Raw genomic sequence first — 57,671 nt, forward strand, 5'->3', positions numbered from 1 at the left:
AGGATTAGCGTTTGACGGAGTCAAACAATTTAACTGCGAATCAACCAACGAATCAGCGTTGACCCGACCGGCGCGCCGCGTAAGTTTTGGGCTCTAACGCACTTCCATCCCAACACGGATGAAGACGGCGCGGGACGATAGTTTCGCGTTGGCGGGAGATGTCTGTCCAGGAGTTCGGCCCCGCCCGAAAAGCATCGCTTTTCGGGGCTGGAGAAGTCGTCCCTGAACCATCGCCCTGAAGTGCAGACGATCGGATTGGCTTTTTGGATTGGGTGGCGGAGCGATGGTTGGGGGTGCGATGGCGGCGGCGAACGGCGTGGACGGATCGAACATGACGGATCCGAACCGCATCTGGAACGAGGCCTCGTTGCGCCTGAGGGCCGAAATCGGCGACGGCCCCTTCTCGTCCTATATCGCCCCCTCGGCCGTGCGGATGGATTCCGCCGGTCAGCTGATCCTGGTCACCCCCACCGCCTACGCCCGCGACTGGGTTCGCAAGAACGCCCTGCGGCGTATGAACGAGCTGTGGCTGGGCCTGGACCGGCTGAACCGCCGGCTGGACGTCCGCTGCCGCGCCGAAGTGGGCTCGGCGCCCCCGGCCTCGGCGGTGATCGGCGGCAATGTGGTGGACGCCACTCCCCGTCTGGCGGCCCTGGCCCAGCCCACCGTCGCCCCCGTCGCCGACGGCGCCCGGGCCGTGCGCGCCGCAGGCCTGCAGGAGCGTCTGACCTTCGACAGCTTCGTGGAGGGTCAGGGCAACGCCTTCGCCCTGGCCATCGCCAAACAGGTGGCCAGCTGGGCCGACGGCCACTTCAACCCCGTCTTCTTCTGCGGCCCCTACGGCTACGGCAAGACCCACCTGCTGAACGCCATCGCCTGGGAGGCCCAACGCCTGCGGCCCGAGGCCAAGGTGGTCTATCTGACCGCCGAACGCTTCCTGTCGACCTTCGTCAAGGCGATGCAGGACCGTTCGACCGCCGCCTTCAAGGAAAGCCTGCGCTCGGCCGACATGCTGCTGCTGGACGACGTCCAGTTCGTGGGCGGCAAGGCGAGCACCCAGGAGGAGCTGCTGTCGACCCTGACCGCCCTGATCGAGGACGGGAAACGGATCGTCTTCTCGGCCGACCGCGCGCCCATGGCCCTGACCGAAGTCGAACCGCGCCTGCGCAGCCATCTGTCCGCCGGCCTGACCTGCCCGGTCGAGGCGGGCGACCGGGCGCTGAAGATCGCCGTGGCCCAAAACCGCCTGAAGGCCCTGTCGGCTCTGGGCGTGGTCCAGGGGGAGGCCGCGCCCGAGGTGCTGGCCCAGCTGGTGGATCGCACCCCCGGTTCGATGCGCGAACTGGAAGGCGCCGTGAACACCCTGGCCGCCGCGGCCGGATCGCGTCTTTCGTCCCTCTCGGTGGACGAGGCCTCGACCCTGCTGGGCGCCGCCCTGCGCGGCGGACCGGAGCGCCGCATCACGGTCGATGAGATCCAGAAGACGGTCGCCGACCATTTCAACCTGAAACAGGCCGACCTGCTCAGCGAGCGCCGCACCCGTTCGGTGGCCCGTCCCCGTCAGATGGCCATGTATCTGTGCAAGCAGCACACCACCCGCTCCTACCCCGACATCGGCCGTCGCTTCGGCGGACGCGACCACACCACCGTCCTGCACGGCGTGCGCAAGATCGAGGAGCTGATGGCCCAGGACGACCAGATCGCCCGCGACGTCGAGGCCCTGACCCGCAAGCTGCGGGGCTGATTTCGAGCGGCGAGCGGTCGGCGGCGAAGGGCGAGCGAATAGAAAACGTCTCATCCCGCCGATTTGCCCCCAATATCCCTCGTCACTCGCCAACTAACCACGCGCCGCTTCCTTGCTCCTTGCGCCCAATCCGCTAGTGTCCAAGGCCCTTTATCGTGGCGCTCCAGCCTGAGTCGCCGCATCCGGGCGAGACGATATGCAACTGACCATCGAACGATCCGCGCTCCTTAGGGCCCTGGGCCATGTGCAGAGCGTGGTCGAACGTCGAAACACCATTCCGATCCTGTCCAACGTCCTGCTCAGCGCGGGCCGTGACCGTCTGGCCTTCGCCGCCACCGATCTGGACATGGAGATGGTGGACGAGGCCGAGGCGACGGTGAACGTCGAGGGCCAGATCACCGCCCCCGCCCACACCCTGTACGAGATCGTGCGCAAGCTGCCGGAAGGCGCCGAGGTCTCTCTGACCTATTCGGGCGACGATCCCCGTCTGGTGGTGTCGGCCGGTCGGTCACGCTTCAACCTGCCGGTCCTGCCGGCGGGCGATTTCCCGGTCATGTCGACCGACAGCGCCGGCGCGTCCTATGTCATGCCCAAGGAAGACCTGGCGCGGCTGATCGACAAGACCCGGTTCGCGGTCTCGACTGAAGAGACGCGTTACTATCTGAACGGCCTTTATCTGCACACGGTGGCCGAGGCCGGCGTGCCTCTGCTGCGCGCCGTGGCGACCGACGGCCACCGCCTGGCCCTGGCCGAGACCCCGGCGCCCGACGGCGCGGCCGGCGGCCCCGGCGTCATCGTGCCGCGCAAGACGGTGGATCAGGTCCGTCGCCTGCTGGACGACGCCGGCGGCCCGGTCGAGATCACCGTCTCGGCCCAGAAGATCCGCTTCCAGCTGGGCGAGGCCAGCCTGACCTCCAAGGTCATCGACGGCGCCTTCCCGGACTATCTGCGCGTCATTCCGCGCGGCAACGACAAACAGGCCGACATCGACAACGCCCTGTTCGCCAAGGCCGTCGACCGCGTGGCCACCATCTCGGCCGAGAAGAGCCGTTCGGTGAAACTGGCCTTCGACAACGACCGGGTGAAGCTGACCGTCCGCAACATGGAGGCCGGTCAGGCCGAGGAAGAGGTCGAGATCGGCTATTCCGACGAACCGTTCGAGATCGGCTTCAACGCCCGCTATCTGCTGGACGTCGCCGGCCAGATCACCGGCGAAAACGCCGCCTTCCGCTTCGCCGACCCGGCCTCGCCGACGCTCGTGCTCGATCCGGGCGATCCGGGCGTGCAGTATGTGCTGATGCCGTTGCGGGTGTGATCGAGTGGCGAGTGGCGAGCACGACTCGTCCTGCTTTTCTCGCCACTCGCCACGCGCCACTCGTCACTTCCTTGATCACCTCCCTCACCCTCACCGACTTCCGCTCCTATGCGAGCGCACGGCTGGAGCTCGCCTCCGGCCCGGTGGTGCTTCATGGCCCAAACGGAGCGGGCAAGACCAATCTGTTGGAGGCGATCAGCCTCTTGACCCCCGGCAAGGGATTGCGCGGCGCGACCGCCGCCGAGATGGGACGCCGCGAGCCGGGCGAGGCGACCGGCCGCGCATGGGCCGTCATGGTCGAACTGGACGACGAGACCCGTCTGGGCACCGGGGTCCAGACGGCGGGCGCGGCGCGGCGCATCGTCCGCATCGACGGCGAGACGGCGCAGCCGGGGCGGTTGCTGGACTATCTGCGTCCCGTATGGGCCACGCCCGAGCAGGATCGGCTGTTCTCCGACGCCCGGGCCGAGCGGCTGAAATTCTTCGACCGGCTGGTGTTCGCCGCCGATCCCGACCACGCCGCCGCCGTCTCCGCCTATGAAAAGGCCCTGCGCGAACGCTTGCGGCTGTTGAACGACGCACAGGACGGACGCGAGGCCGACCCCGTCTGGCTGGACGCCCTGGAAGCCCGGCTGGGCGAAGCGGGCGCACGCGCGGCCCTGGCCCGCGTCGCCGCCCTGCACGCGCTCCAGGCCGCCATCGACGTCCGCCGCGACCGCCCCTTCCCCCAGGCCGACCTGGGCCTGGACGGCCCCGCCGAACAGATGGCCGAAGCCGGCGCCGAAGAAGACGAGATCGCCGCCGCGATCCGCGACGGCCTGGCCAAGGCGCGCGCCCGCGACGGCGCGGCCGGCCGCTCCCTGTTCGGCCCGCACCGCACCGACCTGACCGCCCTTCACCGCGAGAAGAACCGCCCCGCCGCCGAGGGCTCTTCCGGCGAGCAGAAGGCCCTGGTCCTGAACCTGATCCTGGCCCAGATCAGCCGCCTGTCACACCAGTCGGCCCGCCCCGTCCTGCTGCTGGACGAGGCCCCCGCCCACCTGGACGAGGCCCGCCGCGCGGCCCTGTTCGACGAGATCACAGCCCTGGATCTGCAGGCCTTCATGACCGGCACCGAACGCAGCCTGTTCGCCGGTTTGGAGGGCCGCGCCCAGTTCGTCCGCGTCGCCGGCGGGGCGCTGGAGCGCGACTAGTTTAAGCCCTGGGGTTCGGTTATTCTGAAGCCCATGGCCACCCTGACCCTCTCCCTGCCGGACTCGCTGAAGGCCTTCATCGACGCCCAGGTCGCAGACCAGGGTCTGGACGCAGACAGCGACTACGTCCTGGCTCTGTTGAAGCTGGAGCAGGAGAAGCAGCGTGTCCGCGACATGCTGATCGAAGGCCGGGACTCCGGTCCTGGAGAGATCGTGGACGCCGACTACTTCCGCAAACGCATCGACCGTATCGAGGCCGCGCGCCGAGCAGGTCTTGGTCTGGCGCATCCTTCACGCGCAGCGCGACCTCGCGGCGGCTTTGGCTGAGACGGCGTTTCCGAAGGTTCAATCGACATTCAGCTCACTGCGGTCAGGCCGCTCTTCCCGCGTCAGAGGGCCTTGATGCGGCGACCGGGTTCATCACAGCGATCACGGCGGATTCACAGCGGTCACGACGCCATCGGAACCCGCCGTGTTCGCCGTGACCTCGTCGTGCCCGTTGTGATGAACCCACCCTCAATCGGCGTTACGCCGCCAGACGTTTTCCCTTCCGCTGACGCGGGAAGGAAGACCGACACTCAATCGAATAGAGTCTTCAACGCCCGAGGCGCCTCTCCTGGGTTGGCGGCTGCGCGCAGGACGGCAGGACGACGGCAGGCCCAATGTCGATTGGCCCTAGCCCAGATCTGCGGGCCAAGCCCTTTTACGATCGCCGGCGGACCTACGCACAAACCCTGCGCCAACCGTCCGTTTCGCTCGCAATTCCTGCCGAATTTCCTATATCTTACCAGCTTCGGACGGCGCTGGGATTCGCGTCGTTCGTACCTTGCTTCGAAGCCCGCCGTCCGGGCGTCTCAACGACCGATTTCATGACCGATCCGATTGCTGAACAGCCCGAATACGGCGCCGATTCCATCAAGGTTCTCAAAGGCCTGGACGCGGTGCGCAAGCGTCCCGGCATGTATATCGGCGATACGGACGACGGCTCGGGCCTGCACCACATGGTTTATGAGGTGGTGGACAACGCCATCGACGAGGCCCTGGCCGGCCACGCCGACCTGGTCCAGGTCATTCTGAACGCCGACGGCTCGGTCACGGTGACCGACAACGGCCGGGGCATCCCGACCGACATCCACACCGAGGAAGGCGTCTCGGCGGCCGAGGTCATCATGACCCAGCTGCACGCCGGGGGTAAGTTCGACCAGAACTCCTACAAGGTCTCCGGCGGTCTGCACGGCGTGGGCGTGTCAGTGGTCAACGCCCTGTCCGACTGGCTGGAACTGAAGATCTATCGCGACGGCAAGCAGCACCAGATGCGGTTCGAGCGCGGCGACACGGTCAAGTCGCTGGAAGTCACCGGCACGGCGCCGATCCGCACCACGGGCGACAAGGCCGGTCAGCCCCTGAGCGGCACCGAGGTGACCTTCTTCCCCTCGATCACGACCTTCAGCCACATCGACTTCGACTTCAAGACGCTGGAGCACCGCCTGAGGGAACTGGCCTTCCTGAACTCGGGCGTGGTCATTCGCCTGGCCGACATGCGCCACGCCGAGCCGATCGACGTCACCCTGCACTATGAGGGCGGGGTCGAGGCCTTCGTGCGCCACCTGGACAAGTCGAAACAGCCCCTGCTGAAGGACGTCATCGTCATTCGCGGCAAGAAGGAGGGGATCGAGCTCGATCTCGCCCTGTGGTGGAACGACAGCTACCACGAGACCATGCTGTGCTTCACCAACAACATCCCCCAGCGGGATGGGGGCACCCACCTGTCGGCCTTCCGCGCCAGCCTGACCCGCGTCATGGGCGGCTATATCGAAAGCTCGGGCCTGGCGAAGAAGGAAAAGGTCGCCCCGACGGGCGAGGACGCCCGCGAGGGCCTGACCTGTGTCCTGTCGGTCAAGGTGCCGGACCCCAAATTCTCCAGCCAGACCAAGGACAAGCTGGTCTCCTCCGAGGTGCGGCCGGCCGTCGAGGCCCTGTGCTCGGAAGGCCTGTCCACCTGGTTCGAGGAACATCCGGTCGAGGCCAAGATGATCGTCGCCAAGATCATCGAGGCCGCCTCCGCGCGGGAGGCGGCGCGCAAGGCCCGCGACCTGACCCGCCGCAAGTCGGCGCTGGAAATCAGCTCCCTGCCCGGCAAGCTGGCCGACTGCCAGGAGCGCGACCCGGCCAAGTCCGAACTGTTCATCGTCGAGGGCGACAGCGCCGGCGGCTCGGCCAAACAGGCGCGCAACCGCGAGAACCAGGCCGTCCTGCCCCTGCGCGGCAAGATCCTGAACGTCGAGCGCGCCCGGTTCGACCGGATGCTGTCGTCGGACCTGATCGGCACCCTGATCCTGGCGCTCGGCACCGGCATCGGCCGCGACGACTTCAACGCCGACAAGCTGCGCTATCACAAGATCATCCTGATGGCGGACGCCGACGTCGACGGCGCCCACATCCGCACCCTGCTGCTGACCTTCTTCTATCGGCAGATGCCCGAGCTGATCACGCGCGGCCACGTCTACATCGCCCAGCCGCCCCTCTATAAGGTCTCCAAGGGCAAGCAGTCGCGCTATCTGAAAGACCAGGCCGAGATGGACGCCTATCTGATCGAGGAAGGCTCGTCCGAGGCCGAGCTGGACCTGTCCACCGGCGAGCGCCGCCTGGGGCTGGACCTGCAGGCCCTGGTGCGCGAGGCCAAGGCCTTCAAGGCCGGGGTCGACCGCCTGAGCCAGCGCGCCCCCGCCTTCGCCATCGAACAGGCGGCCCTGGCCGGTCTGTTCACCGAGAACGCCGACACCGCCGAGGCGGCTGCGGCCGCCGCCGTCCGCCTGAACCTCTACGCCGAAGAGGGCGACGGCGACTGGACCGGCGCGCCGGGCGAGCAGGGCGCCGTGATCTTCACCCGCACCCGTCGCGCGGTCCAGGAGACCATCGTCCTGGAAGAGACCCTGATCCGGTCGCTGGACGCCCGCCGTCTGGCCGAGCGCGCCGCCGCCTTCGACGGCGTCTTCACCGCCCCCGCCACCTACCGCCGCAAGGACAAGTCCACCACCATCCGCGGGCCGCTGGACCTGCTGAACGCCGTGCTGGACGCCGGCAAGAAGGGCCTGGTCATCCAGCGCTACAAGGGTCTGGGCGAAATGAACCCGGAACAGCTGTGGGAAACCACTCTGGACGCCAACGCCCGCACCCTGCTCCAGGTCTCGGTCGAGCACGAGGAGGACGCCAACGACCTGTTCGCCAAGCTGATGGGCGACGTGGTCGAACCCCGCCGCGACTTCATCCAGGAAAACGCCCTGGACGCCGCCGTCGACGTCTGACCCTCGGTCCCCTACCTCCTCATCGAAAAAAGCCGCCCCCGATCCTGCGATCGGGGGCGGTTCAGTTTGGCGTCAGGGTTTGACGGGCTGAGCGAAGTCCGGCTGGAGGGAACGTCCCCCCAGCCGGCATCGCCCAGGTTCTGGATCAGTAGGAATAGGCCAGGCGGACCAGGAAGTTCCGGCCGGGTTCCATATAGTCCTTCTGATAGGAGGGGCTTTCGCCCTTGGTCGTATAGTAGCGGTGGCCGTCCAGGATGTTCTGGACGTCGAAGTCCATCGTCAGGCCGGGACGGAAGGTGTAGCGCGAGTGGAAGTCCAGGCTCTTGTTGGGCTGGACCCATTTGTCCACGGCGTTATCGCGCAGGTCTTCGATATAGGCGCCCTGATACTGATAGGACAGCCGGGCTTCGAGGCCGTACTTCTGATAGGTCAGAGAGGCGTTGTAGATCAGATCCGGCGCCTGGATGAAGGAGATCTTGCGCCCCCTGCGGTAGTCCAGACCCGTCTCGGCCTCGCTGACCTGGCGGGTCAGATTGGCCTCGACCCCGAAGCCGTCGAAGGGCGCGGCCATGCCCTCGAACGACTTGATCAGGTTCAGCTCGACGCCCGTGATCCGGGCCGTCTCACCGTTCTTGGGCTGAGTGATGGTGATCACGCCTTCCTGGGTGGGAGCATCGACCGCGCTGCCGTTGGTGAAGATGAAGTGGTCGATCTTCTTGTGGAAGACGCCGATCGACACCAGGCTGGAACGGTCCGGGTAATATTCAGCCGAAACGTCCAGGTTCAGGGCCTCGGCCGGTTTCAGGTCGGGATTGCCCTGGCTGATGGAGACGATCTCGCCCAGGGTCTCGCCCGGCCTCGGTTTCGCCCGGCCGACGCTGACGCCGCGCGAGATGTTGCTGAACTCGGGCCGGGAGAAGCTGGTCCAGATCGCGCCGCGATAGACGAAGTTTTCCGACGGGCGATAGACCGCCGTCACGCTGGGCAGGACGTTGGTGTAGTGGCTGTCGGTATCGCCGAAGCCGCTCCGGTCGCCGTCTTCGATCCAGTTGGTGTTGGTGACTTCCGTGTGTTCGACGCGCACCCCGGCGACCACGTCCAGATCGTTGAGCTGGAAGCTGGCCAGGCCGTAACCGGCGTAGATGGTCTCCTCACCGCTCTTATCGCTCGAGTTCAGATCGGCGTAGGAATAGTTGACCGGATTGGCCTTCTGGGCGGCCTCGATGGCGGCCGTCACCTTGTCGCGGTTCAGGATGGCGCCGTAGTAGTAGCGGCCGTTCAGAACATTGCGGACCTCGCGGTCGATCAGGCCCGACTGCCCCAGGCTCTTGCCCGCCAGCGGCGTGTTGTCGAACGAACCGCCCCAGATCGGCGTGGCGTCGTATTCGCGTTCGGACCGCAGGATCTTCACGCCCGCCTTCAGATGACGGACGAGGCCTTCCATCTCATAGACGGCGTCGAACTTGAACGCCGTGCGCGCGTCGGTCTGTTTGTCGCGGCTGCGGCCGCCGCCGTCATAGGGCAACAGATTGGGATCGTTCTGCGCGTTCTGGGCGAAGGCCGGCAGTTGCGGCATGGGGAAGCGCGGATCATAGGACGACCACAAGAGGCCCGTCTGGTTGAACGGCGCCGAGCAGGCGTCGCAGTTGTACCCGATGGAGAAGCTGTCCGGTCCGCCCTTCTCGCCGGCGCTGTAGCTGAGGTCATAATCCAGGGTCAGGCGGTCCAGACGGCTCTGGCCGCCCAGATTGATGGTGCCCAGGGTCGAGGTCTGGTCCAGGGTCTGGAAGGTGCGGGCGAACTGGAAGGTCTCGGGCTTCCACACGCCGGACCGGCCGAACAGGGACCAGTAGGACGAGCTGCTCTTGCGGTCGGCGTCGGTGATCACGCCGTCAGTGTCGAAGTCTTTGATCTGGGCGGTGGTGTAGCTGTAAATTCGGCCCTTGGCGCCGAAGCCGACGACCGCATTGTCCGGCTGGATCAGGCTGGTGTCTTCCAGATCGACCTGCTGGAGGCGCTTGGTCTTGCGGCTGCGGAAGTCGGTGTAGTCATTGGTGCCGGTCCGTTCCAGACGGCTGTACTGACCGCGCAGATAGAAGTCGTTCGTGTCCCCACGATAGTCGATCGAGAAGTTCCCGCCGAACCGCTCTTGCTCGATGCGACGGTAGTCCAGGTCGATGCCCGGCAGGTACATCGAACGGTCGTCGATCTCTTCGGTGCTGTTCCGACGCCAGCGATACGGCTCCCACTCGCCGTCGTTCTCGGTCTCTTCGTTCAGGCCGTTGCTCTTGCCGTAGTTGAAGGAGACGAAGGCGCCGAAACGGCTGTCGGACGGCAGGCGGCTGGCGAAGTCCAGCTGGACCTGGCCGGCGCCGTCCTTTTCATCCTGCTCGCGAGCGCGGTCGTTGATCCCATAGCTGAGGAAGGCGCGCGCCACCGGGCGGGCGAAATCGAAGGCCGTGGGGGTCTGGAAGTTGACCGAACCGCCGATGGCGTCGCCGTCCATGTCGGGCGTCAGGGTCTTGGAGACGGTGATGCTCTTCAGGCCGTTGGGCGGCAGGACCGTCATCGACATCTTGCGGCTGTCGGGATCGGTCAGGGCGACGCGGACGCCGTTGATCGAATAGGCGTTGAAGGTGCCGGCCAGGCCGCGCACCGAGACATATTCGCCTTCGCCCGTCTCCTGGTTGACGACGACGTTGATGCCGGGCGCGCGGGCCAGGGCGTCGGCGACGTTGGCGTCGGGCAGCTTGCCCAGGTCGTCGGACGAAATCACGCTGGACACCACGCTCGAGCGGCGCTGGGCCTCGATGGCGTTGGCGGTGCTGAGGCGCTGGCCGGTCACGACGACCTCCTCCACCTCGGCGGGCTTCGATTGCGGCGCGGCGGTCTGGGCGTGGGCGGCGCCCGCGACCAGGGCGGCGGAACCCGCCATGAGGACGGCGCGCAGGCCGGTCCGGGCGATGGTGTGACGATGAACGGCCCGTTCCTGGGCCATGAGATGACGCGACATGACTGTCTCCATTGATCCTGATGTGTGGTCGGATCGGCCGTCTGGGTCCGCTCAGGGCAGGCGTCAGCGATCAGCGACGCGCGGGCGCGCCCTGACTGCATCAACCGCTCGACCCAGACCCGGGCCGAAAACTATTGGATTGCGACGGCGCCGCCGGGACCGGCGGGCCGATGTCTTGTGCTCCGGCTATCCGGAGCGATGACGACTGGAACCTTCACTCATTCAACAACCCCCATTCGTTGAAATGAAAACTAGGCTTCCGCCCTGCGGTTGATCAGGTCGCAGAGAAGGGCGCGATAGGCCTCGAAACCGGCGACCTCGACGCCCTGGGCCTTGCCCAGTTCGTCGTAGCGGCGCAGCCGAAGGGCGGCTTCGGCCGCCGGCAAGGCCATGAATTCCTCCACCTCGGCCGGGCTCATCGGTCCCCCCTGCAAGGCCAGGCTCTGAAGCGAGGCGGCGCTCAGCCGATCAACATAGCCCGGCGCCGTGGCGGCCAGACACCGTTTGGCCGCCACATGCAGTCGGACCGGCTCGGTCACTTCAGGTCCAAAGGCGCGGGCCAGATAGCCGGCGCTGATGTGTTCGTGACGGGTGTCGATGCCCCGGTCGGCGGCGTCCTCGCCGGCCTTCTGCATCATGTGGCCGACGTCGTGCAGCAAGGCCGCCGCCACCAGGGCGGGCGGAGCCCCGTCCGCCTGGGCATGGTGCGCCGTCTGCACCGCATGCTCCAGCTGGGTGACGTCCTCCCCGTAATGCAGCCCGCCCAGCCGGGCGAACAGGTCCGAAAGTTCAGAGACGAAGGCGTCGGCGTCCACGGGAGAGGTCATCAAATTTCCGTCGTAAGCAGCGGTCGAAAGAGCGGGGGTCACAGGCGCATCCGCCCGATGGCCGGATCGGTGCGGCTGGGGCGGCCGGTCTCCACATGACCGGCCAGCCTCTGGATGAAGGTCGGATCATTCTCCAGGCTCACCGTCAGGTCGTACCAGTGGTCGCTGCCGCGCAGGTCCCAGGTCGATTGCGACGCTGCGCCGGGCCGGACGGTCAGCCGACGCCGCGCCTCGCCTTCGGACAGGGGATAGGCGGGGTCCATTTCCAGCACCGCCAGGGCCGCCTCCTCGCCCACGCCCGTCACGCCCACGGTCAGCACGCCCCTGGCGTCTGTGGCGATCATCACCTGCGGCTGGGGCTGGGCGGCGTCGCCCGCGAAGCGGCGGTAGAAGCCGTTGGGGCCGTGAACCATCAGATCATAAGGGCCCGGCCGGCCGGTGTTCCAGTGTCCGGCCGCGTAGGTCTCTCCGGCGGCGAGGGTGAAGCGCCAGGGGCCCGCGCGATCAGTGGCGTCGAACACCTGGAAGACCGCGCCGGTGCGGCCGCGGTTGACCAGGTCGATCCAGACGGCCCCGTCGGCGACGCGGGCCTGGGCGGCCAGATCATAGGGCAGAGGGCGGGCGCCCCGCTGCGGCCCGTCCTGCACGGCCGGAACCTGGCGCTCGGGAATCCGCAGGGTCGGCGCGGCCTTGGAGCGGGCCACGCGCTGCATGTAGTCGGCCGTGGCGGGCAGAGACAGGGCGGCCCAGTCCTGGTTGGGACGCGCGAAGTCGAAGGCCGACGTCAGGTCGCCGCAGACGGTCCGACGCCAGTCGCTGATGTTCTCCTCCCGAACGCCGAAACGCTTTTCCAGGAACTGCAGCGTCGAGGTGTGGTCGAACACCTCCGAACAGACGAAGCCGCCGCGGCTCCAGGGCGAGACCACGATTGCGGGCACCCGAATGCCCAGGCCCAGCGGATGGGCGCCGCGATGGGCCGGATCGGCGTCAGGCCCATAGACCTTGGCCTCGCCGGCGACCGAGACGGTGCTGTGGCCCTGGTCCGGCGTCAGGGGCGGCATCGGCGGCTGGACATGATCGTAGAAGCCGCCGGCCTCGTCATAGTTGACGATGAAGACGGTCTTGGAGAAGACCTCCGGGTGATCGACCAGGGCCTCGATCAGCTGGGCGCAGACGTGCTCGCCCTTGGACGGCTCGGCGTCGGGATGTTCCGACAGATCCCGCGCCGTCACGATCCAGGACACCTGCGGCAGGCGCCCGCCCGCTATGTCGGCGCGGAAGGCCTCCACCAGCTGCTCGCCGTCCGATCGGGTGCGGTCCGGGCCGGTCTTATGCTCCGACACCCAGGACCGGCCGCGCTGATACAGGGGCGACTCCTTGGGGCAGGGCCGGAACGGCTTGAAGACCGACAGGATGTTGTCGCCGAAATTGTCGTACTCCTGATAGACCTTCCAGCTGACGCCCGCCGCCTGGAGCCGTTCGGCGTAGGTGGTCCAGTCATGCGGACCGCGCGCCATCTCCATGTCTTCGGCCATGTCGGCGCTGGGCGTCTCGTCCTCGCCGTAGTTGCTCATCTCCGGGTCGCCGCCGACCTTTCCGCCGCCGTTGCAGCCGGTCCAGAGGTGCAGCCGGTTCGGATAGGTCTGGGTCAGGGTCGAGCAGTGATAGGCGTCGCAGACGGTGAAGGCGCTGGCCAGGGCGTAGTAGAAGGGCAGGTCCGAGGCCTTGTAATAGGCCATCCGCTTATGCAGCTCGCCGGAATGGCCCCACTGGTCATAACGGCCGCCGTTGACGATGGTGACGGCGGCCTTGTGGCCCTGGTCCGACCCGTCGACCGTATAGGCGTTGGTGGTGCGGGAATCCCCATGGAAGGGAATGACGAAGCCGTCGGGGTGCTGGTCGCTGGGCTGACGCCAGACGCTGGCCCCGCCAGGCAGCCGTTGGGGGCGCGGATCGCCGAAGCCGCGCACCCCGTTCAGCGCGCCGAAATAGTGATCAAAGGCGCGGTTCTCCTGCATGAAGATGACCACGTGTTCGACGTCCATGATGGTGCCGGTGGCGTTGTTGGCGGGAATGGCCATCGCCTTGCGCACCGTGGCGGGCAGCAGGTTCAGGGCCGCGCCGGCGGCCGCGCCGCCCAGAGCGCCCCGCAGGAAAGACCGACGATCATTTGACATGGATCAAATCCCCCTCTTCATTTTTGGTATAGACCAGAAGGGGTGTCGTCTTCGGCGAAATTTTCATGAAGCTTGCGCGGCGGATGTCTGAACCTTCCGTGGACGGACCCGGCTCGCTTGACCCGCAATGCTCGAATTCGCATCTTCCGACCGGGCGGGAATCGACCGTCGTTTGAGCGATTCCATGACGCAGCCGGACAGTCTCCATTACCTCGGGGTGCGCGACGCCATCGCCGCGCGGATCGCGGGCGGAGAGTTGAAGCCCGGCGAACGCCTGCCCTCCGAACGTCAGTTGCAGGTCGGCGGCGGCGTGGCGCGCGGCACGATCCGCGAAGCCCTGTTCCAGCTCGAGGCCGAGGGGGTCATCTATCGAAAGGACCGCAGCGGCTGGTACGTCTCGCCCCCGCCCGTCGTCTATGATCCGACGCGCTGGGAGGGTTTCATGTCCTATGTGGAGGCCCAGGGACGCCGGCCGACCACCGAAACCCTGAGCAAGACCGAGATCGCCTGCACCCCGGTCCTGGCGCCGATCTTCGGCCGACCGGTGGGGGCCCCCATGTACCGCATCCGCCGCCGGCGTTCGGTCGACGGCCGTGCGGTTCTGGTAGAGACCATCGTCGTGGACGCCGCCATGGCCCCGGACCTGCTCAGCCATCCGCTGGACGGCTCCCTGACCAGCGTGCTGAAGTCCGCCTACAACATCGCCGTGGCCCGCAACCGGGTGGACATGCAGCCCTGCGCCCTGACGCGCGGCGAGGCCGAGGCGTTACAGGTCAAGTCGGGCCTGCCCGGCCTGAACGTGGTCCGAACCAGTTATGACGCCCAGGGCCGGGTGGTCGAATTCGACCGCGAATACTGGCGCCACGACGCCCTGAAGATCAGCGTCGACATCCGGGTGCGTTAAGCCCTCGGGCGATCAGGCCCTCCGCGCCGCCTCGGCCTCCAGGGCCGGGATCAGATCCGCCACCGTGTCGATGACCCGGTCGGCGCCCGCCTTCAGCAGACGATCGGCGGCTGCGGCCAGCCGGGCCGACCGTTCGTCCGCATCCAGCTCGGCCAGGGCCTGGGCCGTCAGCCCCGTCAGATTGCCGGACGCGGCGACCCCAATGGTGAAACAGCCGGCGCTGCGCCCCTCGGCGATCCCCACCTCGGCGTCATCCACCTTGACCACGCGCGACAGGGGCCAGACGCCCAGATCGGCGCAGGCCTTGTAGATCATCAGGGGCGACGGCCGTCCCTGAGGCGTCTCATGGGCGCAGACCACCAGGTCGGGGGCGTAACCCTGGTCGGCCGCACGGGGCAGGACCGCCTGCATCATCTCGCGCGTATAGCCGGTGCAGGAGGCGATCTTCAGACCCTCGCCCCGCAGCCGGGCCACGACCTCGGCGGCGCCGGGGATCAGGTCCGCCGTTTCCTGGGCCAGGCGGATCATCGGCTGCTGGAGTTCGCCCATGACCCGTTCGACCGCCGCCGTATCGGGCGCCGCGCCGTGCGCCGCCCGCCAGGCCTCATTGACGCGGGGCTGTTCGAACAGGGCCCGCACGTGATCGGCCTTGGCCCGGCCCATGTCGCGGCGCGCCTCGTCCTCCGTCACGGGCGTGTCCAAGGCGGCGAAGGCCTCCATCAGGGCCAGAACAGGGGCCCGGCTGCCGAAATCGACCATGGTGCCGGCCCAGTCGAAAACGACCATGTCGAAACTGTCGCGGATGGGGGTCATGGTCACGTCTCCTGAAACAGGTCTGCAATCACCTCTTCGCCGAAGGCGAAGCCGGTGGAGGCGCCGTTGCCGGCGGTGATGAGGGCCAGGCGCACGGCCGGGTGCGGCGCAGCCATCAGATCGGCCTGGGGGCCTCGGGCGTAGGTTCCGGTCCAGCGCTGGAGCACCGGCGGGGCGGGCTGTCCGGTGGCGGCGCGCCATTCGTCCAGGATCAGCCGATCGACCGCCTCGCTGGCGAAGGGGTCCGGCGTGGCGGCGTCGTGGTGGCTGTCGCCCATGACCAGGGCGCCGTCGGCGTCCTGGACCGCGATCAGATGGACCCCGTCCGCCAGAGCCTGACCCTGCTCCGCCTCCAGCCGCGTGCGAAGGGCGGCCGCCTCAGGCAGGGCGGCGTAGCCGCCGTAGCGCACCAGGCCCAGGTCCGACATGACCGGAGCGGGCAGATCAAAGCCGGGCGAGGCCAGCCGCATCATCTGAAGCTTGCAGCGGGTCACGTCGGCCTGGGCCATTTGATCGGGAAACAGGCTGACCAGGTCGTCGCCGGGACAGACCACGATCCGCTCGGCCTCCACGACGCCCCGACTGGTGACGAGGCGCGGCGGCTCGACGGTCTGGACGGCGGTCTGGCGCCGAAAGGCGACGCCGAAGCGATCCGCCAGCCAGGCGGCCAGACGCGGGATGGCGATGCGCGAATCCACGCGCAGTTCGTGGGGGCTCCACAGGGCGGCGACGGTCTGGGGTCCGATGATCTGCGGCGCGCGCGCCCGCGCCTCCTCCCCCGTCATCAGTCGACACCCCTCGCCCATCTCAGTCGCCATGAAGGCCTCCAGCACGGCGGCGGCCTCGGGCCGGCGCACGGGCAGCCAAAGGCCGCGTTGCAGGACCGGCACGTCCGCCTCGCGCGCCGCCTCGTCCCAGATGGCGCGGCTGCGATGGGCGCGGCTCCAGACCTTTCCTCGCGGCTGACCCGTGACGGTGACGAAGCCGAAATTGCGGATCGAGGCGCCGTTGGCCTGGGCGTCGCGGTCGATCACCACGACCGAGAGCCCCCGCCGCGCGGCGGCCAGGGCGCAGGCCAGGCCGACGATCCCCGCGCCCACCACGGCGACGTCGTAGCGTCTCTCCGTCATCCTCGTCCTCGTCATCCAAGCGTCGCAGCAGTGGTCTAGACCACGCGAGTGCAACGGGATGATGTCAAATGATGAAACGGATGCGGTCGTGGCTGGCCCAGGCGAATCCTGTCGTCTTCGTCCTGTTCGCGGGTCTGGCGGGTTTCTGCGCCTATTTTTCCATGTACGCCTTCCGCAAACCCTTTACGGCGGCGACCTTCGACGTCGTGCCCGGATGGGACTTCGCCCTGGACTATAAGATCGCCCTGGTGATCGCCCAGGTCGCCGGCTACGCCCTGTCCAAGCTGATCGGGGTCAAGGTGATCGCCGAAATGCGGGCCGAACGCCGCGCCCTGGCCATCGTGCTGCTGATCGGGGCGTCCTGGCTCGCCCTGGTGCTGTTCGCGGTGACGCCGGCGCCGTGGAACGTCGCCGCCCTGTTCCTGAACGGCCTGCCCTTGGGCCTGATCTGGGGCCTGGTGTTCGGCTTCATGGAGGGGCGGCGCACCAGCGAGGTGCTGGGCGCCATATTGTGCGCCAGCTTCATCCTGTCTTCCGGCGTTGTGAAATCGGTCGGCAAGGCCCTGATGGAGCATCAGCACGTCAGCCCCTTCTGGATGCCGGCGGCCGTCGGGGTGGTCTTCATGCCCCTGCTGGCCGTTTCGGTTTTGGCCCTGGCCGCCCTGCCCCCGCCCAGTCCCGCCGATGAGGCCGAGCGGGTCGCCCGCCGCCCGATGATGGCGGGGGAGCGGGCCGCCTTTCTGGCGCGCCACTGGCCGGTGCTGGTCCTGCTGATCGCCGCCTATGTGCTGCTGACGGCCTTCCGAGACCTGCGCGACAACTTCGCCGCCGAGATCTGGCGGGCCCTGGGCTATGGCGACGCCGCCTCGGTCTTCACCGCCAGCGAAGGCCCGGTCGCGGTCCTGTCTCTGGTCGCCATGGGCGTTCTGATCGCGGTCAAGAACAACGGCCGCGCCCTCCTGCTCATGCATGGGGTCATACTGGCCGGTTTCGCACTATTGGGCCTGTCCACCCTGGCCTTCCAGCATGGTTTGATGTCGCCGATCGCCTGGATGATCGCGGGCGGCGCGGGGCTTTATCTGGCCTACACCCCCTTCAACGCCATGCTGTTCGACCGGATGATCGCCTATTCCGGCACAGTCGCCACCGCCGGCTTTCTGATCTACTTGGCCGACGCCACCGGCTATCTGGGCAGTGTGGCCCTGCTGCTGTTCAAGAACTTCGCCGTCGTGGACCTGCCCTGGCTGCCCTTCTTCACCGGCGCCGCCTATGCGACCAGCCTTGCGGGCCTGGTGCTGGTGGGGGGCTCGGCCCTGCTGTTTCTGCGCGGACGGCGGGACGGCGTGTCTTCAACTTGACTTTCGCGGCCGAAGCGCCCATTTGCGCTGCATCGCACAATCGCGATCTCCGGCGTCTCCAGCGCGTGTGGGTCCCCTTTCGGACCTGACTGTAGCAGCCGCCGGCTCCTCATAGTCATTCGCTGCCCGGACACGCGGGGCGGCGCCCGATCCACCCCGCAGGCCTCGTCTTTGAGGCTCCGTCGGGACTGGCGGTGCGCGGCCCGACGGCGTCATGCCATGGCCGATGCGCGTCGCCGCACGCGAAAGAAACTGCCGTGAGCATCACCTTCGAATCCATGGGCCTCAATAAGGCCCTCCTCCAGGCCCTGGCCTCGACCGGCTACGTCAAGCCCACTCCGATCCAGGAAAAGGCCATCCCCGACGTCATGGCCGGCAAGGACCTCTTGGGCATCGCCCAGACGGGCACCGGCAAGACGGCGGCCTTCGCCCTGCCGATCCTGCATCGGCTGGCCGAGAACCGCACCCCGCCTGTGCCCCGCACCACCCGCGCCCTGATCCTGAGCCCCACTCGCGAACTGGCCACCCAGATCGGCGACAGTTTCAAGGCCTATGGCGCGCATCTCGGCTTCCGCGTCGCCGTGATCTTCGGCGGCGTGAAGTACGGCGCCCAGGAACGCGCCCTGCAACAGGGTCTGGACATCCTGGTCGCGGCGCCCGGCCGTCTGCTGGACCATATCCAGCAAAAGACGCTGGACCTGTCCTCGACCGAGATCTTCGTTCTGGACGAGGCTGACCAGATGCTGGACCTCGGCTTCATCAAGCCGATCCGTCAGATCGTCAGCCGCATGCCGGCGCGCCGTCAGAACCTGTTCTTCTCGGCCACCATGCCGACCGAAATCGGCAAACTGGCGGGCGAACTGCTGAAGGATCCGGTCAAGGTCCAGGTCACGCCGCAATCGACCACGGTCCAGCGCATCGCCCAGTCGGTGGTTTATATCGAACAGGGCAAGAAGCGCGCCCTGCTGACCGAGATGTTCAGCGATCCCGAGTACAAGCGCTGCCTGGTCTTCACCAAGACCAAGCACGGCGCCGACAAGGTCGCGGCCTATCTGGAAGCCGGCGGGGTCGAGGCCGGCGCCATCCACGGCAACAAGTCCCAGCCCCAGCGTGAACGCACCCTGGAAGCCTTCAAGAAGGGCAAGCTGCGGGTGCTGGTCGCCACCGACATCGCCGCGCGCGGCATCGACGTGGACGGCGTCTCCCACGTGGTGAACTTCGAACTGCCGCACGTGCCGGAATCCTATGTCCACCGCATCGGCCGCACCGCGCGGGCGGGCAAGGACGGCACCGCCGTCAGCTTCGTCGCCGGCGACGAGATGAAGCTGCTGCGCGACATCGAAAAGGTCACGCGCCAGAAGATCCCGGTTGCGGACCGCCGCAACGACAAACAGCTGGCGGCCCTGGACGCCTCCATCATGGCCGCCGGCGTGGCCAAGAAGGCGACTCTGCCCGAACGCGAAGGCGGCGAGCGTCACGAAGGCGGTCATGGCCAGGGACGGGGCGGCCGGGGTCGTCGCAATCCCCACCGCGACGGCGTGCGTCCGGAAGGCGGCGGCCAGCCCCACCGCCAGCGCCGCAACCGCCCCGGCGGCGAGGCGGCCGCTCCCCGTCCGGAAAAGACCTACAACCCCCTGGCCGGTGAAAAGACGACCCCGCGCGAACCGCGTCCGTCCGATGCGCGCCAGCACGAGCCCCGTCCGGTCGGCGAGATGAAGCGCCGCCCCCGTCGCCGCCCCTCCAACGGCGGCAAGGGCTACGCCGCCAAGGGGTGATTCTCACCGCCTTCCCCCCGCCTGCGGGAGAGGGTCTGGAAAGAAAAACGGCGGCGCCTTTGCAGGCGCCGCCGTTGTCATGTCAGCCGGGGCTGAACCGACTTAGAAGTTCCAGGTCGCGCCCAGCGAGAAGCCGACGCCCGAACCCTTGGCCTCGCCCCGCAGGTTCGAGATGACCAGGCCGTTGTTGTACAGGTCGCGCGTGTCGTTGATCGTGGCCGTGTCGATGTCGATATAGGTCACGGCGCCGTCGAAGGTCATCGAACCGACCGTCTTGGACAGGCCGGCGGCGTACAGCCAGCGGTCGCCGTCGGGGATGCGGGCGGTGCGGTGATCGTCCGGCGTCGGGGTCGGGTCATAGCCCAGGCCGGCGCGGACCGTCATGGTCGGATCAATCTTGTAGTCGAAGCCGATCGCGCCGGTGGTGACGTCGTCATAGTCCTGAACGATGGTCGAGGATCCCGTGGCGCCGTAAGCGACGCGGATGGCGTCGAACTCGCTCCAGCCGATCTGATTGACCTGGGCGTTCAGGGTCAGGCGGTCATTGACGGCGTAGCGGGCCGAGACGGTGGCGAACCAGGGGGTGGTGAAACTGGCGACGCCGTCAGCCGAGACGTTGGCGGGAGCCAGGACGCCGGTCAGGCCCGAGATGTTCACCGTGCCGTCCAGCTCGTGCTCGATCTTGGAGCGATACGACAGACCCAGGTCCAGCTTGCCGAAATGCATCTGGGCGCCGGCGTTCCAGCCGTAGTTCCAGCCGTCGCCTTCCAGCTGGTTGCGGCCGTCGGTCGACGGCGAGACGACATAGGCGGGCGACAGAACGGCCGGGATCGGCGCGTTCGGCAGGGCCGAGGACAGGGTGGCCTTGGCGAACTGAGCGTCGAAGCCGGCGCCGATGTCCAGCCAGTCGGTGACCGTCATGGCGGCGACCAGGCTGACGTTGGCCGAGCGCAGTTCCGACGTCAGGGCGTCGTAACGGGCGAAGTCCGTCGGCTCGTACTTGGTGGTGAAGTTGTACGGCGCCTGGACGGCCAGGCCGACGTTGAAGCGGTCGCCGATCGGCATGGAGACGGCGAAGTTCGGCACGATGCCGCTTTCGACCACCTCGTGGACGTGCGGGTCGCCGTTGACCGGATAGGTGCGGCTGACGACGCCGACGCCGGCGACCGGCACATTGTAGGTCAGGGTCGAGCCGGTGTTGTCGACGTCGGAATCCAGGACCAGGCCGTGCATGCCGACATAGAGTTCACGCTGGGTTCCGGCGATGGCGGCCGGGTTCCACCACAGCGACTGGACGCCCTTGTCGGCGCCGACGCCGGCGTTGGCGCGGCCCTGGGCGCGGGTCGATTGTTCCTGGACGTAGAAGGAGCCGGCCATGGCCGGAGCGGCGACGCCGGCCAGCAGGGCGGTCGTCAGCGCAATGCCGCCCACGCGGGCGAAATTCCTGGGAGTCATAAAAGCCATTCCTATAGTTCAGCCCCCGCCATTTAAGCGGCGGTGGGTATTCGGGGAGGTCGATCGCACGGCAGCGCTTTCGTCAGGAAAACGTTGCATGCGTGGCGGGTCTCCGCCCGGAAACGGGCGAAACTGTGTCTGAAAAAGCCCACATGATCACACCGGCGAGAGGTTACGCCGGGGCAGGTTCATTCGGATGAACGACAGTGTCGCGCAATACACAGTCATTCTTTCCGCAACGGAAGGAATCCCTGACCGCCCCACATTCGCCTTGCGTATCCGTGATAGGATCGCCATCTGAAGCCGCTTCCGTCGCCGAATAGAGCCCCATGTACGAAACGCCCGAACTGGAAACCGACGCCCTGGTCCGCTCCAGCGCCATCCGCATCCATCAGGCGGAGGATTTCGAAGGCATGCGCAAGGCCGGTCGTCTGGTCGCCGAGGCTCTGGACATGATCGCCGCCCATGTGAAACCGGGCGTGACGACAGGCGCGATCGACGACCTGATCCGCGAATTCACCCTGGACCACGGGGGGCTGCCCGCCTGCCTGGGCTACAAGGGCTATGAGAAGACCGTCTGCACCTCGATCAACCACGTCGTCTGCCACGGCATCCCCGGCGACAAGGTTCTGAAAGAGGGCGACATCGTCAACATCGACCACACCGTCATCGTCGACGGCTGGCACGGCGATTCCAGCCGCATGTATGCGGTGGGCGAGATCAATGCCCGGGCCAAGAAGCTGATCGACGTCACCTATCAGTCGCTGGAGCTGGGCCTGGAGCAGGTCAAGCCGGGCAATACGTTCGGCGACATCGGCTTCGCCATCCAGAAGTTCGTCGAGGCCCAGCGGATGAGCGTGGTGCGCGACTTCTGCGGCCACGGCATCGGCCGCGTCTTCCACGACAGCCCCAACGTCCTGCACTATGGCAGGAAGGGCGAGGGCGCCGTGCTGAAGGCCGGCATGTTCTTCACCGTCGAGCCGATGGTGAACCTGGGCAAACCCCATGTGAAGGTCCTGTCCGACGGCTGGACCGCCGTGACCCGCGACAAGTCCCTGTCGGCCCAGTGCGAACACACCATCGGGGTGACGGAAGACGGGCTGGAAATCTTCACCGCCTCTCCGGCAGGACTGTTCCGCCCGAACTGAGCGGGCGAGAGCCACGCCGCCTGCGCACAGGCTCTATCCTCTTCGATGTCGTGACGCTAGGTTGCCGCCGCACAACCGAAGAGCACGACGATGAAGACGCCTTACGCCGCCGCCGGCTTGTTTCTTCTAACGCTCGGTTGCGCTTCGGCCGACAGGTCTGAGGTCGAGCGAGACCGACCCGCCGACGATCGCCAGACGGCTGCTCGGCGATGCGTTCCTTTGGAGACAAAGGCTTGGTTCAGCTGTTGGGTGTCCGCCTCGAACGCCCCGCTGACCCATTGCGTCGCCTACGCTGAGGACGACCCCGCCTGCGGGCTGAAGGCGCGGGGGGGCGCCTATCTGAGCCGCGGGGCGCCGAGCGACCATGCGGGCGCCGCAGATTGGTCGGGCGGCTGGATGCTCATCCCTGTTTTTGCGGATGAAGAGGGCCGCGTCGGAATGGCGGCCACGCGGATGGATGGAACACGCTATCTGAGCCATCACGACCAGTCGCCGCCCCCGACGGACGCGCCCCTTCCCCCGCGGTGGCCGCGTTGGCCTGCGGGGCTGGAGTTCGGCCCCGAGCAGACCAAGCCCTGATGTCGGAGACGGACGAAGCGGCCGGGGCGCCGGGCCGAACCAAGTCGTCGCCGCGCCACAGCGGTCATCGCGACCGGCTGCGCGAGCGGGCCGCCAAGGGTGGTCTGGGCGCCCTGCCCGACTATGAGCTGCTGGAACTGCTGCTGTTCCGCAGCGTGCCCTATAAGGACACCAAGCCGCTGGCCAAGGATCTGCTGGCGCGGTTCGGCGGGCTGGAGGGCATCGGCGCCGCCAGCCACGAGGCGGTCGAGGATCAGGTGGCGCGTTCCCTGGGCTATGCGCCCGGCAAGGCGACGCGGGCGGTGGCGCTGGACCTTCAGCTGATCTTCGACGTGACGCGGCGGATCGCGCGCGAGCCGACGGCGAAACGGCCCGTCATCTCGTCCTGGAGCGCCCTTCTGGCCTATGTGCGCGTGGCCTTGCAGCACGAGCCGCGCGAGCAGTTCCGCGTCCTCTACCTGGACAAGAAGAACCAGCTGATCCTGGATGAGGTCCAGAACAGGGGCACGGTGGATCACGCGCCGGTCTATCCGCGCGAAGTGGTGCGTCGCGCCCTGGAGCTGTCGGCCAGCGCCCTGATTCTGGTGCACAACCACCCTGATCACCCCTCAGCGATCACGTACGGTCACGCCTGATACCGCTGAAACACTTGGCTTTTCTTCACTTGTGTACCCGCTTCGGCATTGGCAAACTGGGGGCGGTTGTAGGGGGATCGGGAGCGGTACTGCACTCGCTTACCGACCCCAACCCAGCCAAGTGTTCTCAGTGATTTTGAGGTGTGGCCGTGGGTAGTTTGAACGATGGAGCGATCCGGCAGGCGTTGAAGCGGGTCGAGCTGACCGGCAAGCAGGAGAACCTGACCGAGGGCGAGGGTCGCGGGACCGGTCGCCTTGTCTTGATCGTCCGTGCCATGCCCACGCGCGTCATTGCCGAATGGATGGCGCAGCAATGGCGCGACGGTAAGCGCTCCAAGAAGAAGCTTGGGGACTATCCCTCGATGTCTCTCGCCCAGGCACGCGAGGTGTTTAAACGCGATTTTTCGGACGCGATCCAGAAGGGCCGCAGCATCAAGATCAGCGGCGACACAAGGCCTGGCACCGTCGGTGACCTCTTTGAGGGATATGTCGCCTCCTTGAAGGCCGCGGGAAAGTCGTCCTGGAAGGAGACGGAGAAGGGTCTCAACAAGATCGCAGACACGCTCGGCCGCAACCGACTGGCTCGCGAGATCGAGCCAGAGGAGCTTGTTGAGCTTATTCGCCCGATTTACGAGCGTGGCGCACGATCCATGGCGGACCACGTCAGGTGTTACTTACACGCCGCCTACAGCTGGGGCATGAAATCCGAGCACGACTATCGGAACTCGTCGCCTCGGCGGTTTCGCATCCCGTTCAATCCGGCGTCTGGCATCCCGACGGAGCCGAAAGTGCAAGGCACCCGCTGGCTCGATGAGGACGAGTTCGTGAAGCTTTACCGCTGGCTCGACTGCCCAGATGTGCCCGTGCATCCCTCTTACCCTCGTGCGATCCAGCTCATCATGCTCACGGGCCAGCGGGTCGAGGAGATCGCGCGTCTGCACATCGATCAATGGGACCCGAAGGAGCGGATCATCGACTGGTCGAAAACGAAAAACATGCTTCCGCACGCCATCCCGCTGCCCTCGCTCGCGGCCGAACTCATTGAGTCCATTACCCCGGGCCCAGGCGGTTGGTTCTTCCCCTCCGCCAAGGATCCAAACCAGCCCGTCGGGCACGGCACCTTGTACTCTTTCACCTGGCGCCAGCGAGACCGAGGAGTCATTCCATTCGCTACAAACCGCGATCTTCGTCGCACCTGGAAAACGCTATCGGGCAAGGCAGGGATTGCGAAGGAAATCCGCGACCGCATTCAGAACCATTCGCTGCAGGACATCAGTTCCAAGAACTATGATCGCTGGAATTACATGCCCGAAAAGCGAGCCGCGATGGCGAAGTGGGATCGATACGTGCGCGGCCTGCTCGCCCGCAAAGACCTGAAGAAGGCGGCATAATGCGGCGTGTACTGATCTGGTGCGCGGTTTTGGCGGGCGTCAGTATGGCCAGCGCAGCAGCAGCCGACCCCTGTACGGGTCCGCTGCCGTCCACTGCGGGCCAGACCTTTTCGGGAGCAGTGCGCTATGTTGGCGACGGGGACAGCCTGTGTATCGGCGCATCAAGCGACCCTCAAAGCTGGATCGAAGTACGGCTCGCTGACTTCGATGCGCCAGAACTTCATTCCCCTTCCGGCGCACTGGCCAAAGGCGCGTTGGAGTCGGTCGCGCTGGGCCGCTCGGCTGCCTGCACGTCCGTGCGAGGCCGCTCCGGGCGGGTCCGGGTCTATGACAGGGTAATCGCTCTTTGCACGATCGGTGGACGATCTGTCGGAACCTTGCTCCGGCAGGCCGGCGCGCTTCAAGGCGGTCGCTAGGCTCTGGACCTTGAAGCTTTTTACCCTTCACCCTGCTAGGGTTGGCGCATGATCGCCCCCGTCCCACTGCCGGATGGTGACGGCTACGCCTCCCTACTGGCCGAGCTCAAGGAGCGGATCCGAGCGGCCCGCTTGAAGGCAGCCGTCGCCGTCAACCAAGAACTGATCCTCCTTTACTGGAGCATCGGTCGGGACATTCTTGCGCGACAGTCAGCCGAAGGCTGGGGCGCGCGGGTGATCGATCGTCTGGCCAGCGACCTGCGCCGCGACTTCCCGGAAATGACGGGCTTGTCGCCCCGCAACCTGAAATACATGAGGTCTCTAGCCGACGCGTTCCCCGAGGCTGAGATCGTGCAACAGGTTGTTGCACGATTGCCGTGGGGCCACGTGATCAAGCTAGTCGAAACGATCAAGGACCCGACTGAGCGCCTCTGGTACGCCCGTCAGACCGTCGAGCACGGCTGGAGCCGTAACGTCCTCGTTCATCAACTTGAGAGCGGGTTGTACCATCGTCAGGGCAAGGCGTTGAGCAACTTCGCCCGGACCTTGCCGGCCCCTCAGTCAGATCTCGCCCAAGAGCTGATCAAGGACCCTTACAGCTTCGACTTCCTCTCCCTGGGTCCCGACATATCCGAACGCGAGCTCGAGCGGGGCCTTCTTGAACATCTCCGCTCCCTTATCCTGGAGCTTGGCAAAGGTTTCGCTTTCGTCGGCAGCCAGCACCATCTCGAGGTCGGCGGGCAGGACTATTATCTCGATCTCCTCTTCTACCATCTGCGTCTTCGGTGTTTCGTGGTGGTCGAGCTTAAGATCGAGGAGTTCAAGCCCGAATTCGCAGGGAAGATGAACTTCTACCTGTCTGCGGTTGACGATCAGCTCCGCCACGAAACGGATGCTCCGACTATCGGCATCATTTTATGCAAGGGAAAGAACGAGGTCGTTGTCGAGTACGCGCTCCGAGACTCGAATAAACCCATGGGGATTGCCGAGTATCGCGTATCGGCAGCCCTGCCCGCGCCGCTACAGGCCGACCTTCCGACTGCCGCGGAGTTCGAGCGAGACTTTCCGCTGCTGTCTTTGGTACAACTGCGAATGGAGGTCGAGCGCGAGCTGAGAACCATCCTCGCTGACGAGGTCCCGGGCGATCGGCCCCTCGGCATTGCGGCGGCGCTGTCCACTCTCGAGAGGCTCGGTCTCGCTCCGGCCAGTACGTCAGCCTTCAGAACGTCGGTACAAGTATTGCACCGCGCCGCGCACGGCATGGAGAGCTCAGCCCAGGAAGCGGCCGAGGCGTCGGTGATCGCGTCGACCTTTTTGAACGAGCTTCGCCTCCTTCGAGAACGAGGCCACGTATGACCACCCATACGCTCAGGTGCGGCTACTATCTGCGCCCGCTCGACGTCACGTAAGTGTCCCAAATAGGCAGGTTCAGGGCGGCGCCGTGACGGCGGAGCCATTCCGCGCAAGCGCTTCAATTCAACGACATCCCCAAGCTGGTTTGCATCTGGCCGTTCGCACGCTGTTCTACGGCGATGCGGCTCGCTATACCAACTTCCATAGGCATTTTGAGGGAACGGCTGAGTCGAGCCGCAGCAAGCGGCCTGGGGCGGGGGAAGAATGTTCTTGAATGATCAGGAGACGGCGACCGATCTCCTCTATTACGAAGCGATCGCGAAAACTGTCGTCAAGCTGATCCGCCAGACCCCGGATGCTCCGATTACCATCGGCGTTCATGGCGATTGGGGCGCTGGCAAATCCAGCGTCCTGAAGATGACCGAAGCCGCCTTCGCTGGAAACGACCGCGTCCTCTGCCTCTGGTTCAATGGATGGACCTTCGAAGGTTTCGAAGACGCCAAGACGATCGTCATCGAGACCATCGTCGATGAACTGCGTCGCGCCCGACCCAACTCGACGAAGGTCGCGGACGCGGCGAAGAAGGTTCTGAAACGCGTCGACTGGCTCAAGCTCGCTCGCAGGGGCGGAGGACTCGCCTTTACCGCGGCGACCGGCATCCCGACCTTCGATCAGATGAAGGACCTCTACGGTCTCGCGACGTCGATCCTCGCCAAGCCCCAGGATCACATCTCGATCGAAGACCTGAAGGGGGTCGCCGAGAAGGCCGGCGAGTTCGTCAAGGACGCGCCCGAGGAGAGCGACCACCTGCCCGAGCACATCCATGCCTTCCGCAAGGAGTTCAGAGAGCTGCTCGACGCCGCCGACATCGACCAGCTGGTGGTGATCGTAGACGATCTCGACCGCTGCCTGCCGAAAACAGCCATCGCCACCCTCGAAGCGATCCGGCTATTCCTGTTCGTCGAGCGTACCGCCTTCGTCATCGGCACCGATGAATTGATGATCGAGTATGCGGTGCGCGAACATTTCCCCGACCTGCCGCGGAGTTCCGGTCCACTCAGCTACGCGCGCAACTATCTCGAGAAGCTCATCCAGGTCCCCTTTCGCATCCCGGCGCTCGGCGTCGCGGAGACGCGGGTCTATGTCACGCTGCTGCTCGCCGAGAATGCCTTGGGCCGAGCCGATGCGAGATTCGCGAAGCTGCTCGCCGCGGCACGGGAGGACATGCGCCGGCCATGGAAGAGCCGGGGTCTCGACCGGAAGACGGTAGAGACGGCGATGGGCGGGGCGGTGCCGGCCGAGGTCGGCCAGGCCCTCACGCTCGCGGCCCATGTGACCAAGATCCTCAGCGAAGGCACACGGGGCAACCCGCGGCAGATCAAACGCTTCTTGAACTCGCTGATGCTGCGCCACGCCATCGCGGAGGAGCGCGGCTTCGGCGGCGACGTTCAGCGTCCGGTGCTCGCCAAGATCATGCTGGCGGAACGGTTCTACCCCGACTTCTACGAACAGATAGCCCGGCTCGCCGCCGCCCACCCGGACGGCAAGGTCGAAGCCTTGGGGCGGTTCGAGGATCACGTCCGGGCACCCACACTTCCGGACTATGGAGACGACGATCCGAAGTCGACCGGGAAGGCCAAAAAGCCCACCCCAGTAAAGCCTCCTGCTCTTCCGGCCGAGGCCGAGGAGTGGGCGAAGAACGACTGGATCAAGGGATGGGCGGCGATCGACCCCCTGCTGAAGGACGTCGACCTGCGCCCATACGTCTTCGTCACCCGGGATAAGCGGGGCGCGCTCGGCGGGCTCGTGTCCGCGAGCCACCTCGAGGGCTTGGTCGAGAGACTAATGGGTCCGCGCATGCTGGCGCGAGGCGCAGCCGGCGAGATCGCCAAGCTGACCGGCCCGGAACCGGAGGAGGTCTTCGACGCGATCCGCGGTCGGATCCTGCAGGAGGATAACTTCACCAAGCTGCCGGACGGCGTCCAGGGGCTGATGGTCGTCGTCGAAGCGCATCCCGCGCTTCAACGGCGACTGCTCGAATTCCTGCGCGAACTCCCTGTCGCCAAGCTGGGGGCCTGGGCAGTGTCGAGCTGGGGGACGGCCTTCTCCGACACCACGGCTCGGGACGAGTTCGCGCAGATCGCGGCCGGCTGGGCAGAGCAGTCCGAGAATGCCGTCCTCCAGGCCGCCTCCAAGGGCGTCGCCAAGCTGAAGAGGGCCTGACGGATGGGGACATCGAAAGGCTACGGCGGCGCTAGTTCGGGGCTGGTCCCGTCTTGGGTCGACGACCCATCGCCCGGCGTCGCGCCCGGACCGGCCCCGGCCCCGCCTCCGGGAGGCGGAGCGCCCCAGCCGGGTCCGGGTCAGGCACCAACCCCCCCGGCCCGCACGCCGCTCCGACCCGACACTTCCGGCGCGGGCTCCTTCCAGGGGGCCCGCGGCGCCTTCTCCCGTTTCGCCAAGACCGGCAGCCGCACCGCGCTAGGCAGCGCGATGTCGAGCTATGTGCGGAGCGGGACGGGCGGCGCCCGTCGCGCCGCACGCCGTATGGGTGCATCACGCGCGGCGGGTGCGCGTCTGCTCGGCGTCGTCCGCGACGTCCAGCGTTTGGGCGCCGCAGAGACGCTGCGGCAGCTCAACTTGCCGGGACTTGCCGGTCGTCCTGCCGCCGATGTCTTCCTCGCCATCCTCGAGTTCGTTTGTCCCCCCGGCGGAGCGGTCGATGAGGCGATCGCCCGCCAGGCCATGCTCGAGACGATCGGTGATCTCGCCGAAGCCGGCGTCGGCGACTTCGACGCGATGACGCCCGATCAGATGCAGGAGTTCTTCCTCGACTTCGTCTCCCGCTCGATCGAGGGCCGCGTCATGGCCGATCTTGGGGCCCGCGGCGTGACGCTGCCGGCCGATGTCGCAACCGTCGAGGCGGCGCAGCAGCAGCTCCACGACTTCGTCACCGGTTGCACTCAGGGCGAGCTCGCCGGCCGTCTGGACGGGGTCGAACGACTTGGGGATCGGGACGTCGAGCGCGTGGTGAACGAGATCTACGAGGCCGCCTTCGAGCTCGTGGCCGCCGCCGGGGAGGCCGCGCAATGAACCATCACAGCCTCGTCTGCCGCCTTGGCGTCGGCGATACCGCCACCGTCAAACCCTCGCGGTCCGACAGCAAGCTGACCGAGGTCTCGTTCGTGGACGGCGATCACCGCCTCGGCTATGGCCTCGGCCAAGCGCTCGACCAGCTCCGAGAACTCGGCCTGCACCCCTCCGAACGGACGGTCGATCTGGCTCTCCTCGCGGCGGCGCTGACGGCGGCGGACACCCGCATTTCCCGATCGAGCGAGTCGCAGAACGCCTGGACGCGCGAGATCGACCTCTGCCTCCCCGTCGCGGAGCCGAAGCTTTGGGAGACCTTGGCGCCGCTGATCGTCACGACCCTCAACTTCCTGACGGGCGATCGTTGGGGCGTGCGGTTCCGCGCGCGACCCAAGGGGCTCGCCGCCCTAGCGCCGGCCCCAACCAAGCTACGGACCGCAACCGCCGACTCGGTCTGCCTCTTCTCGGGCGGTCTCGACAGCTTCATCGGCGCGATCGACCTGCTTGCGGGCGGCAAGGCCCCCATGCTTGTCAGCCACTACTGGGACGGGATCACCAGCACCCACCAGACATACTGCGCCAACGTGATCGCCAAACGGTTTCCCAAGCAGCGCTTCCATCACCTGCGCGCCCGCGTCGGCTTCCCGAACGACCTCGTCGACGGCTCGGCGGGCGAGAACACCTTGCGGGGCCGCTCGTTTCTTTTCTTCGCGCTCGCCGCCATGTCGGCCGACGCGCTCGGCGGCGACATGGTCATCCACGTTCCCGAGAACGGGCTGATCTCGCTTAACGTCCCGCTCGATCCCACTCGGCTCGGCGCACTCAGCACGCGCACCACGCATCCCTTCTACATGGCGCGGTTCGATGACATCCTGGTAGGCCTTGGCCTGCCGATCCGCCTGGAGAATAGCTATCGGTTCCAGACGAAGGGCATGATGGCGAAGGGCTGCGCCGACGGGGCATTCCTCAGGAAGGAAGCGCGACACACCATGTCATGCTCCTCCCCGGCCAAGGCGCGCTGGGCCAAGGATGAGGAGGCCCGCCAACCCAAGCATTGCGGCCACTGCGTGCCCTGCCTCATCCGCCGCGCCGCGATGCTGGAAGGCCTCGGCGCGGACGACACGCCCTATCAGATCCCGGATCTGAAGGCGAAGGTGCTCGACAGCGCCAAGGCCGAGGGCACCCACGTGCGAGGTTTCCAGATCGCCCTGTCGCGCCTCGCCAAAAAACCGGTCCGTGCTAAGCTTGACATCCACCGTCCGGGCCCCTTGACCGATCACCCGAACGACTTGGCCGCTTACGAGAAGGTCTATGTCGAAGGCTTGCAGGAGGTTGGGCGACTGCTGCAGGGCGTGCGGGCCCGACCGCGATGACGCTCCCAAAAGCGGCGCACCCGCGCCTGGTCGATTTCCATTGTCACCTCGACCTCTATCCGGACCACGCCGCGCTAATCCGGGAATGTGATCGCGAGGGCGTGGCGACGCTCGCGGTGACCACGACGCCCAAGGCGTGGCCGCGCAACCGCGATCTGGCTAAGAGCTCGAGCCATGTCCGGGTCGCGCTCGGCCTGCACCCGCAGCTGGTCGCAGAACGCGAGGGCGAGTTGCCGCTGTTCGAGCGCTATCTACCCGAGGCGCGCTATGTCGGCGAGGTCGGGCTCGACGCCGGTCCCCGCTTCTATCGCAGCTTCGAAGCCCAGGAGCGCGTGTTCGCGCGCGTGCTCGCAGCCTGCGCCGAACAGGGTGACAAAATCCTGACGCTCCACAGCGTCCGCGCCGTCGGCAAGGTGCTCGGCCATCTCGAGCGTGCCCTGCCGCCCGATCGTGGACGCGTCATCCTGCACTGGTTCACCGGAACCGCCGCGGAGGCGCGCAAGGCTGCTGAGCGCGGCTGCTACTTCTCAATCAACTCGGAGATGCTGCGCTCGCCCAAGCACCGCCAACTCGTGGCCGGCCTCCCCGTCGATCGGCTGCTCACGGAAACCGATGGGCCATTCGTCGAGGCGGCCGGGCGACCCGTTCGGCCGTCGGCGGTCGCGCAGACCGTCGCAGACCTGGCGACCCTGCGGGGAGAAACCGCCGAGGCGATGGCGCGACGGATCGTGGCCAATCTCCGCGCACTCGTGTCGCAAGCTCAGGTTTGAATACACCCAATGGCGAGTCCGTATCGCAGCAGCCTTTCTCGTTGAGTTTCGAAAATCCAGCCACGACTGACGGCGACAAAACCTGGAATGTTTCCGCTTCTCGCCGCATAGCGGTACACAGGTTCAGCTCGAGATTCAGAAGGTAAAGCAGAGCGTCTTGGACAGCGTACACAATCCCGACCGCTTCATGGCGGACCTGCGACAGATCCTTTCGCAGGGACGAAAGCGCATCGGCGTACTGATCGGGGCCGGGGCACCGCTTTCGGTCAGGGTCGACGCGGACGGTAAGCTCGATCCAAACGGCCAAGCGCTCATCCCGGGCGTCGACGCTCTCACCAACCAGGCGCTTGCGAAGCTGACAGGCGCGCAAGCGACGGCCGCAGCCGCCATCCGCGCAACCCTGCCGGCCGGCGGCAACATCGAGACGATCCTGTCCAAGGTGCGCCTGCTCCAGACCGCCCTTGGCGATACGCCGATGCACGGCCTCGACGGCGAAGGCTATGCCGGGCTCGGCAAGGCCATCTGCGAGGCGATCGGCGAGATCGTCGGAGCCAGCCTGCCGGGCGGTCGGACGCCCTATCATGAACTCGTTTCATGGGTGAGCGGAACGCAGCGCGCGCACGCGATAGAAATTTTCACCACCAACTACGACCTTCTGATCGAAGAGGCCTTCGAACTCGCCCGAGCACCTTACTTCGACGGCTTCACGGGCGGCCATGCTCCCTTTTTCGATCCTGTCACGGTCGCCGGCAATGACCTGCCCCCGCGCTGGTCGCGCGTTTGGAAGCTGCACGGCTCGCTCGGTTGGAAAAGCGAGAACGGCGGCGTCGTCCGCTGCGGCGGTCGCGAGTGCTCCGAACTCGTCTACCCGGACCATTTGAAATACGACCTGACCCAGAAACAGCCCTACGCCGCGCTGTTCGAGCGACTGAAGCGGTTCCTGCTGACACCGGACACGGTGCTTTTGACGACGGGTTTCTCGTTTCGAGACGCACATATCTGCGCGGTGCTCGGCGAAGCCTTGGCGATGAATGCGAACGCGGCGGTGATCGCGTTCCAGTTTCAGAAGCTCGCCGACGAAGAGCCCGCGCGCAAACTCGCGTTCGAGCATCCCAATCTGTCCGTCTACGCCGCCGACGCCGCCGTGATCGGTGGCGTCGCGGGGCCGTGGCGCCCCGGCGACTTGCCCAAGAACTGGGGCGAAATCCGCGCCAGCTTCTGGGGTCAACGCAACGACGAGCCCGCCCTTCTCCTCGGCGACTTCGCGAGCTTCTGCCGTTTCTGCGCGCTGTCTTACTCGTCCGACCTGGCGCGTTCGAGCGAAGCAGCCGCCGCGGTCGACGATGCCGATCCTGATCCGGTCGTGGCGTGAAGGCGACCGACCCCACCTACCTGGGTCGCGTGAGCGCGGTCTCTGGCTCGACCATCACGGTCAAGCTGGCGGAGTCGCTCTCTTCCGGACTCGCCGTGATCGACGGCCATACTTATCGCGTCGGCCAAGTCGGAAGCTTCGTTCGCATCCCCCTCGGCTATCAAGACCTCTATGGAGTGGTCGCCGAGATCGGAGCCAACGCCGCGCCACAGCTTGCGGCCTTGGCCGAGATCGACACCGGGCGCTGGATGCGTGTCGAACTCGCCGGTGAAGCGATCGGCGAGCGTTTCGAGCGCGGCCTCAGCCAGCATCCCAACGTCGATGACGCGGTCCACCTCGTGACCCAGAAGGACCTCCGTCGCATCTACGGCGGTGCAGAGGAGGACCAGATCGAGATCGGTACGCTGTCGAGCGCCGAGAATATTGTGGTACGGCTGTCGCTCGACGCGCTCGTGACGCGGCACAGCGCGATCGTCGGATCGACCGGCTCGGGGAAATCCACAACGGTCGCGAGCCTGCTCCGTTCGATCGTACGTACAGCCGACAGCGTGGCGACAAGCGGCGCTCGCGTCCTTCTTCTGGACGTTCATGGCGAATACTCCGCCGCGCTCGGCGATCTCTCCAAGACTTTCAGCGCCACGCCCCAGCCGGGTGAAGAACCTCTATTCGTGCCTTATTGGGCGCTCGAAGCCGGTGAACTCCTCGACTTCGTCGCGGGCGCCCTCAGCGACAATCACCTGATCGCCTTCACCGACAAAATTCAGGAGCTGAAGGAGGCGCGGCTTCAGGCTGGTGCCCTACCGGGATTGGACCCGCAATCCCTCACGGTCGATAGTCCGGTGCCGTTCTCGTTGAGCCAGCTCTGGCATGACCTGATCGATTTTGAGACGATGACTTTCACAGGGCAGCAGCGTGACCAGCCGGCGCGAGAGGCCGCTGGAGATGCTGCGACGCTGACCGCCCCACGCTATACGCCGCACGCGATGGGCGCGGCCGGACCCTTCCTGAATCAGGCGGCCAAGGGAATCCGTCGGCCGCTTAATCTGTTGAGGTCGCGCCTGCTCGACCGACGGTTCGACTTTCTGCTTCACCCCGGTCCCTGGGAGCCCGACCTGGGCGGGCAAGCGGCCCAAGATCTCGACACATTGCTCGCCGGATGGCTGGGCCATGATCGGCCGATCACTATTCTCGACCTGTCCGGCGTGCCGAGCACCGTGCTGGTCCGTTTGATCGGGTCGATCCTACGCATCGTCTATGAGGCGCTCTACTGGAGCCGCGAGAAGACCGAGGGTGGCGTGCTCCGGCCTCTGCTCATCGTGATGGAAGAGGCTCATCGCTATGTCAGCCCGGACAGCGGCAACGTTGCAGCGGACATAGTCAAGCGGATCGCGAAGGAAGGCCGCAAATACGGCGTCGGCGCCATGCTCGTGTCGCAACGCCCGTCCGAGATCGATGAGACAGTGCTTTCGCAATGCGGCACGCTAATCGCCCTGCGACTCTCCAACCCCGCCGACCGAGGGCGCGTAAAGGGTGCGCTTCCTGACAATCTGTCCGGGCTCATGGACCTCTTGCCGGTACTGCGCACCGGAGAGACCATCATCTCGGGAGAGGCGGCAAGATTGCCCGTGCGCTGCCGTGTATCGCTGCCGCCCGCCGATCGCCTGCCGCGAAGCTCCGACCCCGCGGTGAGCGCGGCCTGGCGGACTCGTCGGGTGGCCGAAGGATATGATCGCATGGTGGCCTCATGGCGGGCGCAGCGAACTACCGCCGTGGTGCGCAGTGTCGCCATCGCGCGCACGGCCATCGATGAAAACGAACAGTAGGAAGCCCCATGATTCGAGACCCCGTCGCGTCCAGCAACATCTCCTCGATCGGCTATGACGCTGATAGCGAGACCTTGGAGGTCGAGTTCACCAACGGCTCGATCTACCAATACTTCAATGTGCCTTCGGGCCTGAACGATCAGCTCATGGCGGCCCCGTCGAAGGGGCAATTTCTCAACGTCTACGTCAAGAACGCCTACCCTTATTCGAGAGTGGGCTAGCTTTGCATCCGCACCTGAGGTGAGCCGGTACAAGGGGGAAAGTCTTCCCCCGCGGCCGAGCCTGTCGTCTCGGCCGACCCCTTCTGCGGGGACACCCCGCAACGCCCCGAGAGTGAGAGGGCTGCGGCTGTCGCCGTGACGGGTTGAGGGTCGAGAGAGAGGCTCCCGGCCAGCCCGTCGCGGGAGACCTGCGATGACCAATGTGGAAGTTCTGGACGCCCACCCCGATGCCCGGAGCGGCTACCGTGTCGATGTCGGCCGCGGCCAGCGGATCGGGCGCGTGTCGTCCGAATGGTTCAGCCGTCCGGCCGACGAGCGTTACCTGTCCCTGTCCGAGCTGATGGCGTCGGTCAAGGGCCGCGCCGAGCGCAGCCGCACGCGGACGGTGGAGAGCGCTGCGGTCCGGGTCGAGGCCGATCGCGACAACGCCGAGCGGCTTGCCTTGGTCCTTCCTGGCTCGGATCAGCCAATCGCGCCCACGCACTGGAGTTTCGGCCAACTCGCTGCGCTTGTCGGCGCACCAGCCGCCTACCTCCGCCAACTCCCGGCGCCGCTCGCCGGCATCAATCTCCAATACGGCCTGACCTCCCACCGCGCCGAGCAGGTGAAGACGCTCGAAACCGACGACGGCCGGATCGAGCTCCGCGCCGTCACTGGCCCGGACTATGGCCGTATCTACGATCATGAGCTGGTCGCCGCCGTACAGCGGATCGCTGGAAACGGCACCGGCGACACGCGCTGGAAGGTGCCGGGCGTGCTCGATTGGTCGACCGGCATCTACAATCCGCTCGTCGACATCACTCAGGACACGACCACACTTTACGCCTCGGACCGCGACGTCTTCCTGTTCCTGGTCGACGACCTCAACCCAATCGAAGCCGGACGGCTGCCCGACGGCTCGCCCGACCTCTACTTCCGAGGCTTCTACTGCTGGAACTCCGAGGTGGGCGCTAAGACGCTTGGCATGGCGAGCTTCTACCTCCGCGCCGTCTGCCAGAACCGCAATCTCTGGGGCGTCGAGGACTTCGAGGAAATCACCATCCGGCACTCGAAATACGCCGCCTCTCGCTTCGCGCACGAGGCGGCACCGGCGCTGACCCGCTTCGCCAACTCCTCGCCGCAGCCGTTCATCAACGGCATCGCCCAGGCGCGTCAGCGGATCGTCGCCCGCACCGATGACGACCGGACCGAGTTCCTGAGGAAGCGCGGGTTCGGCAAGGCCGAGACGGCGAAGATTATCGAGACCGTGCTCGCCGAGGAAGGCCGCAAGCCCGAGTCCGTCTTCGACTTCGTGCAGGGCATCACCGCGGTGGCGCGGGACAAACCGCACCAGGACGCGCGGCTCGATCTCGAGGCCCGGGCCAAGAAGCTGCTCGACCGGGCGGCGGCCTGACTCTCGCCGAACCGGGGTGCCGGACCTCCGGGTCCAAGGCTTACCGGTTCGGCGGCTCTGCGCTTCTCATCATCAACGTCTTCGCGGCGTCGCCCTTCAGAGTGAGAGGGCGGCGCTGCGCTTCGTGACGGGTTGAGGGTCGAGAGAGTGGCTCCCGACCGCCCGTCATGGAGTGAAGACCATGGCTAGTGCCGTTCAGAAGATCACCCTGTCCGCCTCGCAGGACATCCCGTTCAACAAGCTGCTCCTGTCCCAATCGAACGTCCGCCGGGTGAAGGCCGGCGTCTCGGTCGAGGAGCTCGCCGAGGACATCGCCCGTCGCGGCCTGCTCCAGGGCCTGTCGGTCCGCGCCGTCATCAACGAAGCCGGCGAGGAGACCGGCATGTTCGAGATCCCGGCCGGCGGTCGCCGTTACCGGGCGCTCGAACTTCTCGTGAAGCAGAAGCGTCTGGCCAAGACCGCGCCGGTGCCCTGCATTGTGCGGGTGGGCGGCGTCGCCGAGGAGGACAGCCTCGCCGAGAACGTCCAGCGCGCCCCGCTGCATCCGCTCGACCAGTTCCGCGCCTTCCTGGCGTTGCGCGAGAAGGGTCAGTCCGAGGAGGAGATCGCCGCCACCTTCTTCGTCGCGGTCGCCGTCGTGAAGCAGCGCCTGAAGCTGGCCAGCGTCAGCTCCAAGCTGCTCGACGTCTATGCCGAGGACGGCATGACGCTCGACCAGCTGATGGCGTTTACGGTCTCGGGCGATCACGTACGCCAGGAGCAGGTCTGGGAGCGCATCTGTCAGTCACACGACAAGCAGCCCTATATGATCCGGCGCTGGTTGACCGAAGGCGCGGTGCGTGCCGCCGACAAGCGGGCGCAGTTCATCGGTGTCGACGCCTATGTCGAGGCCGGCGGCTGCGTCCTCCGCGACCTGTTCCAGGGCGACGACGGCGGCTGGCTACAGGACATCGCGCTCGTCGACATGATGACCGCGGAGAAGCTTTGCGAGGAGGCCGCCAAGGTCGAGGCCGAAGGCTGGAAGTGGGTCGAGGCGGCCCCCGACTTTCCCTACGGCCACAGCTTCGGTCTGCGGCACCTGCGCGGCGACGCCGTGCCGATGACGCCCGAGGAGGAAGCGACGCGCAACGCCCTCCAGGCCGAGCTCGACAAGCTCACCGCCGAATATGAGGACGCGCCCGAGCTGCCCGAGGAGATCGACCAGCGCCTGAGCGAGATCGAGACAGCACTGGAGGCGATCGAGCTGCGGCCGCTCGCCTTCGAGCCGGACGACATCGCTCGCGCGGGTGCGTTCGTCAGCATCGACCGCAACGGCGGGCTGACGATCGAACGCGGCTATGTCCGCCCCGAGGACGAACTGCCGATCGAGCCGGAGCTGGAGACCGCAGACGGGGAGCGCGCGCTTGCAGCCGACTACGAGGGCGGTGCCAGCATTACCGCCGACGCCGATGCTGAACCTGCGTCCGAGCCGGAGGAGGACGAAGGCCTGAAGCCCCTGTCCGATCGGCTGGTCTCCGAGCTGACCGCGTATCGCACCGTCGCGCTGCGCGAGGCGCTGAGCGAGCGACCCGACATCGCCTACCTCGCCGTCTTGCACGCGCTCTCGCTGCGGGTCTTCTACCACTATGCGCAGGACAGCTGCCTCGAACTGGAGCTGAAGAGCGTCAGCTTCCCTGCGCAGGTGCCGGGACTGACCGACAGCAAGCCGGCGCAGCAGCTGCGGTACCTGCACGAGACGTGGGAAGCCCACCTGCCAAAGGAGCCGGAAGCGCTCTGGGACACGTTGGTCGGATGGGACGAGGAAAGCCGACAGGCACTGTTCGCCTTCGTCGTCGCGCACGGCGTCAATGCGTCGGTCGAGGCCTACAACCGCCGTCCGCGGGCGATCGCCCATGCCGACCGCATCGCGGCGGCGGTCGATCTCGATGTTGCTGCGACCGGCTGGACCCCGACCGTCGACACCTTTCTGGGCCGAGTGACCAAGGCGCGCATCCTGCTCGCGGTCGCTGAGGCCAAGGGTCAGCGCGCGGCCGATCGGATCGAGCACATGAAGAAAGGCGAGATGGCCGACCAGGCGCAGGAGCTGCTCGTCGGCACGGGCTGGATCCCCGAGCCGCTGCGCACGCCAGGGCGGCCGGTCACCGAGGCTTCGGCCGAGGTGGCGGACGAAGCTGGGGCCGACGCACCCACGGTGACGGCGGACGACGCGACTGAGCCGACCGGCGAGGAGACGGCGGCGGACGGCGGCGAACCGGCCATGGCCGAGCATTGCGACCTCGCCGATGATGGCGACGTCGCGGAAGGCCACGCCCCCTTCGCTCACGCGGCCGAGTAGGTCAGCTCCCCGACCTGCTCGCTTCGAGGGTCCGCCGTCCCCCCCGGCGGGCCCTCGTTTTGTTTTGGAGAGCACGCATGCCCGAAGACGCTTCCGATCTGGCACGCCGCCTCGCCGACCGGGCCGAGGCGGTCTGCCGACATTATCTGACCAATGGCCGCCGTGAGGGGCGCTACTGGCTCGTCGGCGACAGCCAGAACACGCCCGGTCGCAGCCTCTATGTCCGTTTGCACGACGGCGGTGCCAATGGCGGCAATGCAGGCAAATGGACCGACGCTGCCACAGGCGAGCACGGTGACCTGCTCGACCTGATCGCGGCCGCTCGGCAGCTCAGCACCCTTCGCGACACGCTCGACGAAGCACGAGCATTCCTTTCGTTACCCCGTCTCGATCCACCTCAGAGACAGCTGCCCGCACCGACCGGTTCGCCTGAGGCTGCTCGCCGCCTGTTCGCGATGGCACGACCGATCGCCGGGACGCTCGCGGAAACCTATCTCCGATCACGCGGCCTGACCGGACTGCGGGGTCACCCCGCGCTTCGCTTCCATCCGCGCTGCTACTTTCGGGGCGACGAAGACGACCCGCGCGACCGCGTCCGCGACGCGTGGCCTGCGCTCATCGCTGCTGTAACCGACTTGGCCGGCACCCAAACCGGAGCGCATCGCACCTGGCTCGATCCGTCGGGCCGGGACAAGGCACCGGTGTCGACGCCGCGGCGGGCGATGGGTCATCTTCTCGGGCACGGGGTCCGGTTTGGCGTGGCTCAGGACGTGATGGCGGCGGGCGAAGGCATCGAGACGATGCTGTCGCTGCGAACCGTCCTGCCGACCCTGCCGATGGTCGCTGCCTTATCCGCGAATCACCTCGCCGCACTATTGCTCCCGCCCACGCTTCGCCGGCTCTACCTCGCGCGCGACAAAGATGCGGCCGGTCACGCGGCGGTCGATGCACTGGTTGAACGAGGCAGGTCGGACGGGATCGAAACGTTCGTGGTGGATCCCAGACAGGGCGATTTCAATGACGACCTCCGCGCTGACGGACCACAGGCGCTGGCCAGAAGGGTTCAGGATCAGCTCGCCGCGGCAGACGTAGTGCGCTTTCTGGAAGCGACCCGCGCTGGCTGAGCGCTGCTAAGCTCGGTCGGGATTGGTCTGGGGCCCCGGACGGTCAGGGTTCGCCAAGCTGAGAGCCGCACTCACGGCCTTCTGAGAGGGCGATCGGACCGAAGCCGGTCCGGGCCGGCAACGGCTGTGGCCGACTTTCTTCCCCGGCACGTGCCGTGCCTTCCTCGCGAGACAAGAAAGCCGGCCTTCGCCGTCCTCCGCTGCGCTTCGGCCGATAGCGCTTTGCGCGTCGGTGCAGGCCCGGTCCGCCCCCGCTCTTCGTCGCCTGCGAAGGCCGCGATGGGCGCGGTCGACAGCAGAAGGCGAACCCCATGACCATCGATCCCGACTTAAGCGACCACGAACCCGAGCACGCGGCATCCGCCACCTCGACTTTGCTCGACGAACTCCAGCTCTACGGTCACCGTCCGTTCGAGGACGAACTCGACTCCCGGCCGCTCCCGGAGGTGTCCCAGGTCACCGGCGCGATCGCCGACATCTTCGACGCGCTGGCATCCACGCTTCAGGAGACCCGCCTCGAGCCCGACCTTGACGACCTGCTCTGGTCGACGGTCAACGTCTTTCACCGCGCCACCGAGCGGATTGAGCGCGAACTCGACGACAACGAGCAGGCCCAGAAGCGCGGGCAGCGCGAGCAGGACGGCTCGGAGGTCAAGTCGGTCGAACTGGAACGGCACCTGGCCGAGGGACTGACGCTGATCGAGCGCCGCAACGCCTTCGAGCTGATGCGCGACCTGGCCGCCGAACATTTCCAGATCCACACCCGCAACACCTGGCACCCGCGCACCGGGTCGATGGTCAACCGCAAGCACCTGACCGCGGCGATGATCGACAGCCGCGACTTTCTGATGGCCCGGCGCCGGGCAGAGACCGAGGTGATGCTCCCGGCGGGCCCGCGTATCGCGTTCACGGGCGGCTATGAATGCAACGACAGCACAGCCATCTGGGCGGCCCTCGACCGGGTCAACGCCAAGCACCCTGGCATGGTGTTGCTGCATGGCGGATCACCGAAGGGTGCCGAGCGCATCGCTGCCTGCTGGGCTGACAGTCGCAAGGTCCCGCAGGTCGCCTTCAAGCCCGACTTCAACCGGCACAAGAACGCCGCCCCGTTCAGGCGCAACGACGTGCTGCTCGAGACGATGCCGATCGGGGTCGTGGTGTTCCCGGGTTCAGGGATCTCGGACAATCTCGCCGACAAGGCTAGGAAGCTCGGAATCCCGCTGTTCGACTTCCGTCCGAAAGGAGGCGGCGCGTGAGCGTCGCTTCTGATCCATTGCTGACGATTACGGTGTCAGTTTCTCTCCCGACTTTGACGCAGCGCCCGCCTTCTTTGGCTTTGGACGAGGCAGATTCGCCGCCGTCAGCCGGATAAGAGCGGCAAGAAACGCGCCGTCATCCCACCGGCCCCCTTCGATCAGCAGACTCGGCTTCGCGCCGGGGTAAGGCGGCGCTTCTTCGACCGCGCCAACGAATGCCCGACCAGCCTCGGTCGGCTTCACGAACAACTGGTCGTCGCAGATGAGTCCGACGAGTACGCCATCGCAATAGAGGCCATACTCACCGAACATCTTGCGCGCCGTGACAGACCCCGCAGCGCCCGCCTGCTCGACGATGTAATCCACAGTGCCTTGCTGACTGGACATTGAAATCATCCGCTGATCCGCTGCAGGCATTCTACCCGTTCACAGGGCTCGGCGACACCTCGTTCCTGCCCGTCTGGCAGAGACCGCCCCCTCTCATTTGCGCTACCTTGGTCCGGCTAAGGCCTAAAGCCATCAACCCACAAGGGGTCCGCTAAGCACAGCTTGCGGCCGCTTTGGGCTTCGCCGTCGCGGTGATCGCGGCCTTGGGCCGGACACATCGGGCGCCTGTCGAGCGGGGGCGGTCCCCGCTCCCGAACAGGAGCCGGATCAATGTCCCTCACCACCGCGCAGAAGCTCGCGCTTAATCTTGCAGGCATGCTGATGGTCTGCGTCGTCCTCATCCAGGTCGATGGCGGTTACGGCGTCATGCCCGCCGACGAGTTCGACGGCGAACCCAGCAGCATCGTTCATGAGTACGATCCGTTCGCCCGCTGAGCTCGTCGGCCCACCATCTTGCGGCGTCGGTTTCCGTTTTCGGATTCCGGCGTCGCTTCCTTTTTGCTATGGTCTCAGTCGCGCTGTGGAGGTGGCGGGTGCGCGTCTGATCCAATCTGTCTGGAGGACGCCATGCTTACTGCCATACTGCTGAGCTTTGTCGGCATCGGCATGATCTGCTGGTTGCTATTCAAGCTCGCCGTCAATGCGCTTCCCTTCTTTGCGGCGCTCTCGATGGGCATGTTTGCCTATAACACCGGCGCGGGACCGATCGGCGCGATGGTCTTCGCAGCGTTGGCCGGCGCGATCGCATTTCTCGCCGGACCGTTGCTGTTCGCCACCGTGCGTAGCCCTGAATTCCGAACCCTCATCTCCGCAGCCTATGCTGTTCCGGCGGGGCTCGCGGGCTATCACGCCGTCTACGCCATTTCCGCGATCGGCGGCACGGCCGAGCCGTGGCGCGTAGCGTTCGGCATCTTTGGTTCGATCATCGTCGTGCTGGTGGCCTGGACGCGAATGCGTGCCTACAGCCCCGTTGACCCACGCCGGCCCGTCAACGCTACCGGCAGCTCGCTTTCGTCTGGAGGCGCGGCACAGGGCCAATGAGGTTGATGCCACGCCATCGGGGCCGGCGCGTACAGAGCGAGAAGTGGATCACAACTTAGGCCAACGGGCGTAGCCTCCGATCGCTCGTGCATGGAGTCGGCATCATCTCCTTACGGCGACAGGTCCCGGTACTTCGGGGCAGGTGTCGGGTCGATCTCGATGCGCGATGCCACCTTCTGGTCCGACAGAGCCTGTCTTTGCGCGATGGGTATCGTCCAGCTCTTGCGGGTGCCTGAGGGAGGCCGCCAGGTCTCCCGTGAGACGTTGTCGGCACGCGGCCCAACCCGTCCTCTCTTTGGCTCGATCTAGCCGGGGTCGGCTTCGCCTCGATCGCCTGAGCCGCAACGGAGCCACCGAACTTTCTTCCCCTGGGCTACGCCCATTCCTCGCGAGGCAAGAAAGCCCGTCGTCTTCCGTCCGCCGCTTCGCTTCGGGCCTTCGGCTGCGTCGTCGATCGTCCCCGGCCTTGCGATCGCCATCGAGGCCGCGATGGGCGCGGGCTCGAAACAACGACAGGAGACTTACAATGGCGACCATCGGCACCTTCAAGAAGACCGGCAACGACTACACCGGCGAAATCGTCACCCTCAACCTGCAGACCAAGAACGTCCGCATCGTCGCGGAAGAGAACCGCAGCAACGACAACGCTCCCTCGCACCGGGTCATGGTTGGCCGTGCTGAGATCGGTGCCGCCTGGAGCAAACGGTCGAACGAAGGCCGCGACTACCTCTCGGTCAAGCTCGACGATCCCAGCTTCACCGCCCCGATCTACGCCAACCTCTTCGACGACGAGGGCGGCGAGACCTACGGCCTGATCTGGTCGCGCTCCAACGGCAAGCGAGCCGACTGAGCCGATCCAACGCCCCGCCCGGGTCGCCCCGGGCGGGGCTTTTCTTTTGCGATCAAGCTTCGTCTTCGGGTCGAAGCAACTCGAAGGATTGAACCTCAAGCGCCGTCGCCAACCGCTCGAGCACGTCGATGCCGGCGGCATACTGCGATCTTTCCAGCGAGCTGATATAGGTTCGATCGATATCTGCCCGATGGGCCAGTTCCTCCTGGCTCAGGCCTCGTAAAGCTCGGTAGCGCTTCAGGTTCTGCGCAAGCACCTCTCGGATCGACATCGCCGAGACAGCACCGGCTTGTCGAGTATTTCACCACGGAGTATTCTCGACAGGTGAGCACGCATTATCCCGTCGAAGGCTTTTGGTCGAGCATCAGTCCGGCGCGAGTTTGGCGTCGGACAGCTCAGCTGTCACACGTTCGCGGTTGCTCGATGGTCCAGGTTGCGGCAGGCGTTCACCATAATCCAACGCCAAGATCGTTCCGATGACGCTAACTCCCGCCATCGCCTCGGAAGCACCCAGCGCACCGGCCCTGACCAGGTACGACGAAGCGCACGCGGTCACCTATCTGCGCCTCCTCGACGCCGCAGACGCAGGCGCGGAGTGGCGCGAAGTCGCCCGGCTCGTGCTCGGCTGCGACCCGGACACGGATCCCGACTGCGCCAAGCTCACCTACGATTCGCACCTGGCGCGCGCGCGATGGATGACGACCAGCGGCTACCAGCACCTGCTCCGGGGCGGCGCGCCCAACTGACGCGATGGAGCTTTGCATGTTGCGCAAAGATCGTTGCGCGAATGCCCTCTTCTCAATGCACGCATGGCTTGCCAATCAATCAGAATGCGCCTCGGCGTCCGGCCGCGGGCGGCAGTCGAGTACCCGTGATGTTGCGTCCCGACTGGCGTAATGCCGACGACTATAAGCCGCTTCGAAACGCGGATGCCGTGACGCTCGCCGGTGAGTTTCTGAAGCGCAACCCGGACTATATTTCCGACAGGAAACGGCTCACCCGGCTCGCCGAAGCCGGAGAACTCACGCTGACCGACCGCGATGCGTTCGCGACGGCCTGGGGGTTGCGATTTCGCGGCGGACGGCGCGCCGTTGGATTGGACGCCTCACAACCTACCGACCGTGGTCGGCGTCGTGGCGACGCCTCCAGCGCTTGCCAGCCCCCATCCCCGCTCTGATGCCCGCACGCTAGCACCTACCGCCGGACTGCGCGTCGAACTGATCGACATCGACGGTGCGGATGCAGCGGTACTACCACTCGACGCACTGTTTCCGATCCGCGTCGCCGCAGCGCTCCGCGTATGGCGGGCGCTATCCGGCCACCCGCCGGGGCCTGATCCGCAGGTGTTGCCGACAGCGCGACGGACGCGCCTCTTACTCGCGTTGCGCGCGCTCGACGCACGACAAGCGCGCGCGAGCTACCGCCAGATCGCGGAGGGGCTGTTCGGTCCGCTGCCGCTGCGCGGTGACGCGGACTGGAACAGCCACGACCTCCGCGATCGCACAATCCGGCTCGCACGGCTCGGCCAGGAGCTAATGCGCGGCGGCTATCGCCGTCTGCTGCTCTACCCGTACCGGCGTCTCCGCTAGCCCGCGGCGACAAAAGCCATGCTTGCCAAAGCGCCGCCGCAGTCGCGTCGGCGGTCGTGGCGATCTCACGCCCCCGCGACATCGCCATAGGCCTGTCCGGCGGCGCTTCGCCACCGTGCCCTTCACCGGCCGATCGCATCCCGCAGTCGCCCGGAACAAGCCGGAGGCGCGATACCGATGTCCACTCAACCCAATTTGCCGCCGCGCTACCTGCGCACACCCGAAGCCGCGCGCTTCCTGGGCCTGTCTGGTCGCACGCTCGAGAAGCATCGCACCTACGGGACCGGCCCGCGCTATTCGAAAATCGGCGGTCGCGTCGTCTACCGTCTGGAGGACCTTCAGGCTTGGGTCTCGCGCGGCGAAAAGGCGTCAACCAGCGACGACACCGGCGACACCGTGCTGCCCGCCAAGCGTCACGCTGCCATCTCGCCGGCCTATGCCGGTTTCCGCCGCTGATCGGCGGTCTGCCGATGCCAAACCGACACCCAAGTGCAGAGCGCGCACAGCTAGAGCTGTTCCGCGCACTGCCGGGCGACCTCGCCGTGCGCGACGCGCAGGACCTGATGGCCTACCCCTTCTTCAGTCTCGCGAAGTCCAAGCGGATCGCGCCCATCGACTTCAAGGCCGGCGCGGTCGCGATCCGCGTCGAGGCTGTCGCCGAGCACGGGATGGCCACGATTTGGGACGCCGACGTGCTCATCTGGGCCGCCTCGCAGCTCGTCGAGGCGCGCGATCGCGGCGCGCGAACGTCGCGCCTGATGGCAGCCACGCCGTATGAAATCCTGCGCTTCGTCGGTCGCGGCACCAGCGCGCGCGACTATGAACGGCTGAAAGCCGCGCTCGACCGACTGCAATCGACGACCGTCGCAACGACCATTCGGCAGCCGTCCGAACGACGGCGGCATCGCTTCTCCTGGGTCAACGAATGGAAGGAGCGCGTCGACGCAGCCGGTCGACCACTCGGGCTCGAATTGATCGTGCCCGACTGGTTCTACTCCGCCGTTTGCGACGATGCGCTCGTGCTCACGATCGACGACGCGTACTTCGATCTGACCGGCGGGCTGGAGCGCTGGCTGTACCGGCTGGTGCGCAAACATGGTGGTCGTCAGTCGGGCGGTTGGAGCTTCGACGTCTCCTACCTGCACGCCAAGTCAGGCTCGCTGTCGCCGCTCAAGCACTTCGCCTACGACGTGCGCGCCATCGTCCGCGCGCAGTCGTTACCGGGTTATCGGCTCGCGCTGGAACACGCGGGCGGTCGCGAGCGCCTCGCCTTCGTCACGACGGTCCACCCGCTCGACCTCGCCATGCCGCGCCGCCTCCGAGCGTCCAAGCCTGGGGAAAGGCTGTGAGTCCCGTCGTGCTATCGGGGACCGCGCGTGTCGTGCCATCGGGGACCGGATGCTCGTGCTATCAGGGACCGGAAACGCCGTTTTCGTGTTCTTTAGCAACGGCTTGCGCGCGCCGTAACGTCTGTAACCTAGACTCCTTCAGAGTCTTTCTAACGGGTGCCTTACCGAAAACGGCGCGCTTCGACGTGGCCATGCCTGCCAAGAAGCGAGCGGTGCCATGACGGTGCTCACCCATGTCGAGCTGCTGCACCTCGACGGCCAGATCGAACGGTGGATCCGCTTCGGTCGCCATGCGGCCGAGCGGATCGTCGACCGCCGCTCGCGCGTCCTGTCGTTCCCGTCCGGCGCGACGTTCGCGTTCGTCCGCTGGCGCGCCGGAGACTACGGCACGGCGGAGTCGCGCATCGACATCCTTCGCGCCGTCGCGCCCGGTTCGCCGTTCTCGACAGTGCCGTTCGTCGTCCCTGGCGCAGAAAGCCTGCTGCGGATCAGCGGCTGGCCGAAGGTCCAACGCGTTCTCGAAGCAATCGACGCCGTCGAGCGCCTCGACGTCGATCCCGCCGACGTCGCTCCCGACCATTGGCGACATGTCCACAATCAACTCGGCGCCGGTCTCGAGCCGCGCCCTTACGCACCGGCGCGTCACCGCGCCTGGCTGCTCCGTCGAAGGATCGAAGCATGAAATCCGCAACCGTTTCTGCGCGCCCGTTTCCCTGGCGCATCCTGATCGCGACGCAGATCGCCGTGTCCGCGATCGCCGTCACCGCCGTTGCCAAGATGCCGACCCGGCTCGTGTGGAACGTCACCGCAAGTGTCCCGACCGGCCTGTACGCGGTGCGCGACGATGTCCCGCTTCGCCCCGGCGTCCTTGTCGCGGTCATGCCGCCCGAGCCGCTCGCGACCTGGCTGGTTAGCTACGGCTATCTCGGTCACGGCGCGCCCTTGCTCAAGCACATCGAAGCGTTGCCCGGCGCGCGGGTCTGCCGTGAAGGGGAGCGTGTGACGGTCGACGGACGGCCGCGGGCGATTGCCCGTCGAACCGACCGGCTCGGACGACGGCTACCGCATTGGAGCGGCTGCCGGATCGTCGGCGAGGGTGAACTGTTCTTGCTCAATCCCGACGAACCGGCATCGCTTGACGGGCGCTATTTTGGCCCGCTGCCGCGCGCGAGCGTCATCGGCCGGGCGACGCCGATTTGGCTGGACGATGACCGATGAACCCTTCACCCCTCAGTCGCCGTCCCGCCTTGGCCGGGGCGACCGCGAAGCGCCACGGACGCCGTATTCGTCACCCTTTCTTTGCGGCCGCGGTAGTCGTCGGCTTGTGGCTCGGCGTGTCCGATCCAAGCCGCGCGCAGACTGCCCCACCGACGCCAATCGTGCCGGTGGTCGGTCATCAGAATGATGCCCACATCGCGGAGGCCTCGCAGCGTTTCGGCATTCCGGAGGCATGGATTCGCGCCGTGATGCGTGTCGAGAGCGCGGACGATCCAACCGCGACATCGCATGCCGGTGCAATGGGGCTGATGCAGGTCATGCCCGGCACCTACGCCGAGTTGCGGGCGCGTTACGGCTTGGGGGCGAACCCTTATGATCCGCGAGACAACATCCTCGCTGGCACGGCTTATCTGCGCGAAATGCTCGACCGCTACGGGTCGGCAGGCTTCCTCGCAGCATACAATGCCGGGCCTGGCCGCTGGGAGAGCTACGCCTATCGTGGTCGCCCGCTGCCTGCCGAGACGGTCGCCTACATGGCCCGGCTAAGCCCCATGGTCGGCGGCTCGGTGGCGACTTCGTCGACGTCGCCTGCGCCGGTCGATCGCTTCGCCTGGACACGCGCTTCGCTGTTCGTGAGCATTACGACAGCGTCGGCATCGACGCCGCCCGATGAGGACATTGACGCGACCGGGCTGCAGACGGTGGGTAGTGCATCGGCGGTTCGTTTGCCGAAGTCCGAGGCCGATCGACCGTCCACTGGTACGGCGAACAACGCCAACGACGCGATATTTGCAATCAGGAGGCCGCAATGACGGGCGGCGACCATGCTCGTGCCGCTTCGTGCTTCGTCGCAGGTTTGGGCGGGGTATTGATGTGCTGGAGCGATCCAACAGAGAGAGGGCAGGATACAAGCCGCAAGGTGCGGGCGGTTGGTTTGGGGGGAAATGCTAGCGTTTCCAACGAACCTAAGAACCTTGTGCGGGCATGGCGTAACTTGCCATTTTCTCCAGCCCGTTGGTTTTGCGCCCTTTTTGACAAGGTGCGCCTGGCTTGACCCGCGGTGACGACGATTTTCGCGTCCGCCCGGGCCGCATTCGTTCGACATCGAAGCCGACCGCCAAGCCCTTCCTTCAGCAGGCCCTGCGCGCCGCGCAAAAGGCCGGCGGCAAGCAGCCGGCCGGCAAGAGCCACAAATCGACCTGGGGCCGTGGCCGATCGGCCAGCGTCACTGCATCGCGCTCGCTGATGACCCGCTCGCGCGGCGCCGTCATCAAGGCGCGGGTGGTGCGGCAGGCTCGAACGCCCGGGGCGCTGTCCGCGCACGTCGCCTACCTGCAACGGGACGGTGTCACCCAGGAGGGCGAACGCGGCCAGCTGTTCGACGCAGAGCGTGAGCGCGTAGATGGCGCATCGTTCGCCAAGCGCTGCGAATCGGATCGACATCATTTCCGCTTCATCGTGTCGCCCGACGACGCCGGGGAGCTTGCTGACCTCAAGTCGTTCACGCGCGAGCTCATGGAGCAGGCCAGCCAGGATCTCGGCACCCGGCTCGACTGGGTAGCCGTCGATCACTGGCATACCGAGCATCCGCACATCCACGTGCTCGTGCGCGGCAAGACCGATGCCGGCGAGGACCTCGTGATAAGCCGCGACTACATCAGCCACGGCATGCGCGATCGCGCGGCGGCTCTTGTTACCCAGGAACTCGGACCCCGTACCGATTTGGAAATCCGCCGCGACCTCCAGAACCAGGTCGATGCCGAGCGCTTGACCAAGCTCGACCGGGCGCTCGCTCGTGAGGCGGCCGGCCGGGACGGAGTGGTGGACGTTCGTCGATCCGTCCTCGGCAACCCGGACCCGTTACGTGAGCAAAAGCTCGGCCGGCTCCGGAAGCTGGAGCGTTTGGGGTTGGCGGAGGGGGACGGCGCGGGGCGGTTCCTTCTGGCCGCCGATGCCGAGGTTCAGCTGCGTGCGCTTGGCGAGCGCGGCGACATCATCAAGCGTCTGCATCGGTCGATGTCTCGCGGTGGACGGGGCGGCGACCTGTCCGGCTTCGTCCTGGAAGGCGAGAACGCCGGGCCAGTGGTCGGCCGACTCGCTGCACGAGGGCTCGACGACGAGCTGAAGGGGACCGCCTTCGCCGTTGTCGAAGGCACAGACGGGCGCGCTCACCATCTCCGACTTCCCGATCTCAACGCCGCCGGCGATGGCCCCATCGGCTCAGTCGTGGAACTCCGCCGCTACGCCGACGCCAACGGTCGCGACCGCGTCGCCCTGGCGGTTCGGTCCGACTTGACCATCGAAGCGCAGGTTACGGCACCCGGCGGGACCTGGCTGGATCGTCGGCTCCTCGATCGCAACCCCGAGCCGCTCGGCTCCGGCGGGTTCGGTGCCGAGGTGCGCGCTGCTCTCGATCGTCGAACGGAACATCTGCTCGAACGGCGAGTGGCCACGTACCAAGGCGAACGGGTCGTCTTTGGGCGCGATCTGCTCGACACCCTACGGCGGGGCGAACTCGCCGCGGTCGGTGCAAAACTGTCGGCCGAGACAGGCATGCCTCACAAGCCTGCCGCTGCCGGCGAGACGGTGAGCGGCATCTATCGGCAGCGGCTCAATCTCGCCTCGGGTCGCTTCGCCATGATCGATGACGGGCTCGGGTTCAGTCTGGTGCCGTGGTCGCCCTCGCTCGAAAAGCGACTCGGTCAGCAGGTCGGCGGCGTCGCCCTGCCGGGCGGAGGCGTCGACTGGAGCTTCGGCCGCAAACGCGGCATTGGCATCTAGGCTCGTTCTCGAAGCGCGCCGGTCTCTGCGCGACAAGGTGCGATCACCTTGCGCGCTCTCTTGATCGACTGACGCTACGCGTCTTGGCCTGAGTGCATGTCCGGAACCCGTATCCTTTGGGGCCATGTGCTCCTCGTCGGCGCGATCGCGCTCCTGTTCGTTTGGGCAGCCACCCAGTGGACCGCGTGGCGGCTGGGCTTCCAGCCGCAGCTTGGGCCACCGATGGGCGAACTGTTCGGCTGGCCGATCTACGCGCCGCCCTCCTTTTTCGTCTGGTGGTACTGGTACGATGCCTACGCGCCTCGGATATTCATGGAGGGCGCCTACATCGCCTCGGGCGGCGGCTTCGTCACCATCGCCGTCGCGATCGGCATGTCGGTCTGGCGGGCCCGCGAGTCCAAGGATGTCTCGACCTATGGCTCCGCACGTTGGGCGAACCGCGACGAGATGACGTCCGCCGGGCTGCTTGGCGCGGACGGTGTGGTGCTCGGCAAGTTCCTCAACACCTATCTGCGCCACGACGGGCCCGAGCATGTGCTCTGCTATGCACCGACCCGCTCCGGCAAAGGTGTCGGACTCGTCGTTCCGACCCTGCTGACCTGGCCGGGCAGCTGTGTGGTCCATGACATCAAGGGCGAGAACTGGACGCTGACCGCGGGCTGGCGCGCGAGGTTCGGGCGGGTCGTCCTATTCGATCCAACCAACGCGGCGAGCGCGGCCTATAATCCGCTGCTCGAAGTTCGCCGGGGGCCGAGCGAAGTCCGTGACGTCCAGAACATCGCCGACATCTTGGTCGATCCCGAGGGCGCGCTCGAGAAACGGAACCATTGGGAGAAGACCAGCCACGCCCTTCTGGTCGGCGCGATCCTTCACGTCCTTTATGCCGAGACCGACAAGACGCTCGCCGGTGTCGCCGCCTTCCTCTCCGATCCGAGGCGGCCGATCGAGACGACGCTGCGGGCGATGATGACCACCCCGCATTTCGGCGAGGACGGAGTCCATCCCGTCGTCGCCAGCGCAGCGCGCGAGTTGCTCAACAAGTCGGACAACGAGCGATCGGGCGTCCTGTCGACTGCCATGTCCTTCCTGGGGCTCTACCGCGATCCGGTCGTCGCCGAAGTCACGCGCCGCTGCGATTGGCGCATCGCCGACCTGGTCGGAGGCAAGCGGCCGATGACCCTCTACCTCGTCGTGCCCCCGTCCGACATCAGCCGTACCAAGCCGCTTGTCCGACTGTTGCTCAATCAAATCGGGCGGCGGCTCACCGAAGAGCTCGCAACCGCCAGTCGCCGCCAGCGCCTACTGCTCATGCTCGACGAGTTCCCCGCGCTCGGCCGCCTCGACTTCTTCGAGTCCGCGCTCGCCTTCATGGCCGGTTACAAGATCCGCTCCTTCCTGATCGCGCAGAGCCTCAACCAGATCGAAAAGGCCTATGGTCCGAACAACGCGATCCTGGACAATTGCCATGTCCGGGTCGCCTTCGCGACCAACGACGAGCGGACCGCGAAGCGGGTGAGTGACAGCCTGGGCACGGCGACCGAGATCCGCGATGCGAAGAACTACGCCGGCCACCGCCTGTCACCCTGGCTCGGGCATCTGATGGTCAGTCGTCAAGAGACCGCGCGGCCTCTGCTAACGCCCGGCGAGATCATGCAGCTACCTCCCTCCGATGAGATCGTGCTCGTTTCCGGTTCGCCGCCCGTCCGCGCGAAGAAGGCGCGCTATTACGAAGACCCGCAACTCAAGCGGCGCATCCTGCCGCCGCCGAATATCCAGCGAGCATCGGGGGAGGTGTCGACGACCGCCGGAGGGCGGGACGACTGGACGGGACGCGTCGTGCCTCGGCCCTCGCCCGAGGAAGCCGACGATGCCAATGTCGGATTGCGGCGAGAACCCGAATTGCCGGAGCACGAAGAAGTCGCACCGGTGTCCGCGCCGCCAGTCGAGAACGAGTTCGAGCTCGACGGCGAGGAGCCGAACGACGACGCCCTGCGTCAGCAGTTGCTGGCGGGGCGGATCAGTGGCGTCGCCCGCCAAGCCTCGCTCGACCCGAACGACGGCATCGAGCTCTGACCATGGCGAAGAAAGAGCAGTTCACGGTCTATCTCGACCCGACCACTATGCGCGCGCTCGACGCCTATGTCGCGGAGCGGCGCAAACCGAAGTCGCTGGTCGCCGAGGCGGCGATCACCTCGTTCCTGACACCGGATGACTCAGACCGGAGGGAAGCGGCGATCGCCAAACGGCTCGACCGAATCGTCCGCGTTCTGGAACGGATCGAGCGCAACGACGGTGTAACTTTGGAAGCCGTCGCCCTGTTCGTGCGCTTTTGGCTGACCGCCACGCCAAGCCTACCTGAGCAGACTACTGCGGCGGCGCGCGCCAAGGGTGCCGAGCGATACGACCGCTTCGTCGAAGCACTCGGACGGCGGCTCGCTAACGGACCCGGGCTTCTCAAGGAGGTCGCTCTAGACGTTTCCGGGAACAGTTCGGGCGTCGAATAGATCGAAGCGCATGTAACAGGCGTCGAGTCTGACATCGCGGCTCGTTACCGAATGGCATCCCCGCCATATCGCTCCCGCACTTCCCCTGCCTTAGCCGCCGACACCGCTACTACGCCGTCACGCCTGTTGCTCCAGCCCCGTTAACGGTCCTCTTACTCGACCCCGTCGCTTCCATCCGGGGTTCGTATCTTGACCGTCACCGCCATTAGCACCGAGCGTCAGGACCGCGGCGCGCGCATGTTACGCACCGCGCTGGGCCCGGACATCGCGGCCTTCCTCGAAGACCCGAGCGTCGTCGAGGTCATGCTCAATCCCGACGGTCGGCTCTGGGTCGATCGGCTGTCCGCCGGTCTCGCAGATACGGGTGAGCGACTGTCCGCTGCCGATGGCGAGCGCATCGTCCGCCTCGTCGCGCACCATGTCGGTGCCGAGGTCCACGCCGGTGCACCCCGTGTCTCGGCCGAACTGCCCGGGACGGGGGAGCGGTTCGAGGGGCTGCTGCCACCGGTCGTCGCCGCTCCCTGCTTCGCGATCCGCAAGCCCGCCGTCGCGGTGTTCACGCTAGCCGACTACGTCGCCGCCGGCATCATGGCAGCCGGCTCTGGGGAGACGCTGCGCGAGGCCGTACTGTCCCGCGCAAACATCCTGGTCGCCGGCGGCACCTCGACAGGTAAGACCACCCTCACCAATGCGCTGCTGGCCGAGGTCGCCAAGACCTCGGACCGCGTTGTCCTGATCGAGGACACGCGCGAGCTCCAGTGCCTCACGCCGAACCTGGTCGCGCTGCGCACCAAGGACGGTGTCGCTTCGCTCTCGGATCTCGTGCGTTCGTCGCTCCGCCTGCGCCCCGACCGCATCCCGATCGGTGAGGTGCGCGGGGCTGAGGCGCTCGATCTGCTCAAGGCCTGGGGCACCGGCCACCCCGGCGGGATCGGCACGATCCACTCGGGCAGCGCCATCGGCGCGCTCCGTCGCCTCGAGCAGCTGATCCAGGAAGCGGTCGTCACCGTGCCGCGCGCGCTCGTCGCCGAGACGATCGACGTCATCGCCGTGCTCGCCGGCCGCGGTCCCGACCGCCGTCTCGTCGAACTCGCCCGCGTCGAGGGGCTCGATCCGACCGGCGATTACCATCTCGCCCCACTCACCCCGCCAGGAGACTGACCCGTGACCTCGCTTCGTACCCGCCTGTCCGCCGCCACCGCCGTCGCGACGACCTTCTTGATCACCGGCCCGGCCTGGGCCGCCGGCTCGAACATGCCCTGGGAGGCGCCGCTCCAGAGCATTCTGGAATCGATCGAAGGGCCCGTCGCCAAGATCATCGCCGTGATGATCATCATCATCACCGGCCTGACGCTGGCCTTCGGCGACACGTCGGGCGGTGCCCGCAAGCTCATCCAGATCGTGTTCGGCCTGTCGATCGCCTTCGCTGCCAGCTCCTTCTTCCTGAGCTTCTTCAGCTTCGGTGGCGGGGCGCTCGTCTGATGGGTCTCGCCGACGACCAGATCCCGGGCTTCACCGCGCCGGTCCACCGCGCCCTCGCCGAGCCGATCCTGCTCGGCGGCGCGCCTCGTGCGGTGGCGATCGCCAACGGCACGCTGGCGGCCGCGATCGGGCTGGGGCTTCGGCTCTGGCTGGTGGGACTCGTGATCTGGCTCGTCGGTCACCTGCTCGCCGTATGGGCGGCCAAGCGCGACGCGCAGTTCATCGACGTCGTCCGCCGCCACCTCCGCTACCCGCCACACCTCGGGGTCTGAGTCATGCTGAACCTCGCCGAGTATCGCAAGAAGCCGCAAGGTCTCGCCGATTTTCTGCCCTGGGCCGCGCTGGTCGGCGCGGGCGTCGTCCTCAACAAGGACGGTTCGCTACAGCGCTCCGCCCGCTTTCGCGGTCCTGACCTCGACAGCGCGACAGCCTCCGAGCTGGTCGGCGCGTCGGCACGGCTCAATAGCGCGATCCGCCGGTTGGGATCGGGCTGGACGCTGTTCGTCGAAGCCAGCCGACAGCCGGCCGAACGCTATCCCGACAGCCAGTTTCCCGATGCCGCCTCCGCCCTGGTCGACGAGGAACGCCGGGCGCAGTTCGAGGCCGAAGGCGCGCATTTCGAGAGCGCCTATCTGCTCACTTTCGTCTGGCTCCCGCCCGCCGACGATGCCGCCCGCGCCGAGGGCTGGCTCTACGAGGGCCGCGCCGACCGCAACGGATCGGCGCGCGATCATCTCGACCAGTTCGTCGATCGGACCGACCGGCTGTTAAACCTGATCGAAAGCTTCGTGCCCGAGGCGGCCTGGCTCTCCGACACCGAGACCCTGACCTATCTGCACGCCTGTGTGTCGACCGCCTGGCACCGCGTCCGCGTGCCGGAGACGCCGATGCACCTCGACGCGCTGCTGGCCGATCGCCCGTTGACGGGTGGCCTGGAGCCCCGTCTGGGCTCGGCACATCTTCGCACGCTCTCGGTCATCGGCTTCCCGTCCTCGACCTTCCCGGGGATCCTCGACGAGTTGAACCGGCTCGCCTTTCCCTATCGCTGGGTCACTCGCGCGGTCTGCATGGACAAGACTGATGCGGCCAAGCTGTTGGGTCGTATCCGCCGCCAATGGTTCGCCAAGCGCAAGTCGATCGCGGCGATGCTGAAGGAGGTGCTGACCAACGAGGCGTCGTCGCTGATCGACACCGATGCCGCCAACAAGGCGGCCGACGCCGACGAGGCGCTGCAGGACCTGGGCGCCGATCTGGTCGGCCACGCCTTCGTGACCGCGACCGTCACGGTATGGCACGACGATCCGCGCATCGCCGCCGACCGGCTGCGGCTGGTCGAGAAGGTCCTCCAGGGCCGAGACTTCACGACCATCACCGAGGGCGTCAACGCGGTCGAGGCCTGGCTCGGCAGCCTGCCGGGTCACCTCTACGCCAACGTCCGCCAGCCTCCGATCTCGACGATCAACCTGGCGCACATGATCCCGCTCTCGGCGGTCTGGGCCGGCCCCGAGCGCAACGACCATCTCGACGGCCCGCCGCTGTTCTTCGCGGCGACCGAGGGGTCAACCCCATTCCGCTTCTCGCCCCATATCGGAGATGTCGGCCATACGCTGGTGGTCGGGCCGACCGGGGCCGGCAAGAGTGTGCTGCTCGCGCTGATGGCGCTGCAGTTCCGGCGCTACGCGCAGGCCCAGGTGTTCGCCTTCGATTTCGGCGGCTCGATCCGCGCGGCCGCGCTGGCGATGGGCGGCGACTGGCACGACCTCGGCGGCGCGTTGTCGGACAACGCCATCGAACCGGTCGCGCTGCAGCCACTGTCGGAGATCGACGAGCCCGGCCAACGCGCCTGGGCCGCCGAGTGGCTGACGGGAGTACTGTCCCGCGAAGGAATGAGCGTTACCCCAGAGGTCAAGGATCACCTCTGGTCGGCGCTATCGTCGCTGGCGTCGGCGCCGCCGTCCGAGCGGACGCTCACCGGCTTGTCGGTTCTGCTCCAGTCCAACCTCCTGAAGCGGGCACTCCAGCCCTATTGCCTCGACGGGCCCTGGGGCCGCCTGCTCGACGGCGACCATGAGCGGCTCGGATCGGCGAGCGTCCAGGCCTTCGAGACCGAAGGACTGATCGGCACCGCCGCCGCGCCCGCCGTCCTCGCCTATCTGTTCCACCGGATCGAGGCGCGGCTCGACGGCAGCGCGACGCTGGTCATCGTCGACGAGGGCTGGCTCGCGCTCGATGATCCGACCTTCGGCGCCCAGCTGCGCGAATGGCTGAAGACGTTGCGCAAGAAGAACGCGAGCGTTGTCTTCGCTACCCAGAGCCTCGCCGACATCGACGGTTCGAGCATCGCCCCAGCCATCGTCGAGAGCTGCCTCACCCGCATCTTCCTCGCCAACGAGCGCGCGCTCGAGCCACAGATCGCCCGCATCTATGAGAAGTTCGGGCTCAACGACCGCCAGATCGAGATCGTGGCTAGGGCCACGCCCAAGCGCGACTATTACGCCCAGAGCCGTCGCGGCAACCGGCTGTTCGAGCTCGGGCTCGGACCCGTCGCGCTCGCCTTCACCGCCGCCAGCTCAAAGGCCGACCAGGCCGCCATCGCCGACGTTCTGGCGACCAGTGGGCGCGCCGACTTCGCTGCCGCCTGGCTGCGCCGACGCGGCCTCGGCTGGGCCGCCGATCTAATCACCACCCTCGACCCGGAGAAAAGACCATGAAGACCCGATCGCTTTCCCGCGTGCTGCTGGCCGGCTGCGCCGCGCTCTCTTTGGCACTGACAACCACTGCGCCCGCCACCGCCCAGGTCACCGTGTGGGACCCAACCAATCACGTCCAGAACGTGCTCCAGGCCGCGCGGGCCCTGGAGCAGATCAACAACCAGATCGCTTCGCTGCAGAACGAGGCGACCGCGCTGACCAATCAGGCGCGCAATCTCGCCAGTCTCCCGCACTCGTCGCTGGCGACCCTGCAGAGCCAGATCCAGCGGACCCAGCAGTTGCTCAACGAGGCGCAGCGGATCGCCTATGACGTCGGCTCGATCGACGACGCCCTCACCCGCGGCGGCTACGCCAACGCCAGCATGACGGCCTCGAACCGCGATCTGCTCGACAGCGCGCGTGAACGCTGGTCGAACTCGGTGGCGGCGTTCGAGGATGCGCTGCGCGTCCAGGCCGGCGTCGTCGGCAACC

At 66.7% G+C, this 57,671-nt stretch carries 51 protein-coding genes (1 of these 51 running past the window's edge); 43 read left to right on the forward strand and 8 right to left on the reverse strand.

Going from position 1 to position 57,671, the window contains the following annotated elements; translation table 11 throughout:
- Positions 1–331: 331 nt before the first annotated feature.
- From dnaA to gyrB, 5 genes are all read left to right on the forward strand, one after another.
- Positions 332–1,744, forward strand: coding sequence for a chromosomal replication initiator protein DnaA (gene dnaA / locus JL11_RS00005; RefSeq protein WP_054766718.1), 1,413 nt, complete (start codon positions 332–334; stop codon positions 1,742–1,744).
- Between the two features lie 196 nt (positions 1,745–1,940).
- On the forward strand, positions 1,941–3,059 hold the full coding sequence (gene dnaN, locus JL11_RS00010) for a DNA polymerase III subunit beta (RefSeq protein WP_054763870.1): 1,119 nt from the start codon (positions 1,941–1,943) through the stop codon (positions 3,057–3,059).
- A 71-nt stretch (positions 3,060–3,130) separates the two neighbouring features.
- The gene (recF, locus tag JL11_RS00015; RefSeq protein ID WP_082382532.1) at positions 3,131–4,252 is read left to right on the forward strand and encodes a DNA replication/repair protein RecF; all 1,122 of its coding nucleotides are present in this window, start codon (positions 3,131–3,133) and stop codon (positions 4,250–4,252) included.
- 33 nt (positions 4,253–4,285) lie between these two features.
- A complete protein-coding gene (locus JL11_RS00020) occupies positions 4,286–4,579 on the forward strand; it encodes a ribbon-helix-helix domain-containing protein (protein ID WP_054763872.1) in 294 nt (97 codons plus the stop codon).
- Positions 4,580–5,121: 542 nt separating this feature from the next.
- A complete protein-coding gene (gene gyrB, locus JL11_RS00025) occupies positions 5,122–7,557 on the forward strand; it encodes a DNA topoisomerase (ATP-hydrolyzing) subunit B (protein WP_054763873.1) in 2,436 nt (811 codons plus the stop codon).
- Between the two features lie 145 nt (positions 7,558–7,702).
- Here gyrB and JL11_RS00030 read toward each other — a convergent pair whose 3' ends face one another.
- From JL11_RS00030 to JL11_RS00040, 3 genes are all read right to left on the reverse strand, one after another.
- Complete coding sequence (locus JL11_RS00030) at positions 7,703–10,570, reverse strand: TonB-dependent receptor (RefSeq protein WP_231681345.1); 2,868 nt, start codon at positions 10,568–10,570, stop codon at positions 7,703–7,705.
- Between the two features lie 251 nt (positions 10,571–10,821).
- Positions 10,822–11,397: an HD domain-containing protein gene (locus tag JL11_RS00035; protein WP_054763874.1), complete on the reverse strand. Its 576-nt coding sequence runs from the start codon at positions 11,395–11,397 to the stop codon at positions 10,822–10,824.
- 38 nt (positions 11,398–11,435) lie between these two features.
- Positions 11,436–13,574 (reverse strand): phosphocholine-specific phospholipase C, encoded by a 2,139-nt coding sequence (locus JL11_RS00040; RefSeq protein ID WP_054763875.1) that lies wholly within the window; start codon positions 13,572–13,574, stop codon positions 11,436–11,438.
- Positions 13,575–13,758: 184 nt separating this feature from the next.
- Between JL11_RS00040 and JL11_RS00045 the strand changes: the two genes are divergently transcribed.
- On the forward strand, positions 13,759–14,478 hold the full coding sequence (locus tag JL11_RS00045; protein WP_054766720.1) for a UTRA domain-containing protein: 720 nt from the start codon (positions 13,759–13,761) through the stop codon (positions 14,476–14,478).
- A 12-nt stretch (positions 14,479–14,490) separates the two neighbouring features.
- Here the strand turns inward: JL11_RS00045 and phnX are convergent, their stop codons facing one another.
- Together phnX and JL11_RS00055 are read right to left on the reverse strand one after the other, a co-directional pair.
- The gene (gene phnX / locus JL11_RS00050; protein WP_082382534.1) at positions 14,491–15,291 is read right to left on the reverse strand and encodes a phosphonoacetaldehyde hydrolase; all 801 of its coding nucleotides are present in this window, start codon (positions 15,289–15,291) and stop codon (positions 14,491–14,493) included.
- 2 nt (positions 15,292–15,293) lie between these two features.
- Positions 15,294–16,421 carry a TIGR03364 family FAD-dependent oxidoreductase gene (locus JL11_RS00055; protein WP_054763876.1) on the reverse strand — a complete coding sequence of 376 codons (1,128 nt, stop codon included), beginning with the start codon at positions 16,419–16,421 and terminating at the stop codon, positions 15,294–15,296.
- A gap of 71 nt (positions 16,422–16,492) precedes the next feature.
- Between JL11_RS00055 and JL11_RS00060 the strand changes: the two genes are divergently transcribed.
- On the forward strand, positions 16,493–17,779 hold the full coding sequence (locus JL11_RS00060; RefSeq protein ID WP_152951001.1) for a DUF5690 family protein: 1,287 nt from the start codon (positions 16,493–16,495) through the stop codon (positions 17,777–17,779).
- Between the two features lie 278 nt (positions 17,780–18,057).
- Complete coding sequence (locus JL11_RS00065) at positions 18,058–19,554, forward strand: DEAD/DEAH box helicase (RefSeq protein WP_054766722.1); 1,497 nt, start codon at positions 18,058–18,060, stop codon at positions 19,552–19,554.
- A gap of 102 nt (positions 19,555–19,656) precedes the next feature.
- Here JL11_RS00065 and JL11_RS00070 read toward each other — a convergent pair whose 3' ends face one another.
- On the reverse strand, positions 19,657–21,009 hold the full coding sequence (locus JL11_RS00070) for an OmpP1/FadL family transporter (protein ID WP_197273327.1): 1,353 nt from the start codon (positions 21,007–21,009) through the stop codon (positions 19,657–19,659).
- A gap of 329 nt (positions 21,010–21,338) precedes the next feature.
- Between JL11_RS00070 and map the strand changes: the two genes are divergently transcribed.
- The 16 genes from map (at position 21,339) to JL11_RS00150 (ending at position 41,288) form a co-directional block, all read left to right on the forward strand.
- The gene (map, locus tag JL11_RS00075) at positions 21,339–22,157 is read left to right on the forward strand and encodes a type I methionyl aminopeptidase (RefSeq protein WP_054763879.1); all 819 of its coding nucleotides are present in this window, start codon (positions 21,339–21,341) and stop codon (positions 22,155–22,157) included.
- 249 nt (positions 22,158–22,406) lie between these two features.
- Positions 22,407–22,736: a hypothetical protein gene (locus tag JL11_RS00080; protein WP_054763880.1), complete on the forward strand. Its 330-nt coding sequence runs from the start codon at positions 22,407–22,409 to the stop codon at positions 22,734–22,736.
- Positions 22,736–23,371: a JAB domain-containing protein gene (locus tag JL11_RS00085; protein ID WP_054763881.1), complete on the forward strand. Its 636-nt coding sequence runs from the start codon at positions 22,736–22,738 to the stop codon at positions 23,369–23,371. The genes JL11_RS00080 and JL11_RS00085 overlap by 1 nt, the downstream gene beginning before the upstream one ends.
- Before the next feature lie 149 nt (positions 23,372–23,520).
- The gene (locus tag JL11_RS00090; protein WP_054766723.1) at positions 23,521–24,762 is read left to right on the forward strand and encodes a site-specific integrase; all 1,242 of its coding nucleotides are present in this window, start codon (positions 23,521–23,523) and stop codon (positions 24,760–24,762) included.
- A gap of 464 nt (positions 24,763–25,226) precedes the next feature.
- Positions 25,227–26,534, forward strand: coding sequence for a PDDEXK nuclease domain-containing protein (locus JL11_RS00095; protein WP_054763882.1), 1,308 nt, complete (start codon positions 25,227–25,229; stop codon positions 26,532–26,534).
- A 261-nt stretch (positions 26,535–26,795) separates the two neighbouring features.
- A complete protein-coding gene (gene qatA, locus JL11_RS00100) occupies positions 26,796–28,754 on the forward strand; it encodes a Qat anti-phage system ATPase QatA (protein WP_054763883.1) in 1,959 nt (652 codons plus the stop codon).
- 270 nt (positions 28,755–29,024) lie between these two features.
- On the forward strand, positions 29,025–29,624 hold the full coding sequence (gene qatB, locus JL11_RS00105) for a Qat anti-phage system associated protein QatB (protein WP_156314129.1): 600 nt from the start codon (positions 29,025–29,027) through the stop codon (positions 29,622–29,624).
- Complete coding sequence (gene qatC, locus JL11_RS00110; protein ID WP_054763885.1) at positions 29,621–30,994, forward strand: Qat anti-phage system QueC-like protein QatC; 1,374 nt, start codon at positions 29,621–29,623, stop codon at positions 30,992–30,994. Before qatB ends, qatC begins: the two co-directional genes overlap by 4 nt.
- Positions 30,991–31,764, forward strand: coding sequence for a Qat anti-phage system TatD family nuclease QatD (qatD, locus tag JL11_RS00115; protein WP_054763886.1), 774 nt, complete (start codon positions 30,991–30,993; stop codon positions 31,762–31,764). The genes qatC and qatD overlap by 4 nt, the downstream gene beginning before the upstream one ends.
- Positions 31,765–31,921: 157 nt before the next feature.
- Positions 31,922–33,136, forward strand: coding sequence for an SIR2 family NAD-dependent protein deacylase (locus JL11_RS00120; protein ID WP_197273328.1), 1,215 nt, complete (start codon positions 31,922–31,924; stop codon positions 33,134–33,136).
- Positions 33,133–34,959 (forward strand): ATP-binding protein, encoded by a 1,827-nt coding sequence (locus JL11_RS00125; protein ID WP_054763887.1) that lies wholly within the window; start codon positions 33,133–33,135, stop codon positions 34,957–34,959. The genes JL11_RS00120 and JL11_RS00125 overlap by 4 nt, the downstream gene beginning before the upstream one ends.
- An 8-nt stretch (positions 34,960–34,967) precedes the next feature.
- A complete protein-coding gene (locus JL11_RS00130) occupies positions 34,968–35,180 on the forward strand; it encodes a KTSC domain-containing protein (RefSeq protein ID WP_054763888.1) in 213 nt (70 codons plus the stop codon).
- Between the two features lie 193 nt (positions 35,181–35,373).
- The gene (locus tag JL11_RS00135; protein WP_054763889.1) at positions 35,374–36,573 is read left to right on the forward strand and encodes a hypothetical protein; all 1,200 of its coding nucleotides are present in this window, start codon (positions 35,374–35,376) and stop codon (positions 36,571–36,573) included.
- 181 nt (positions 36,574–36,754) lie between these two features.
- Positions 36,755–38,908 (forward strand): ParB/RepB/Spo0J family partition protein, encoded by a 2,154-nt coding sequence (locus JL11_RS00140; RefSeq protein WP_054763890.1) that lies wholly within the window; start codon positions 36,755–36,757, stop codon positions 38,906–38,908.
- 77 nt (positions 38,909–38,985) lie between these two features.
- Positions 38,986–40,032 carry a DUF7146 domain-containing protein gene (locus JL11_RS00145; RefSeq protein WP_054763891.1) on the forward strand — a complete coding sequence of 349 codons (1,047 nt, stop codon included), beginning with the start codon at positions 38,986–38,988 and terminating at the stop codon, positions 40,030–40,032.
- Between the two features lie 311 nt (positions 40,033–40,343).
- Positions 40,344–41,288 carry a DUF2493 domain-containing protein gene (locus JL11_RS00150; RefSeq protein WP_054763892.1) on the forward strand — a complete coding sequence of 315 codons (945 nt, stop codon included), beginning with the start codon at positions 40,344–40,346 and terminating at the stop codon, positions 41,286–41,288.
- Positions 41,289–41,315: 27 nt separating this feature from the next.
- Here JL11_RS00150 and JL11_RS00155 read toward each other — a convergent pair whose 3' ends face one another.
- A complete protein-coding gene (locus tag JL11_RS00155) occupies positions 41,316–41,675 on the reverse strand; it encodes a TfoX/Sxy family protein (RefSeq protein WP_054766725.1) in 360 nt (119 codons plus the stop codon).
- A 270-nt stretch (positions 41,676–41,945) separates the two neighbouring features.
- Between JL11_RS00155 and JL11_RS17615 the strand changes: the two genes are divergently transcribed.
- From JL11_RS17615 to JL11_RS00165, 3 genes are all read left to right on the forward strand, one after another.
- Positions 41,946–42,110 carry a hypothetical protein gene (locus tag JL11_RS17615; RefSeq protein WP_197273329.1) on the forward strand — a complete coding sequence of 55 codons (165 nt, stop codon included), beginning with the start codon at positions 41,946–41,948 and terminating at the stop codon, positions 42,108–42,110.
- Between the two features lie 132 nt (positions 42,111–42,242).
- Complete coding sequence (locus tag JL11_RS00160) at positions 42,243–42,716, forward strand: hypothetical protein (RefSeq protein ID WP_197273330.1); 474 nt, start codon at positions 42,243–42,245, stop codon at positions 42,714–42,716.
- A gap of 526 nt (positions 42,717–43,242) precedes the next feature.
- A complete protein-coding gene (locus tag JL11_RS00165) occupies positions 43,243–43,566 on the forward strand; it encodes a DUF736 domain-containing protein (protein WP_054763893.1) in 324 nt (107 codons plus the stop codon).
- Between the two features lie 52 nt (positions 43,567–43,618).
- Here the strand turns inward: JL11_RS00165 and JL11_RS00170 are convergent, their stop codons facing one another.
- Positions 43,619–43,837 carry a helix-turn-helix domain-containing protein gene (locus JL11_RS00170; RefSeq protein ID WP_054763894.1) on the reverse strand — a complete coding sequence of 73 codons (219 nt, stop codon included), beginning with the start codon at positions 43,835–43,837 and terminating at the stop codon, positions 43,619–43,621.
- 205 nt (positions 43,838–44,042) lie between these two features.
- Between JL11_RS00170 and JL11_RS00175 the strand changes: the two genes are divergently transcribed.
- From JL11_RS00175 to trbJ, 16 genes are all read left to right on the forward strand, one after another.
- Positions 44,043–44,312 carry a DNA -binding domain-containing protein gene (locus JL11_RS00175; protein ID WP_054763895.1) on the forward strand — a complete coding sequence of 90 codons (270 nt, stop codon included), beginning with the start codon at positions 44,043–44,045 and terminating at the stop codon, positions 44,310–44,312.
- A gap of 128 nt (positions 44,313–44,440) precedes the next feature.
- Positions 44,441–44,743 carry a transcriptional regulator domain-containing protein gene (locus JL11_RS17795; protein ID WP_231681347.1) on the forward strand — a complete coding sequence of 101 codons (303 nt, stop codon included), beginning with the start codon at positions 44,441–44,443 and terminating at the stop codon, positions 44,741–44,743.
- Complete coding sequence (locus JL11_RS17065; RefSeq protein ID WP_231681500.1) at positions 44,700–45,155, forward strand: DUF2285 domain-containing protein; 456 nt, start codon at positions 44,700–44,702, stop codon at positions 45,153–45,155. The genes JL11_RS17795 and JL11_RS17065 overlap by 44 nt, the downstream gene beginning before the upstream one ends.
- Positions 45,156–45,332: 177 nt before the next feature.
- Positions 45,333–45,611, forward strand: a complete 279-nt coding sequence (locus tag JL11_RS00185) for a helix-turn-helix transcriptional regulator (protein ID WP_054763897.1) — start codon at positions 45,333–45,335, stop codon at positions 45,609–45,611.
- An 86-nt stretch (positions 45,612–45,697) separates the two neighbouring features.
- A complete protein-coding gene (locus JL11_RS00190) occupies positions 45,698–46,504 on the forward strand; it encodes a replication initiator protein A (RefSeq protein WP_433949524.1) in 807 nt (268 codons plus the stop codon).
- Positions 46,505–46,721: 217 nt separating this feature from the next.
- Entirely contained in the window at positions 46,722–47,186 is a 465-nt protein-coding gene (locus JL11_RS00195) for a DUF2840 domain-containing protein (protein WP_054763899.1), read from the forward strand.
- A complete protein-coding gene (locus tag JL11_RS00200) occupies positions 47,183–47,722 on the forward strand; it encodes a S26 family signal peptidase (protein WP_054763900.1) in 540 nt (179 codons plus the stop codon). The genes JL11_RS00195 and JL11_RS00200 overlap by 4 nt, the downstream gene beginning before the upstream one ends.
- Complete coding sequence (locus tag JL11_RS17070; RefSeq protein ID WP_082382537.1) at positions 47,719–48,534, forward strand: lytic transglycosylase domain-containing protein; 816 nt, start codon at positions 47,719–47,721, stop codon at positions 48,532–48,534. The genes JL11_RS00200 and JL11_RS17070 overlap by 4 nt, the downstream gene beginning before the upstream one ends.
- 238 nt (positions 48,535–48,772) lie before the next feature.
- Positions 48,773–50,503, forward strand: coding sequence for a relaxase/mobilization nuclease domain-containing protein (locus JL11_RS00210; RefSeq protein ID WP_054763901.1), 1,731 nt, complete (start codon positions 48,773–48,775; stop codon positions 50,501–50,503).
- Positions 50,504–50,599: 96 nt separating this feature from the next.
- Positions 50,600–52,576 (forward strand): conjugal transfer protein TraG, encoded by a 1,977-nt coding sequence (locus JL11_RS00215; protein WP_054763902.1) that lies wholly within the window; start codon positions 50,600–50,602, stop codon positions 52,574–52,576.
- 2 nt (positions 52,577–52,578) lie between these two features.
- Positions 52,579–53,007 carry a hypothetical protein gene (locus tag JL11_RS00220; protein ID WP_054763903.1) on the forward strand — a complete coding sequence of 143 codons (429 nt, stop codon included), beginning with the start codon at positions 52,579–52,581 and terminating at the stop codon, positions 53,005–53,007.
- A gap of 237 nt (positions 53,008–53,244) precedes the next feature.
- Positions 53,245–54,168 carry a P-type conjugative transfer ATPase TrbB gene (gene trbB / locus JL11_RS00225; RefSeq protein ID WP_054763904.1) on the forward strand — a complete coding sequence of 308 codons (924 nt, stop codon included), beginning with the start codon at positions 53,245–53,247 and terminating at the stop codon, positions 54,166–54,168.
- 24 nt (positions 54,169–54,192) lie between these two features.
- Positions 54,193–54,489 carry a TrbC/VirB2 family protein gene (locus JL11_RS00230; protein WP_248842239.1) on the forward strand — a complete coding sequence of 99 codons (297 nt, stop codon included), beginning with the start codon at positions 54,193–54,195 and terminating at the stop codon, positions 54,487–54,489.
- Entirely contained in the window at positions 54,489–54,761 is a 273-nt protein-coding gene (locus JL11_RS00235; RefSeq protein WP_054763906.1) for a VirB3 family type IV secretion system protein, read from the forward strand. The genes JL11_RS00230 and JL11_RS00235 overlap by 1 nt, the downstream gene beginning before the upstream one ends.
- Before the next feature lie 3 nt (positions 54,762–54,764).
- Positions 54,765–57,200, forward strand: a complete 2,436-nt coding sequence (gene trbE / locus JL11_RS00240) for a conjugal transfer protein TrbE (protein ID WP_054763907.1) — start codon at positions 54,765–54,767, stop codon at positions 57,198–57,200.
- Positions 57,197–57,671, forward strand: partial view of a P-type conjugative transfer protein TrbJ gene (trbJ, locus tag JL11_RS00245; RefSeq protein ID WP_054763908.1) — the 5' portion only. 275 nt of this gene lie beyond the right edge of the window; only the first 475 of its 750 coding nucleotides appear in the window; its start codon is at positions 57,197–57,199; the stop codon falls past the right edge of the window. The genes trbE and trbJ overlap by 4 nt, the downstream gene beginning before the upstream one ends.

The organism is Brevundimonas sp. DS20, assembly GCF_001310255.1.
GTDB classification, from domain to species: domain Bacteria; phylum Pseudomonadota; class Alphaproteobacteria; order Caulobacterales; family Caulobacteraceae; genus Brevundimonas; species Brevundimonas aurantiaca.

Coding starts and splice junctions, on each gene's coding strand:
- dnaA (WP_054766718.1), top strand. CDS start 332: ATGACGGATCCGAACCGCATCTGGAACGAGGCCTCGTTGCGCCTGAGG.
- dnaN (WP_054763870.1), top strand. CDS start 1,941: ATGCAACTGACCATCGAACGATCCGCGCTCCTTAGGGCCCTGGGCCAT.
- JL11_RS00020 (WP_054763872.1), top strand. CDS start 4,286: ATGGCCACCCTGACCCTCTCCCTGCCGGACTCGCTGAAGGCCTTCATC.
- gyrB (WP_054763873.1), top strand. CDS start 5,122: ATGACCGATCCGATTGCTGAACAGCCCGAATACGGCGCCGATTCCATC.
- JL11_RS00030 (WP_231681345.1), bottom strand. CDS start 10,570: ATGTCGCGTCATCTCATGGCCCAGGAACGGGCCGTTCATCGTCACACC.
- JL11_RS00035 (WP_054763874.1), bottom strand. CDS start 11,397: ATGACCTCTCCCGTGGACGCCGACGCCTTCGTCTCTGAACTTTCGGAC.
- JL11_RS00040 (WP_054763875.1), bottom strand. CDS start 13,574: ATGTCAAATGATCGTCGGTCTTTCCTGCGGGGCGCTCTGGGCGGCGCG.
- JL11_RS00045 (WP_054766720.1), top strand. CDS start 13,759: ATGACGCAGCCGGACAGTCTCCATTACCTCGGGGTGCGCGACGCCATC.
- phnX (WP_082382534.1), bottom strand. CDS start 15,291: ATGACCCCCATCCGCGACAGTTTCGACATGGTCGTTTTCGACTGGGCC.
- JL11_RS00055 (WP_054763876.1), bottom strand. CDS start 16,421: ATGACGGAGAGACGCTACGACGTCGCCGTGGTGGGCGCGGGGATCGTC.
- JL11_RS00060 (WP_152951001.1), top strand. CDS start 16,493: ATGAAACGGATGCGGTCGTGGCTGGCCCAGGCGAATCCTGTCGTCTTC.
- JL11_RS00065 (WP_054766722.1), top strand. CDS start 18,058: ATGGGCCTCAATAAGGCCCTCCTCCAGGCCCTGGCCTCGACCGGCTAC.
- JL11_RS00070 (WP_197273327.1), bottom strand. CDS start 21,009: ATGACTCCCAGGAATTTCGCCCGCGTGGGCGGCATTGCGCTGACGACC.
- map (WP_054763879.1), top strand. CDS start 21,339: ATGTACGAAACGCCCGAACTGGAAACCGACGCCCTGGTCCGCTCCAGC.
- JL11_RS00085 (WP_054763881.1), top strand. CDS start 22,736: ATGTCGGAGACGGACGAAGCGGCCGGGGCGCCGGGCCGAACCAAGTCG.
- JL11_RS00095 (WP_054763882.1), top strand. CDS start 25,227: ATGATCGCCCCCGTCCCACTGCCGGATGGTGACGGCTACGCCTCCCTA.
- qatA (WP_054763883.1), top strand. CDS start 26,796: ATGTTCTTGAATGATCAGGAGACGGCGACCGATCTCCTCTATTACGAA.
- qatB (WP_156314129.1), top strand. CDS start 29,025: ATGTCGAGCTATGTGCGGAGCGGGACGGGCGGCGCCCGTCGCGCCGCA.
- qatC (WP_054763885.1), top strand. CDS start 29,621: ATGAACCATCACAGCCTCGTCTGCCGCCTTGGCGTCGGCGATACCGCC.
- qatD (WP_054763886.1), top strand. CDS start 30,991: ATGACGCTCCCAAAAGCGGCGCACCCGCGCCTGGTCGATTTCCATTGT.
- JL11_RS00130 (WP_054763888.1), top strand. CDS start 34,968: ATGATTCGAGACCCCGTCGCGTCCAGCAACATCTCCTCGATCGGCTAT.
- JL11_RS00135 (WP_054763889.1), top strand. CDS start 35,374: ATGACCAATGTGGAAGTTCTGGACGCCCACCCCGATGCCCGGAGCGGC.
- JL11_RS00140 (WP_054763890.1), top strand. CDS start 36,755: ATGGCTAGTGCCGTTCAGAAGATCACCCTGTCCGCCTCGCAGGACATC.
- JL11_RS00145 (WP_054763891.1), top strand. CDS start 38,986: ATGCCCGAAGACGCTTCCGATCTGGCACGCCGCCTCGCCGACCGGGCC.
- JL11_RS00150 (WP_054763892.1), top strand. CDS start 40,344: ATGACCATCGATCCCGACTTAAGCGACCACGAACCCGAGCACGCGGCA.
- JL11_RS00155 (WP_054766725.1), bottom strand. CDS start 41,675: ATGTCCAGTCAGCAAGGCACTGTGGATTACATCGTCGAGCAGGCGGGC.
- JL11_RS17615 (WP_197273329.1), top strand. CDS start 41,946: ATGTCCCTCACCACCGCGCAGAAGCTCGCGCTTAATCTTGCAGGCATG.
- JL11_RS00160 (WP_197273330.1), top strand. CDS start 42,243: ATGCTTACTGCCATACTGCTGAGCTTTGTCGGCATCGGCATGATCTGC.
- JL11_RS00165 (WP_054763893.1), top strand. CDS start 43,243: ATGGCGACCATCGGCACCTTCAAGAAGACCGGCAACGACTACACCGGC.
- JL11_RS00170 (WP_054763894.1), bottom strand. CDS start 43,837: ATGTCGATCCGAGAGGTGCTTGCGCAGAACCTGAAGCGCTACCGAGCT.
- JL11_RS00175 (WP_054763895.1), top strand. CDS start 44,043: ATGACGCTAACTCCCGCCATCGCCTCGGAAGCACCCAGCGCACCGGCC.
- JL11_RS17795 (WP_231681347.1), top strand. CDS start 44,441: ATGTTGCGTCCCGACTGGCGTAATGCCGACGACTATAAGCCGCTTCGA.
- JL11_RS00185 (WP_054763897.1), top strand. CDS start 45,333: ATGTCCACTCAACCCAATTTGCCGCCGCGCTACCTGCGCACACCCGAA.
- JL11_RS00195 (WP_054763899.1), top strand. CDS start 46,722: ATGACGGTGCTCACCCATGTCGAGCTGCTGCACCTCGACGGCCAGATC.
- JL11_RS00200 (WP_054763900.1), top strand. CDS start 47,183: ATGAAATCCGCAACCGTTTCTGCGCGCCCGTTTCCCTGGCGCATCCTG.
- JL11_RS17070 (WP_082382537.1), top strand. CDS start 47,719: ATGAACCCTTCACCCCTCAGTCGCCGTCCCGCCTTGGCCGGGGCGACC.
- JL11_RS00215 (WP_054763902.1), top strand. CDS start 50,600: ATGTCCGGAACCCGTATCCTTTGGGGCCATGTGCTCCTCGTCGGCGCG.
- JL11_RS00220 (WP_054763903.1), top strand. CDS start 52,579: ATGGCGAAGAAAGAGCAGTTCACGGTCTATCTCGACCCGACCACTATG.
- trbB (WP_054763904.1), top strand. CDS start 53,245: ATGTTACGCACCGCGCTGGGCCCGGACATCGCGGCCTTCCTCGAAGAC.
- JL11_RS00235 (WP_054763906.1), top strand. CDS start 54,489: ATGGGTCTCGCCGACGACCAGATCCCGGGCTTCACCGCGCCGGTCCAC.
- trbE (WP_054763907.1), top strand. CDS start 54,765: ATGCTGAACCTCGCCGAGTATCGCAAGAAGCCGCAAGGTCTCGCCGAT.